This is a genomic window from Streptomyces sp. NPDC053750, assembly GCF_044544295.1.
Classification (GTDB): domain Bacteria; phylum Actinomycetota; class Actinomycetes; order Streptomycetales; family Streptomycetaceae; genus Streptomyces.
In genome coordinates, this window is sequence record NZ_JBITXB010000013.1 from 57672 (window position 1) to 115342 (window position 57671).

General features: G+C 71.6%; 44 protein-coding genes (2 of these 44 cut by a window edge). 13 read left to right on the forward strand and 31 right to left on the reverse strand.

The window, feature by feature from the left end; genetic code table 11:
- From ACIGO6_RS30490 to ACIGO6_RS30520, 7 genes are all read right to left on the reverse strand, one after another.
- Window positions 1-177, reverse strand: the start of a protein-coding gene (locus ACIGO6_RS30490) for a proline--tRNA ligase (protein WP_399881984.1). Its footprint begins 1527 nt before the window's first position; 177 of the gene's 1704 nt are visible here — the first part of the coding sequence; it begins with the start codon at window positions 175-177; its stop codon lies off the left edge, out of view.
- Window positions 178-260: 83 nt separating this feature from the next.
- A complete protein-coding gene (locus ACIGO6_RS30495) occupies window positions 261-791 on the reverse strand; it encodes a GNAT family N-acetyltransferase (protein ID WP_399881986.1) in 531 nt (176 codons plus the stop codon).
- A 48-nt stretch (window positions 792-839) separates the two neighbouring features.
- A complete protein-coding gene (locus tag ACIGO6_RS30500; protein ID WP_399881988.1) occupies window positions 840-1688 on the reverse strand; it encodes a GNAT family N-acetyltransferase in 849 nt (282 codons plus the stop codon).
- Window positions 1689-1834: 146 nt separating this feature from the next.
- Complete coding sequence (gene ispG, locus ACIGO6_RS30505; RefSeq protein ID WP_399881990.1) at window positions 1835-2992, reverse strand: flavodoxin-dependent (E)-4-hydroxy-3-methylbut-2-enyl-diphosphate synthase; 1158 nt, start codon at window positions 2990-2992, stop codon at window positions 1835-1837.
- 218 nt (window positions 2993-3210) lie between these two features.
- Window positions 3211-4503 (reverse strand): M50 family metallopeptidase, encoded by a 1293-nt coding sequence (locus ACIGO6_RS30510; protein WP_399882203.1) that lies wholly within the window; start codon window positions 4501-4503, stop codon window positions 3211-3213.
- Between the two features lie 8 nt (window positions 4504-4511).
- On the reverse strand, window positions 4512-5768 hold the full coding sequence (dxr, locus tag ACIGO6_RS30515) for a 1-deoxy-D-xylulose-5-phosphate reductoisomerase (RefSeq protein ID WP_399881992.1): 1257 nt from the start codon (window positions 5766-5768) through the stop codon (window positions 4512-4514).
- A 241-nt stretch (window positions 5769-6009) separates the two neighbouring features.
- Window positions 6010-7956: an acyl-CoA dehydrogenase family protein gene (locus tag ACIGO6_RS30520; RefSeq protein ID WP_399881994.1), complete on the reverse strand. Its 1947-nt coding sequence runs from the start codon at window positions 7954-7956 to the stop codon at window positions 6010-6012.
- Window positions 7957-8276: 320 nt separating this feature from the next.
- On the opposite strand from ACIGO6_RS30520, the gene ACIGO6_RS30525 reads away from it, so the two are divergent.
- Window positions 8277-9326, forward strand: a complete 1050-nt coding sequence (locus tag ACIGO6_RS30525) for a LacI family DNA-binding transcriptional regulator (RefSeq protein ID WP_399881996.1) — start codon at window positions 8277-8279, stop codon at window positions 9324-9326.
- Between the two features lie 206 nt (window positions 9327-9532).
- A complete protein-coding gene (locus ACIGO6_RS30530; protein ID WP_399881998.1) occupies window positions 9533-11584 on the forward strand; it encodes a TIM-barrel domain-containing protein in 2052 nt (683 codons plus the stop codon).
- Between the two features lie 56 nt (window positions 11585-11640).
- Here ACIGO6_RS30530 and ACIGO6_RS30535 read toward each other — a convergent pair whose 3' ends face one another.
- From ACIGO6_RS30535 to ACIGO6_RS30565, 7 genes are read right to left on the reverse strand one after another with little or no spacing between them, the layout of a single operon-like run.
- Entirely contained in the window at window positions 11641-12369 is a 729-nt protein-coding gene (locus tag ACIGO6_RS30535) for a hypothetical protein (RefSeq protein WP_399882000.1), read from the reverse strand.
- A 38-nt stretch (window positions 12370-12407) separates the two neighbouring features.
- Complete coding sequence (locus tag ACIGO6_RS30540) at window positions 12408-14609, reverse strand: glycosyl hydrolase family 95 catalytic domain-containing protein (protein ID WP_399882002.1); 2202 nt, start codon at window positions 14607-14609, stop codon at window positions 12408-12410.
- Window positions 14606-16582: a beta-galactosidase gene (locus ACIGO6_RS30545; RefSeq protein WP_399882004.1), complete on the reverse strand. Its 1977-nt coding sequence runs from the start codon at window positions 16580-16582 to the stop codon at window positions 14606-14608. Before ACIGO6_RS30545 ends, ACIGO6_RS30540 begins: the two co-directional genes overlap by 4 nt.
- Window positions 16582-18798 carry a WD40/YVTN/BNR-like repeat-containing protein gene (locus ACIGO6_RS30550; RefSeq protein ID WP_399882006.1) on the reverse strand — a complete coding sequence of 739 codons (2217 nt, stop codon included), beginning with the start codon at window positions 18796-18798 and terminating at the stop codon, window positions 16582-16584. The genes ACIGO6_RS30545 and ACIGO6_RS30550 overlap by 1 nt, the downstream gene beginning before the upstream one ends.
- Before the next feature lie 58 nt (window positions 18799-18856).
- Window positions 18857-19816: a carbohydrate ABC transporter permease gene (locus ACIGO6_RS30555; RefSeq protein ID WP_399882008.1), complete on the reverse strand. Its 960-nt coding sequence runs from the start codon at window positions 19814-19816 to the stop codon at window positions 18857-18859.
- On the reverse strand, window positions 19813-20850 hold the full coding sequence (locus tag ACIGO6_RS30560; protein WP_399882010.1) for an ABC transporter permease: 1038 nt from the start codon (window positions 20848-20850) through the stop codon (window positions 19813-19815). Before ACIGO6_RS30560 ends, ACIGO6_RS30555 begins: the two co-directional genes overlap by 4 nt.
- 26 nt (window positions 20851-20876) lie before the next feature.
- Window positions 20877-22565: an extracellular solute-binding protein gene (locus ACIGO6_RS30565; RefSeq protein ID WP_399882012.1), complete on the reverse strand. Its 1689-nt coding sequence runs from the start codon at window positions 22563-22565 to the stop codon at window positions 20877-20879.
- Window positions 22566-22955: 390 nt separating this feature from the next.
- Between ACIGO6_RS30565 and ACIGO6_RS30570 the strand changes: the two genes are divergently transcribed.
- Window positions 22956-25823 (forward strand): glycoside hydrolase family 3 C-terminal domain-containing protein, encoded by a 2868-nt coding sequence (locus ACIGO6_RS30570; RefSeq protein ID WP_399882014.1) that lies wholly within the window; start codon window positions 22956-22958, stop codon window positions 25821-25823.
- Between the two features lie 234 nt (window positions 25824-26057).
- On the opposite strand, the gene ACIGO6_RS30575 is transcribed toward ACIGO6_RS30570, so the two are convergent.
- The 3 genes from ACIGO6_RS30575 to ACIGO6_RS30585 all read right to left on the reverse strand — a co-directional run bounded on the left by ACIGO6_RS30575 (window position 26058) and on the right by ACIGO6_RS30585 (window position 32037).
- On the reverse strand, window positions 26058-27503 hold the full coding sequence (locus tag ACIGO6_RS30575) for an aldehyde dehydrogenase family protein (protein WP_399882016.1): 1446 nt from the start codon (window positions 27501-27503) through the stop codon (window positions 26058-26060).
- A 296-nt stretch (window positions 27504-27799) separates the two neighbouring features.
- Window positions 27800-29485, reverse strand: a complete 1686-nt coding sequence (locus tag ACIGO6_RS30580) for a PucR family transcriptional regulator (RefSeq protein ID WP_399882018.1) — start codon at window positions 29483-29485, stop codon at window positions 27800-27802.
- Between the two features lie 140 nt (window positions 29486-29625).
- Window positions 29626-32037 (reverse strand): ATP/GTP-binding protein, encoded by a 2412-nt coding sequence (locus ACIGO6_RS30585; protein ID WP_399882020.1) that lies wholly within the window; start codon window positions 32035-32037, stop codon window positions 29626-29628.
- A gap of 358 nt (window positions 32038-32395) precedes the next feature.
- Here ACIGO6_RS30585 and gabT point away from each other — a divergent pair, with 358 nt between their 5' ends.
- On the forward strand, window positions 32396-33730 hold the full coding sequence (gabT, locus tag ACIGO6_RS30590) for a 4-aminobutyrate--2-oxoglutarate transaminase (protein WP_399882022.1): 1335 nt from the start codon (window positions 32396-32398) through the stop codon (window positions 33728-33730).
- A 475-nt stretch (window positions 33731-34205) separates the two neighbouring features.
- Here gabT and ACIGO6_RS30595 read toward each other — a convergent pair whose 3' ends face one another.
- Window positions 34206-35003 (reverse strand): tetratricopeptide repeat protein, encoded by a 798-nt coding sequence (locus ACIGO6_RS30595; RefSeq protein ID WP_399882024.1) that lies wholly within the window; start codon window positions 35001-35003, stop codon window positions 34206-34208.
- 44 nt (window positions 35004-35047) lie between these two features.
- Between ACIGO6_RS30595 and ACIGO6_RS30600 the strand changes: the two genes are divergently transcribed.
- Window positions 35048-35737: a phosphatase PAP2 family protein gene (locus tag ACIGO6_RS30600; RefSeq protein WP_399882026.1), complete on the forward strand. Its 690-nt coding sequence runs from the start codon at window positions 35048-35050 to the stop codon at window positions 35735-35737.
- Here ACIGO6_RS30600 and ACIGO6_RS30605 read toward each other — a convergent pair.
- The 8 genes from ACIGO6_RS30605 to ACIGO6_RS30640 all read right to left on the reverse strand — a co-directional run bounded on the left by ACIGO6_RS30605 (window position 35676) and on the right by ACIGO6_RS30640 (window position 45365).
- Complete coding sequence (locus ACIGO6_RS30605; RefSeq protein WP_399882028.1) at window positions 35676-37487, reverse strand: chitinase; 1812 nt, start codon at window positions 37485-37487, stop codon at window positions 35676-35678. The genes ACIGO6_RS30600 and ACIGO6_RS30605 overlap by 62 nt on opposite strands.
- Before the next feature lie 87 nt (window positions 37488-37574).
- Window positions 37575-38033 (reverse strand): hypothetical protein, encoded by a 459-nt coding sequence (locus ACIGO6_RS30610; protein ID WP_399882030.1) that lies wholly within the window; start codon window positions 38031-38033, stop codon window positions 37575-37577.
- Window positions 38034-38153: 120 nt separating this feature from the next.
- Window positions 38154-39581 carry an NAD(P)/FAD-dependent oxidoreductase gene (locus ACIGO6_RS30615; RefSeq protein ID WP_399882032.1) on the reverse strand — a complete coding sequence of 476 codons (1428 nt, stop codon included), beginning with the start codon at window positions 39579-39581 and terminating at the stop codon, window positions 38154-38156.
- A gap of 48 nt (window positions 39582-39629) precedes the next feature.
- Window positions 39630-40430, reverse strand: a complete 801-nt coding sequence (locus ACIGO6_RS30620; RefSeq protein WP_399882034.1) for an ABC transporter permease — start codon at window positions 40428-40430, stop codon at window positions 39630-39632.
- On the reverse strand, window positions 40431-41360 hold the full coding sequence (locus tag ACIGO6_RS30625; protein ID WP_399882036.1) for an ABC transporter permease: 930 nt from the start codon (window positions 41358-41360) through the stop codon (window positions 40431-40433).
- Entirely contained in the window at window positions 41360-42520 is a 1161-nt protein-coding gene (locus ACIGO6_RS30630; RefSeq protein ID WP_399882038.1) for an ABC transporter ATP-binding protein, read from the reverse strand. The genes ACIGO6_RS30625 and ACIGO6_RS30630 overlap by 1 nt, the downstream gene beginning before the upstream one ends.
- Before the next feature lie 5 nt (window positions 42521-42525).
- Complete coding sequence (locus ACIGO6_RS30635) at window positions 42526-43773, reverse strand: spermidine/putrescine ABC transporter substrate-binding protein (protein WP_399882040.1); 1248 nt, start codon at window positions 43771-43773, stop codon at window positions 42526-42528.
- A 56-nt stretch (window positions 43774-43829) separates the two neighbouring features.
- Complete coding sequence (locus ACIGO6_RS30640) at window positions 43830-45365, reverse strand: gamma-aminobutyraldehyde dehydrogenase (protein WP_399882042.1); 1536 nt, start codon at window positions 45363-45365, stop codon at window positions 43830-43832.
- A 202-nt stretch (window positions 45366-45567) separates the two neighbouring features.
- Between ACIGO6_RS30640 and ACIGO6_RS30645 the strand changes: the two genes are divergently transcribed.
- Window positions 45568-46164, forward strand: a complete 597-nt coding sequence (locus ACIGO6_RS30645; RefSeq protein ID WP_399882044.1) for an NADAR family protein — start codon at window positions 45568-45570, stop codon at window positions 46162-46164.
- Window positions 46165-46239: 75 nt separating this feature from the next.
- Here the strand turns inward: ACIGO6_RS30645 and ACIGO6_RS30650 are convergent, their stop codons facing one another.
- Together ACIGO6_RS30650 and ACIGO6_RS30655 are read right to left on the reverse strand one after the other, a co-directional pair.
- Window positions 46240-46701 (reverse strand): DUF4190 domain-containing protein, encoded by a 462-nt coding sequence (locus ACIGO6_RS30650; RefSeq protein ID WP_399882046.1) that lies wholly within the window; start codon window positions 46699-46701, stop codon window positions 46240-46242.
- Between the two features lie 66 nt (window positions 46702-46767).
- Window positions 46768-47436: a DUF4190 domain-containing protein gene (locus ACIGO6_RS30655; protein WP_399882048.1), complete on the reverse strand. Its 669-nt coding sequence runs from the start codon at window positions 47434-47436 to the stop codon at window positions 46768-46770.
- A 152-nt stretch (window positions 47437-47588) separates the two neighbouring features.
- On the opposite strand from ACIGO6_RS30655, the gene ACIGO6_RS30660 reads away from it, so the two are divergent.
- From ACIGO6_RS30660 to ACIGO6_RS30670, 3 genes are all read left to right on the forward strand, one after another.
- Window positions 47589-48650 (forward strand): adenosine deaminase, encoded by a 1062-nt coding sequence (locus ACIGO6_RS30660; protein WP_399882050.1) that lies wholly within the window; start codon window positions 47589-47591, stop codon window positions 48648-48650.
- A gap of 13 nt (window positions 48651-48663) precedes the next feature.
- Window positions 48664-49377: a glycerophosphodiester phosphodiesterase gene (locus tag ACIGO6_RS30665; protein WP_399882052.1), complete on the forward strand. Its 714-nt coding sequence runs from the start codon at window positions 48664-48666 to the stop codon at window positions 49375-49377.
- A 153-nt stretch (window positions 49378-49530) separates the two neighbouring features.
- Window positions 49531-50691 carry a serine hydrolase domain-containing protein gene (locus tag ACIGO6_RS30670; protein WP_399882054.1) on the forward strand — a complete coding sequence of 387 codons (1161 nt, stop codon included), beginning with the start codon at window positions 49531-49533 and terminating at the stop codon, window positions 50689-50691.
- Here the strand turns inward: ACIGO6_RS30670 and ACIGO6_RS30675 are convergent.
- The 3 genes from ACIGO6_RS30675 to ACIGO6_RS30685 all read right to left on the reverse strand — a co-directional run bounded on the left by ACIGO6_RS30675 (window position 50669) and on the right by ACIGO6_RS30685 (window position 54074).
- Window positions 50669-51199: an HXXEE domain-containing protein gene (locus ACIGO6_RS30675; RefSeq protein ID WP_399882056.1), complete on the reverse strand. Its 531-nt coding sequence runs from the start codon at window positions 51197-51199 to the stop codon at window positions 50669-50671. The genes ACIGO6_RS30670 and ACIGO6_RS30675 overlap by 23 nt on opposite strands.
- Before the next feature lie 41 nt (window positions 51200-51240).
- Entirely contained in the window at window positions 51241-52431 is a 1191-nt protein-coding gene (locus ACIGO6_RS30680; protein ID WP_399882058.1) for a spermidine/putrescine ABC transporter substrate-binding protein, read from the reverse strand.
- A 203-nt stretch (window positions 52432-52634) separates the two neighbouring features.
- The gene (locus ACIGO6_RS30685) at window positions 52635-54074 is read right to left on the reverse strand and encodes a gamma-aminobutyraldehyde dehydrogenase (protein ID WP_399882060.1); all 1440 of its coding nucleotides are present in this window, start codon (window positions 54072-54074) and stop codon (window positions 52635-52637) included.
- A gap of 165 nt (window positions 54075-54239) precedes the next feature.
- On the opposite strand from ACIGO6_RS30685, the gene ACIGO6_RS30690 reads away from it, so the two are divergent.
- The 4 genes from ACIGO6_RS30690 to ACIGO6_RS30705 all read left to right on the forward strand — a co-directional run.
- On the forward strand, window positions 54240-54755 hold the full coding sequence (locus ACIGO6_RS30690; RefSeq protein WP_399882062.1) for an Lrp/AsnC family transcriptional regulator: 516 nt from the start codon (window positions 54240-54242) through the stop codon (window positions 54753-54755).
- Window positions 54756-54757: 2 nt separating this feature from the next.
- Window positions 54758-56125, forward strand: coding sequence for an aspartate aminotransferase family protein (locus ACIGO6_RS30695; RefSeq protein ID WP_399882064.1), 1368 nt, complete (start codon window positions 54758-54760; stop codon window positions 56123-56125).
- Between the two features lie 225 nt (window positions 56126-56350).
- On the forward strand, window positions 56351-57127 hold the full coding sequence (locus tag ACIGO6_RS30700; protein ID WP_399882066.1) for an ABC transporter ATP-binding protein: 777 nt from the start codon (window positions 56351-56353) through the stop codon (window positions 57125-57127).
- A protein-coding gene (locus ACIGO6_RS30705; RefSeq protein WP_399882068.1) for a hypothetical protein crosses the window boundary here: on the forward strand, window positions 57109-57671 show its beginning. It continues 805 nt past the right edge of the window; 563 of the gene's 1368 nt are visible here — the first part of the coding sequence; it begins with the start codon at window positions 57109-57111; its stop codon lies off the right edge, out of view. The genes ACIGO6_RS30700 and ACIGO6_RS30705 overlap by 19 nt, the downstream gene beginning before the upstream one ends.

Here is a 57671-nt window from a genome sequence, read left to right on the forward strand (position 1 = left end):
GATGTTGCCGAGGACCTTCTTGCCGAGCGGCAGCCAGCTCCACAGGCCGGCGGCGGTGCGGCGCACGTAGCCGGCGCGGACCAGCAGCTTGTGGCTGAGGACCTCGGCGTCCGCCGGGTCGTCGCGCAGCGTCTTCGCCATCAACTTCGACATGCGCTGGACCGGTGCGTTGGCCATGGTTCTCGTGTCTCCTGCTGCGTAAGGGTGGTGCTAGGAGGTTAGCCGGGTGGTCCGGTGCGGTGGAAATCGGTTGTGCCCGGCTAGTGCCTGCGCAGGGGCAGCGGGGCGCCCATCACCGCGTACGGCTTGGGGGCGCTGGGGAAGAGGACCCGGCGGGCGAGGTCCCGGTAGCCGAGGGAGCGGTAGAGGCCGCGGGCGGGGCTCTCGGTGTCGATCGCGGAGAGGATCGAGCGGGGTTCCGTGGCGCTGTCGGTGATCGTGGTGATCAGGGCGCGGCCCGCTCCCCGGTTCTGGTGGGCCGGGTGGACGTGGAGCTCGGTGATGACGAAGGAGTCGTCGAGCCAGGCGGCGTTGCCCTGGGCGCGGAGGTAGGGCTCCACGACGGTGGACCACCAGTGGGTGCGGTCGTTGGGCATGCCGTAGACGAAGCCGACGAGTTCGCCGCCGACGGTGGCGCCGAGGGCCCGGGCGCCCGGGTGGGTCATGTGGCGCAGGACGATCTGGCGGCGGACGGCCACCTCGTCGGGGCCGAGTCCGAACGCGGCGGCTTGGACGGCCAGGGCCTCGTCCACATGGGCGGGGAGGTCCAGTGGGCCGATCACGAGGTCCATGTGGGGGAGCCTACAGGGGGGTTCCCGTGGTGTGCCGGGCCGGACGTTTCAGAACAGCACGCTCATGAAGGCGCCGACCTCCTGGAAGCCCACCCTCAGGTACGTCCGTCGGGCCGCCGTGTTGAAGTCGTTCACATAGAGGCTCGTCACGGGGGCGATGTCGGCCAGGGCGTAGCGCAGGACGGCCGCCATTCCGGGTGCCGCGAGGCCCCTGCCCCGGTACTCGGGGGCCACCCAGACGCCCTGGATCTGGCAGGCGCGGTCGGTGGCGGCGCCGATCTCGGCCTTGAAGACGACCTTGCCGTCGGCGTCGAAGCGGGCGAAGGAGCGGCCGGAACCGACGAGTTCGGCGACCCGGGCCTGGTAGAGCAGGCCGCCGTCACCGGCCAGCGGGGAGATGCCGACCTCCTCGGTGAACATCGCCACGCAGGCCGGCATGATCTGCTCCATCTCGTCCTTGCGGACGCGACGGACGTAGGGGTCCGGGGCCATGCCGGTGGGCATGCGGTCGGTGACCATGAGGGGCTGCCTGGTGCGGACCTCGCGGGCCGGGCCCCAGCCCGGTTCGAGGAGCCGCCAGAGCTGGGCGGTGGATTCCGCGGGCCCGACTATCGAGGAGCAGCGGCGGCCGGCCCGGCGGGCGCGGTCGGCGAAGGCGCGGACGGCGCGCGGGGTGGCGCAGATGGGGACGAGATTGGCCCCCGCGTAGCACAGGGACGTCAGCATGCCGTGCTCGTACCAGCCCCACATCTCGCCGCCGAGCCGCCACGGGTCGAGGCCGGCGATCTGCACCCTGGCCGTGACGAAGGCATTGGCGACCGGCTCGCGGTCGAGGACGGCGAGCGCGGCGTCCAGGTCGCTCGGTTCGAGCACGCGGGAGGTGGTCTGCGTCAACACGTGCGGGGGCCTCACCCTGAGTTCTGCTGATCTCCGCACTGTACCTGCGGAAGCTGAGCGGCGTCGCCCCGCGTTGTGGTCTCGAACGCCGGACGGGCTGGGTCCGGGCCCGCGTCAGGGAGCGCCCGGACCCACCCCCCGGGTTCTCAGCCCGCCACCGCCACTGACGGCTCGCCGGAGGCCACGCCGTCCTTCTCCATCTGCTCGGCGATCTTCATGGCCTCCTCGATGAGGGTCTCCACGATCTTGGACTCCGGGACGGTCTTGATGACCTCGCCCTTGACGAAGATCTGGCCCTTGCCGTTGCCGGAGGCGACGCCGAGGTCGGCCTCGCGGGCCTCACCGGGGCCGTTGACGACGCAGCCCATGACGGCCACGCGGAGGGGAACCTCCATGCCCTCCAGGCCGGCGGTGACCTCCTCCGCCAGCTTGTACACGTCGACCTGGGCCCGGCCGCAGGACGGGCAGGAGACGATCTCCAGGCCGCGCTGGCGCAGGTTCAGCGACTCCAGGATCTGGATGCCGACCTTGATCTCCTCGACCGGCGGGGCCGACAGGGAGACGCGGATGGTGTCGCCGATGCCCTGGGAGAGCAGGGCGCCGAAGGCGACGGCCGACTTGATGGTGCCCTGGAAGGCGGGGCCGGCCTCGGTGACGCCGAGGTGGAGGGGGTAGTCGCACTGGGCGGCGAGCTGGCGGTAGGCCTCGACCATGACGACCGGGTCGTTGTGCTTGACCGAGATCTTGATGTCCCGGAAGTCGTGCTCCTCGAAGAGGGACGCCTCCCACAGGGCGGACTCGGCGAGGGCCTCGGGAGTCGCCTTGCCGTACTTCTGGAGCAGGCGCCGGTCCAGCGAGCCGGCGTTCACGCCGATGCGGATCGGGGTGCCGTGGTCCTTCGCCGCCTTGGCGATCTCCTTGACCTTGTCGTCGAACTGCTTGATGTTGCCGGGGTTGACGCGGACCGCGGCACAACCCGCCTCGATCGCGGCGAAGACGTACTTGGGCTGGAAGTGGATGTCGGCGATCACCGGGATCTGCGACTTCTTCGCGATCACCGGGAGGGCGTCGGCGTCGTCCTGGGTGGGGCAGGCCACGCGGACGATCTGGCAGCCGGACGCCGTCAGCTCGGCGATCTGCTGGAGCGTGGCGCCGATGTCGGACGTACGGGTCGTGGTCATGGACTGCACCGACACGGGCGCGTCACCACCGACCGCGACCGACCCGACCTGGATCTGCCGGCTCTTCCGGCGTACGGCGAGCGTGGTCGGAACGGACGGCATGCCGAGAGAAATCGCAGTCATCTGCTGTGCAACCCCAAGTCGTGGATCAAGGTCCGGCCCCGTTCAGCGGCGGGCTCCGGCCTTCGAGATTACGGCACGGACATGAACGCCCGGCACACCGCATACGGGAGATGCACGCTTTGGCGTCCATCTGCCGGGCGAGACGCGTGAAGCCCGGCCCGGGGGGACATGATCCCCGGATCGGGCTTCACGCCGGACGGCCTCGGACGCCGGTGCCGTCAGCTGATCCGGACCGGATTGACGACGTCCGCCACCAGCACGAGCAGCGTGAAGCAGACGAAGATGCCCGCCACCACGTAGGCCACCGGCATCAGCTTCGCCACGTCGAACGGGCCCGGGTCCGGGCGGCGCAGCACCTTGGCCGCGTTGCGGCGCAGCGACTCCCACAGCGCGCCCGCGATGTGGCCGCCGTCGAGCGGCAGCAGCGGGAGCATGTTGAAGAGGAACAGGGAGAGGTTGAAGCCGGCGACCAGCATGATGAACATGGCCAGCTGCTGGGTGGGCGGTATGTCCAGTGTGGCGATCTCGCCGCCGACCCGGGCGGCGCCGACGACGCCCATCGGGGAGTCTGCCTCGCGCGGTCCGTCGCCGAAGGCCGCGTCCCACAGGGCGGGGATCTTGCCGGGCAGGGCGGCGAGGGAGTCGACGGCGTCGCCGATCCGGTCGCCCATCCAGGTCACGGACTGGCCGAAGTCCTGCTTCACCACGCCGGTGGCGGCGCTGAAGCCGAGGAAGCCGGCCGTGACGTACTCGCCCTCGACGATCTGTCCGTGGGAGTCCTTCTTCGCGACCTTGTTGGTGGCGATGGTCGCCTGGAGGGTCACCTCCTGGCCGTCGCGCTCGACGACGACCGGCACCTGCTCGCCGGGGTTGGCGCGGATCATGTTGGACAGCTTGTCCCAGTCGTCGGTCCGCACGCCGTCGAAGGAGACGATCTTGTCGCCCGCCTTGAGGCCGGCCGCCGCGGCCGGGGAGGCCGGGTCGGACTTGGTGCACTCGTCGCGGTTCTCGCTCTGCGAGATGACGCACTGGGAGACCGAGCTGACGGTGGTGGTCTGCTGCGAGATGCCGAAGCCCATCAGGACGGTGAGGAACAGGACCACCGCGAGGATGAGGTTCATGAACGGGCCCGCGAACATCACGATGACCCGTTTCCACGGCTTGCGCGTGTAGAACAGGCGCTTCTCGTCACCCGGCTGCAGTTCCTCGAAGGCCGCCGAGCGGGCGTCCTCGATCATGCCGCGCCAGGGCGAGGTGGAGCGGGCCTCCAGCCGGCCGTCGGCGCCGGGCGGGAACATGCCGATCATGCGGATGTAGCCGCCGAACGGGATGGCCTTGACCCCGTACTCGGTCTCGCCCCTCTTCCGCGAGAAGATCGTCGGCCCGAAACCGACCATGTACTGCGGCACGCGGATGCCGAAGAGCTTGGCCGTGGAGAGGTGGCCCAGCTCGTGCCAGGCGATGGAGAACAGCAGGCCGACCGCGAAGAGGACTATGCCGAGGATGAACATCAGGGTCGTCATGCACGGGCCTCCGCCGTCTGTGCCGCCAGTTCCCGGGCCCGGGTGCGCGCCCAGGCCTCCGCTTCGAGGACGTCCGCGACGGTGAGCGAGGTTCCCGTACGGGGGGTGCCGTGTTCCTCGACCACCCGCGTGACGGTCTCCATGATCCCGAGATACGGCAGCGCGCCTGAGCGGAACGCCTCGACGCACTCCTCGTTGGCGGCATTGAACACCGCCGGGGCCGTGCCCGCGAGTTCCCCGACGTGCCGGGCCAGGTTGACCGAGGGGAAGGCCTCGTTGTCGAGCGGGAAGAACTCCCAGGTCGAGGCCTTGCTCCAGTCGAAGGCGGGTGCGGCGTCGGGGACGCGCTCGGGCCAGCCGAGGCCCACGGCGATGGGCCCGCCCATGTCGGGGGGCGTGGCGTGGGCGAGCGTCGATCCGTCCGTGTACTCAACCATCGAGTGGACATACGACTGCGGGTGCACGACCACCTCAATGCGGTCGAAGGGAATGTCGTAGAGCAGGTGGGCCTCGATCACCTCCAGGCCCTTGTTGACGAGGGTCGCGGAATTGATCGTGATCACCGGGCCCATGGCCCACGTGGGGTGGGCCAGGGCGTCCTCGACGGTGACGTCGGCCAGCTGCTCCTTGGTCCGGCCGCGGAACGGGCCGCCCGAGGCGGTGACGACCAGCTTGCGCACGTCGGCGCGGGTGCCGGCGGCGAGCGCCTGGAAGAGGGCGGCGTGCTCGGAGTCGACCGGGATGATCTGTCCGGGCTTGGCGAGGGCCTTCACCAGCGGACCGCCGACGATGAGCGACTCCTTGTTGGCGAGCGCGAGGGTGCGGCCCGCCTCCAGGGCGGCCAGGGTCGGGGCGAGGCCGATGGAGCCGGTGATGCCGTTGAGGACCGTGTGGCAGTCGGAGGCGGCGACCTGGGTGGCCGCGTCCGGTCCGGCGAGGATCTCGGGGAGCGGCTCGCCCGCGCCGTACTGTGCGGCGAGCGCCTCCCGCAGCGCCGGTACGACGTCCTCACGGGCGACGGCGACAGTCCGCGCCCTCAGCCGGTACGCCTGCTCGGCGAGGAGGGCGACCCGGCCGCCGTTGGCGGACAGGGCGGTGACCCGGAAGCGGTCCGGGTTGCGCAGCACGAGGTCGATGGCCTGGGTCCCGATCGACCCGGTGGACCCGAGGATCACCACGTCCTTGGGGCCGTCGCCCGCCACGGGGTCGTAGACGAGGTGCGGGTCGGCGAGGGGGGCTGGACTGTCGCTCATCCCCCCATTGTGGCCGCAAGCGCCCTGCGGGAGGACAGCGCGTCCCTCGCACGGGTGTCAGGGGGCCCGGAGCCGGGGGCGGACGGGGCCGCGGGTGGGCGGAGCCTTGGGGTGGGCAGAGCCGGGGGGCGGGCGGAGCCGGGGTGGGTGGGGGCGGGGTGTGGGTTGCCGGGAGCGGCTGCCGGGGGCCGTCCGGCGCCGGCGCGCGGGCCGAGGGGCGGGCGCGCCGGGGTCGGTGGGGTCACCTGATGGGGCGGTGGACGTTCTGCCGCTGGGAGGGGCCCGGGGTCGCGTCCGCGATCCAGGGGCCGTCGCCGGACGGGTCGACGACACCCTGTTCCAGCCACTCGTACGCGCCGCCCAGCACACCCTTGACGACCTTGCGGTCGACGTCGTCGGTGTTGCTCCACAGGCGGCCGAAGAGTTCCTCGACGCGGAGGCGGGCCTGGCGGCAGAAGGCGTCGGCGAGCTGGTAGGCCTCGCGGCCGTGGTCGCCCTCGGCGCGCAGGTGCTCGGCGCGGACGCAGGCGGCGCTCATCGCGAACAGCTCCGCGCCGATGTCCACGACCCGGCCGAGGAAGCCCTGCTTGGTCTCCATGCGGCCCTGCCAGCGGGACATGGCGTAGAAGGTGGAGCGGGCGAGCTTGCGGGCACTGCGCTCGACGTAACGCAGGTGGCCGGACAGGTCGGGGTGGCCGGACGGGTGGAAGTCCCCGTACGAACGCGGGAGTTGGCCCGAGCCTGCAACGAGTTTCGGCAGCCACTTGGCGTAGAAGACGCCCGCCTGGGCGCCCGCCTTCGCCTTGTCGGACAGGCTCTTGTCGGGGTCGATCAGGTCACCCGCGACCGAGAGGTGGGCGTCGACGGCCTCGCGCGCGATCAGCAGGTGCATGATCTCGGTGGAGCCCTCGAAGATCCGGTTGATGCGCAGGTCGCGCAGGATCTGCTCGGCCGGCACCGCGCGCTCGCCGCGGGCCGCGAGGGAGGCGGCGGTCTCGAAGCCCCGGCCGCCGCGGATCTGGACCAGCTCGTCGGCCATCAGGCAGGCCATCTCGGAGCCGTAGAGCTTGGCGAGGGCGGCCTCGATGCGGATGTCGTTGCGGTCCTCGTCGGCCATCTGGGAGGAGAGGTCGAGGACGGCCTCCAGCGCGAAGGTGGTCGCCGCGATGAAGGAGATCTTGGAGCCGACGGCCTCGTGCAGCGCGACCGGCTTGCCCCACTGCTCGCGCGCCGCCGACCACTCGCGGGCGATCTTCAGGCACCACTTGCCGGCGCCGACGCACATGGCGGGGAGGGAGAGGCGGCCCGTGTTGAGGGTGGTGAGGGCGATCTTGAGGCCGGCACCCTCGGGGCCGATGCGGTGGGCGGCCGGGACGCGCACCCGGTGGAAACGGGTGACGCCGTTCTCCAGGCCGCGCAGGCCCATGAAGGCGTTGCGGTTCTCGACCGTGATGCCCTCGGAGGCGGCCTCCACGACGAAGGCGGTGATGCCGCCCTTGTGGCCCTCCGACTTCGGCACCCGGGCCATGACGACGAGCAGGTCGGCGACGACTCCGTTGGTCGTCCACAGCTTCACGCCGTCGAGGACGTAGTCGTCCCCGTCGGGGACGGCGGCGGTCGCCAGGCGGGCCGGATCCGAGCCGACGTCCGGCTCGGTCAGCAGGAACGCCGAGATGTCGGTGCGGGCGCAGCGCGGCAGGAAGGTGTCCTTCTGCTCCTGGGTGCCGAACATCTTCAGCGGCTGCGGCACACCGATCGACTGGTGCGCGGAGAGCAGCGCGCCGATCGAGGGATTCGCGGATCCGACCAGGGCGAGGGCCTTGTTGTAGTAGACCTGGGTGAGACCGAGGCCGCCGTACTTGGTGTCGATCTTCATGCCGAAGGCGCCCAGCTCCTTCAGCCCGGTGATCACCTCGTCGGGGATCCGTGCGTCGCGCTCGATCACGGACCCGTCGATCTTCGTCTCGCAGAAGTCGCGCAGCTTGGCGAGGAACTCCTCGCCGCGCTGGACGTCCTCGTCGGCGGGGAGCGGGTGGGGGTGGATGAGGTCGAGGCGGAGGCGGCCGAGGAACAGCTCCTTGGCGAAGCTGGGCTTGCGCCAGTCCTGTTCGCGGGCCGCCTCCGCGACCTGGCGGGCCTCACGTTCGGTGACGGTGGGTCGGGAGGGTGGGGTGGTTGGTGCGGACATGAGGCTCACCTCGCCGCGAATAGGGGTTCGGGGACTCCCGGAAAGATCGACATGTGCGAACTTGCGGGCGTACGTTACCTGTCGGTGCTACCCGATCGTATTTACCCGATTCGTCGCGACCCCACCACCCTTCGTGCGGCCGTTCGGCGGAGCGGGACGGTGGCGGGAGACCTCAAGACTCGTCGACGACTCAAAAGCTGTCGAAGCGCTTCGACAGCCTATGGACACCCACCCCCGCTGGGGCTACTGTCGAACCACCCTCACCCGCCCTTGCCCACCCCGCGCGCTGTCGAAGCGCTTCAAAGAGCTTGGAGAGCTGGATGGTCACCCTCGCCGAGGTCGCCCAGCACGCCGGAGTCTCGGCGAGCACGGTGAGCTATGTCCTCAGCGGCAAGCGGTCCATCTCCACCACCACCCGCCAGCGGGTCGAGGAGAGCATCCGAACGCTCGGATACCACCCGAACGCGGGTGCCCGGGCCCTGGCCAGCAGCAGGTCGAACATCATCGCGCTGATGATCCCGCTGCGCACGGACATGTACGTGCCGGTGATGATGGAGATCGCCATCGCGGTAGCCACCAGCGCCCGCACCCACGGGTACGACGTCCTGCTGCTGACCGGTGAGGAGGGCCCCGACGCGGTGCGCCGCGTCACCGGCAGCGGGCTCGCCGACGCGATGATCCTGATGGACGTCGAGCTCGACGACGAGCGCCTGCCCCTGCTGCGCGATGGGGGTCCCCCCGCTCGAGCGAAGTCGAGAGTGGGGGCCGACCAGCCGTCCGTGCTGATCGGCCTGCCCGCCGACACCGCCGGACTGACCTGCGTCGACCTCGACTTCAGGGCGACCGGCGCGCTGTGCGTGGAGCACCTGGCGGGGCTGGGACACCGGGACATCGCCGTCATCGGCGAGGCCCCGGCGGTCTACGAACGGCACACCGGCTTCGCCGAGCGCACCCTCGACGGGCTGCGCACCCGCGCGCGGGAACTGGGACTGCGGCTGCTGCACCGCCCCTGCGAGGGCGGGTACGACGCGATGGCCGCCACCCTCGCCCGCGTCTTCGACGAACGTCCGGACACCACGGGGTTCGTCGTCCAGAACGAGTCGGCGGTCGAGCCGCTGCTCGCCCTGCTGCGCCAGCAGGGCCGCGCCGTGCCCGAGGACGTGTCGGTGGTCGCGGTCTGCCCCGAGCAGGTCGCCACCCAGGCCTCGGTGCGGCTCACGTCGGTCGCCGTGCCCGCGCAGGAGATGGGCCGGCATGCCGTGGAGCAGTTGGTCGCCAAGCTCGACGGCCGGGGCAGCGACGAGGTCGTGCTGCTCGCGCCGGAGCTGACCGTGCGGGCCAGCTCGGGCCCGGCGCCCGTGCGGCCGTAGCCGGCCCGGGGCCGGCACCGGTCCGGCTCGCACCAGTCCCGCCGTGAGCAGCCGGCTCGGTCACGGGCCCGGCTCGGGAGCGGCGCCCGGCCGGACGTGAACCGCTCCCTCACTCGTCACCGCTCGGCCCGTGCCAGGGCACCGTCATGTCCGCACTGTCCTCCGCACTCCCCGCACTCCTCCGCACTCCTCCAGGAGCCTGCCCCGTGAATCTGCCTGCCGAGACACAGCCCAAGGTCAGCCTCGCCCAGTCCTCCCCCACCGTCGGCACGTTCCGCGAACGGGACGGTGCGCTGGAGTGGAGCGGCCGTCAGGAGACCCTCCGGATCGAGGCGTGGGGGCCGGACGCGGTCCGGGTCCGGGCCCGGCTCGGCGGCCCGGTGCTGGAAGGGCTGCCCGGCGCCCTGCTGCCCGAGGCGCCCGCGACCGAGAGCACCGTCAAGATCGAGGACGGGCAGGGCTCGCTGACCGTCGGCGCGCTGACCGTCGAGGTCGGCCCGGAGGGGCAGGTGCGCTTCGTGCGGACCGCCGACGGCGGTGAACTGCTCGCCGAGGAGCGCGCCCACTTCTGGTGGCCCGGCCCGCGCCTCTACACGGCGGTCGGCAACGGGTACCACCGGCTGGAGCAGCGGTTCGCCGCCTACGACGACGAGAAGCTGTACGGCCTAGGCCAGCACCAGCACGGCCGGCTCGACCAGAAGGGCCTGGTCGTGGACCTGGTCCAGCGCAACGCCGAGGTCGGCATCCCGGTCCTCACCTCCAGCCGCGGGTACACACTGCTGTGGAACAACCCGGCGATCGGCCGCGTGGAGCTGGCGTACAACGGCACCCGCTGGGTCGCCGACTCGGCCCGCCAGATCGACTACTGGATCACGGCCGGCGCCCCGGCCGACACGCAGCGCCGCTACAGCGCGGTGACCGGCCGCACCCCGATGCTGCCGGCCTGGGCGGCGGGCTTCTGGCAGTGCAAGCTGCGCTACCGCACACAGGACGAACTCCTCGCCGTGGCCCGGGAGTACAAGCGGCGCGGGCTGCCGATCGACGCGATCGTCTGCGACTTCTTCCACTGGACGCACCTGGGCGAGTGGAAGTTCGACCCCACCGAGTGGCCGGACCCGGCGGCGATGGTCCGTGAGCTGGACGAGCTGGGCATCAAGCTGGTCGTCAGCGTCTGGCCGTCGGTGTCGCCGCTCTCCGAGAACCACCCGGTCATGGAGCAGCGCGGCTACTTCATCGGCACGCAGTACGGCCCGATGGCGCACGCGGACTGGCCGGACAAGGAGGTGGCCTCGACGGTCCAGGTGGCCTTCTACGACGCCACCAACCCCGAGGCCCGGGAGTTCGTGTGGTCCAGGGTCAAGGAGAACTACCTCGACCCGTACGGCATCACGGCCTTCTGGCTGGACGCCTGCGAGCCAGAGCTGAAGCCCGGCTTCGCGGAGAACCTGCGCTACTGGGCGGGCCCGGGCCTGGAGGTCGGCAACCTCTACCCGGCCGAGAACTCGCGCGCCTTCGACGAGGGCCTGCGCGCCTCCGGCGTCGACGAGGTGATCACCCTCAACCGCTCGGCATGGGCGGGCAGTCAGCGCCACGGGGCCGCCCTGTGGTCCGGCGACATCGGCACCGACTTCGCCACCCTGCGCCGGCAGATCGCGGCCGGACTCAACACCGCCCTGTCCGGCATCCCCTGGTGGAACACGGACATCGGCGGCTTCCACGGCGGTGACCCGGACGACCCGGCGTACCGCGAGGTGATGATCCGCTGGTTCCAGTTCGGCGCGCTGTCCCCGCTGATGCGCCTGCACGGCTTCCGCGACCCGGGCATGCCGCTGGGCCCGGACATGACCGGCGGCCCGAACGAGGTGTGGTCGTACGGCGAGGAGGCGTACCCGGTCCTGGAGCGGTACCTGCGGCTGCGCGAGCGCCTGAAGCCGTACGTCCTGGACGTCATGCGCCAGGCGCACGAGGAGGGGCTGCCGGTGATGCGGCCGCTGTTCCTGGAGTTCCCCGACGACCAGGCGGCCTGGGCGGTGGACGACGCGTACCTCTTCGGCCGGGATCTGCTGGTCGCACCGGTGCTGACGGCGGGCGCCACGGTCCGGACGACGTACCTTCCGGCGGGTGCGCGCTGGACGGACGCGTGGACGGGTGAGACGTACGAGGGGGGCGCGGCCGTGACGGTGGACGCGCCGCTGGACCGCATCCCGCTGTTCCTCAGGGACGGCGCGCGGCTGCCAGTCGTTGCGGACGCCGAGTGAGCGAAGGGGCCGGTCCCGGGACCGGCCCCTCCGTCGTGGTGCGCGGGTGCCAACGGTCAGCCGCCGCTGACCGTCAGGTTGTTGGTGCGGAAGTCCAGGCCGCCGGCGGACGAGGTGATCTCGTAGCCGAACTGCACGTCACCGATGGTTTCGTTGCCCATCCAGCCCTTGGTGTCCTTGATCCACTTCAGGATCGGGAGGATGTTCACCGTGCCTGAGTTCGAGTCCGAGGTGCGCAGGAACGAGAAGACCTCGTTGGCGCCGTTGTTCCCCTTGTAGACGTTCCAGGTGTGGCCGCCGAGGCTGACGGTTCCCTGCGAGGTGCCGAGGGGGCCTACGGCACCGTTGTAGTTGACCCAGAGCATGATCTCGTAGTCGTAGTCCGTGTCCCAGATGTCGTACGACGTGTTGTACGCGCCGGACGACGGGACCGTGACGTTGTAGCTGCTGCTGAGCGAGGAGAGGGAGGTGATCGGCTTGTTGATCACCTTCTTGGAGTTCGGGTAGGATTTGATGCCGCCCGTGTTGGGGTGGTCGGCCCAGACGCCCCAGTTGGTGCCCGAGTTGGCCCAGACGCACTGGCTGCCCGAGCCGGAGCCCCAGATGTTGTTGTACAGCGTGTAGCCGTCCAGGGTGGTGTTGCCCCACTGGTCGCAGGAGTTCCAGACGGCGGCCTGGGCGGGGGCGGCGGCGAGGCCGACGGTGGCGCCGAGCGCGAGGGCAGGGGCGAGGAGGGCGGTCAGGGCTCGCGTGCGAGTGCGGGTGGTGCGCGTGCGTGGTGCCATGGCGTTTCCTTCCATGGGTGGGGGGACGTGCGTTGCTGCTACCGCGCCTTGACGCTGATGACGCGCTCTTCTCCGGCGACGAGGTCGAGAGGTTCGGCGCCGGAGGGAGTTCTGAGTTCGATGCGGCGGGTGCGGTCCGGGCGCACGACGGCCGTCGCGCTGCCGTCGGGCGTCCAGGTGAGGTCCACCGCGGCGCCGAACCGAGTGCGCACGCCCCGGAGTTCGCCCTGGGGGCAGGACGCCGGACGGGCGGGCAGCAGGACCAGCCGGTCGGGGGTGGACTGCACCAGCATCTCGATGAGGACCGCCGGGAGGGCGTGGGCGGCGTCGGCGTTGTAGACGTCGCGGTGGGGGTAGTGCGCGCTCATCAGGGAGGCGTGGAAGTAGTCGCCGTCGAGCACCTGGCCGAGGGCGTGGGCGACCCGTTCGGCGTCCCGGAGGCGGGCGGCGATCAGGGCGTGGTGGAGGTGGCCGTGGGCCGAGTCGTTCTCGGCGCCGCGCAGTGCGAGGGCGCGGTGGGCGGCCTCGGCGAGCTCGGGGGTGTCGTACGGGTTGATCTCGTCGAGCGGCCAGACGCCGTAGAGGTGGCTGAGGTGGCGGTGGTCGTAGGTGTCCTGGAGGCCGGGCCGGGCCCATTCCGCGAGGGCGCCGTCGGCGTTGATGCGGTGCGGTGGAAGGCGGTCGGCGAGGGCGCGCAGGCGGTCGGCGTCCTCGGGGTGGCGGTCGGCGGCGGTCAGCAGGGCGTGCCGGGCGGCGGAGAGGTCCATGGCCGCGTTGATCGTGCCCCAGCTCGCGTTCGCCGGCCGGTTCTCGGGCGAGTAGGAGGGGACGACGACCAGGTGGCCGTCGTCGTCCGTGCGCTTGAGGAAGTCCTCGTAGAAGCGGGCGACTTCGGCGAGGGCGGCGGTGGTCCGGGGGTCGCGGGCGCCGTGGGTCTCGTCGTGGTCGACGAGGGGCTTGAGCAGCCAGTCGGCGCCGGCCGTCCACAGGTGCAGGGGGTACTCGCGGCTGAAGTGGTAGGTGTGCCCGCTCTCGCCGTCGGTGTGCGAGGGCGCGACGACGCCCCGGGTGCCGAAGATCGCGCGGGCGTTGTCCCGCCAGTCGGGCAGTTGCCGGTGGACCAGGGCGGCGTGGGCCTCGGTGACCTCGGGGAGGTCGGCCGCGGCGGCCGAGGCGGTCTGGAGGTTGAGGTTGGCGTTGGTGGTGAAAGCCCCGGACCAGGCGGTGTTCCAGTCGCCGGTCCACAGGCCGGTCAGGCGGGGCGGGAGCAGGCCGCTCGCCGACAGGAGGTGGTAGCGGCCGGCGGCGAAGAGCCGCTCCAGCAGGGCCGCGCTGCGGGGGCGGGCCAGCAGGGCCGAGCCCGGCAGGGCGCGTTCGGCGGGGTCGGCGGCGAGGTCGAGGGTGACGCGGTCGTAGGCGGTGCGGTGGAGGGCGAGGTGGCGGTCGAGGAGGCCGTCGTACGACGTCCCGTCCGGCAGGTCGCGCAGGGCGCGGCCCTCGGTGGTCACGTCCAGCTCGCCGGTGTGCCGGCGCACCCGGGTGAGGAGCAGTACCTCCGTGGCGCCCGCGACCAGCACGCCGGGCGGGACCAGTTTCGTGGTGCCGCCGGTGACGGAGACCAGGGTGACTCCGGTGTACGCCAGGTCGCTGCCGGGGTAGCGGGCGCGCAGGCTGAGCAGGGCGCCCTCGGGGGTGAGGACGGCGCCGTGGCCGACGCCCAGCCCGGCGGGGGCGCCGGGGAGGCGGGGGTCGAGGGACAGGTCGAGGGTGAGGTCCGGGGCGGTGATGTGCTGGACGATCACGTCGTCGGCGCGGGAGGCGAGGACGCGGCTGGTCCAGGCGCCGCAGGTGGCGGTCGTCTCGCCGGTGGCGAAGTCGACGGAGCGGCGGTAGGGGGCGTGGGCGTCGCCGGGCGGTCTGTTCAGGCGCAGCTGGAAGGCCGGGTGGAACGGCTGCACCCATTGCAGCGGGCGGCCGTCGGTGAAGGACTCGGCGGCGGCGGTTGCGCCGGCCAGCAGGCGGTCCTGGAGGGCGGGGAGCCCGGCGGCGAGCCGGGGTGGGCGACGGTGCTCGGGGTCGCCGCCCGGGCGTACGAGGGTGTGGTGGGTGACGACGACGCGGTCGGCGTTCGGATCGCCGAAGACGAGGGCGCCGTGGTGGCCGTTGCCGGTCAGGAAGGCGTCCTCCCAGCGGGCGGCGGGCTCGGGCTCCCAGGTGCCGTGTACCGGCGTACTGGTCATGAGGCCGACTCCGTGAGGACCGCCACGCCGTAGCGGCCGAGGGTGACGCGGTCGGTGACGGTCGCGTCGGTCAGCAGGTCGCGGTGGGTGCCGGGGACGTCGACGGTGACCGGATCGCGGCCGTGGTGGAGGAGGAAGAGCAGGTCGCCGCGGCGTACGGCCTCGACGTCGGCCGGGAGCGCGTCGAGCACCGGGCGGGCGCCGGCGTCGGCGGCGACGCGGGCGAGCAGGTCGCGCAGCGCGTCCGGCTCCGGGAGGGTCGAGAGGTACCAGGCGCGGCCCTTGCGCAGGACGGCCGGGAGTCCGTCGAGCTCGCCGCCCTTGTACGGGACGGTCTCGGTGGCGGTGCCGTCGGGTTCGATCTCCTCCGACCAGAGGGTGCCGCGGAAGCCGTCGCAGGCGGCCGTCTCGTCCGTCTCCAGCGGCCACCACTCGTGCAGGACGCGGATGCCGAACAGCTCGCGCAGCCGGGCGTCCATGCCGCCGGCCCTGACCCGGTCGTCCTCGTCGGCGACGCCGGTGAGGAAGCCGCAGACGAGGGTGCCGCCGCCACGGACGTAGGCGAGGAGGTTGTCGATCGCCGCGTCCGTGAGGGCGTAGAGCTGGGGCACGACGACCGCCCTGTACCCGGTCAGGTCGTGTTCCGGGTGGGCGAAGTCGGTGGTGAGGTGGGCCCTCCACAGGGCGCGGTGCCAGGCGCGCAGGACGTCGGTGTGGTCGAAGCGGGTGGAGAGGCGGCCGTCGTGGGCGCCGGCCCACCAGGAGTGCCAGTCGTGCAGGACAGCGATGTCGGCGGTGACGTGGCTCTCCGCCACGTGCGGGCCGAGCTTCGCGAGGTCGGCGCCGAGCTGCTTGACCTCCTGGAACGTACGGCCCTGCTCCCCCGCGTGGCCGACCATCCCGGAGTGGAACTTCTCCGCGCCCTGCCTCGACTGGCGCCACTGGAAGTAGCAGACGGCGTCGGCGCCGCGCGCCACGGCCTGCAGGGACCACAGACGGTTGAGTCCACGCGGCTTCGGCTGGTTCACCCCGCGCCAGTTGACGGCTCCCGCCGCCTGTTCCATGAGCATCCACGGGCCGCGTGCCTGGGAGCGGGTCATGTCCTGGACCAGGGCGCCCTCCTGGGCGCCGGAGGGGTCGCGCGGGTCGGGGTAGAGGTCGACGGAGACGACGTCCTCCTCCTCGGCCCAGCGCCAGGCGTCCTGGCCGGACCAGAGCGGCATGAAGTTGGTGGTGACCGGGAGGTGCGGGGTGTGGCGGCGGACGATGTCGCGCTCGGCGACGTAGCACTCCAGGAGCATGTCGGAGGTGAAGCGCCGGAAGTCCAGCACCTGGGTGGGGTTCTTCAGGTAGTGGGTGCGGCGGGCCGGCAGGATCTCTGCCCAGTCGCCGTAGCCCTGGCTCCAGAAGGCGGTGCCCCAGGCGGTGTTGAGGGCGTCGAGGGTGGCGTACTTCTCCTGGAGCCAGCGGCGGAAGCGGGTGGCGGCCTCGTCGCCGTGGTCGTACGTGCAGTACTCGTTGTTGATGTGCCACATCGTGAGGGCGGGGTGGCCGGCGTAGCGTGCGGCCAGGGCCTCGGTGATGGTGGCGGCGTGGTGGCGGTAGGTGGTGCTGGAGTGCGAGAAGTGCTGTCGGCCGCCCCACCACTCGGTGTGGCCGTCCTCGTCGCGCGGCAGGGTGTCCGGGTGGAGGTGGCCCAGCCAGGGCGGGGGCGAGGCGGTGGGGGTGGCGAGGACGACGCCGATGCCGTTCGTGTGCATCAGGTCCATCAGACGGTCCAGCCAGCCGAAGTCGTGCACGCCGGGGCGTGGTTCGAGCTTCGCCCAGGAGAAGACGCCGAGGGTGACGGAGTTGACGCCGGCGTCCCGCATCAGGCGGACGTCCTCGTGCCAGGTCTCCTCGGGCCACTGCTCGGGGTTGTAGTCGCCGCCGTAGAGGATGCGGTGGCGGGTCACGTCCGACAGGTTGGCCATCAGCTGGGCTCTCCGTACTGGATGCCGCGTCCGTTGGTGGCGAGGTAGACGCGGCCGTGGACGCGGGGGTCGCCGGTGATCGTCTCGCCGGTCCATCCCCACTGGTGCCGGTCGTCGTTGATCCGCGTCCAGCTCTTCGCCTCGTCGTCGGAGCGGTAGACGGCGGTGATGGTCCCGGTGGAGCCGACCTGGTAGATCGCCGGGTAGTCGGCGCCGTCGGCGGCCCTGCCGAAACCGAGGGTGTGGGAGGCCGAGCAGCTGTCGACCCTGGTGAAGGTGGAGCCGCCGTCGGTGGAGCGGTGGAGGCCGTTCCCCTTGGTGCTCAGCCACAGGTCGCCGGACCGGCCGGGCGCCGCCACCAGCTTGAACTGGCTGTCGCCCAAGGGCAGTCCGGTGGCCCGGGCGGTGAAGGTGCGGCCGCCGTCGGTACTGGCGAGCAGCGTTCCCGTGTCGGTGTCGTACGCGTAGAGGAGCGCCGGGTCCACCGGGTCGGCGACCGGCGTGGCGCCCTTCGGGAAGGAGGGGACCTCGGTCCAGGTCGTGCCGTTGTCCGCCGAGCGGTGGGCCGGGTGCTTGGTGCCGTCCCAGTGCACGAAGGACCACAGCAGGACGCTGCCGTCGGCGTTGGTGGCGATCGGTCCCGGTGCGCTCTTGGCGATCTCGGGCTGGGCCACGAAGGGCGCCCAGGTCCGCCCGCCGTCGTGGGAGTACGCGCCGTTGCCGTGATCGCCCCAGCCCGCCCGGACGACGTACGCCGGTCTGCGCGCGGCCTGCGCGAGTCCCGTCGCCGACCCGGACACGGGGTTCGTCGCCATGCCGTGCGCCGGGGACGAGGTGAGCCGCTCGTGGTACATCACGCCGATGTCCCGAGACCCGCTGAGCAGGTGCGCTTCCCCGGCCGGGGGCGAGATCAGCTGGGTCACGGACGCCTCCTCCAGGCCGCGGATCTGCGGGGCCCAGTGACGGAGGTCGCGGGTGCCGTAGAGGGTGGCGCCGGTGCCGTGGACGAGGTGCTTCGAGTCGAAGGGGTCGAGGGCGACGGCCTGGATCCACCAGCCGAACTTGGGCTGTTCCTCGCCCCACTTCAGGTACGGGGTCTCGGACACGTCGAGGACGGCCGAGTCCTTCAGGGACGTCCAGGAGCGCCCGCCGTCGGTGCTCCGGAAGAGGGTGTCGACCGCCGCCCAGCGGTTGTTGGTGGAGACGACGACGGTGCCCGGGTGGCGGGCGTCGACGGCGACGCCGCCGTAGCCGAAGCTGTCGGTGGAGCCGTCCTCCGCGGTGCCGCCCGGCCGGACCGGCGTGACCTCGGCCCAACGGCCGTTCGCCGTGCGCAGCTTGTGCACGCTGCCGGTGGACTGGCCGTTCGGGCCCGGCGCGTCCGCGTACGTCACGTACAGCTCGCGGGCGTGCCGGTCGTACGCGGCGCGGATCGGGATCCTGGCCGCGGTGCCGGAGGGCCGGCCGGGGACGGGCGCCCAGGTGGTGCCGTCCGCCGTGCGGAACAGGTTCGGGGCGCTGCCGTCGGCGTCGCCCCAGCCGGCGTACACGGTGCGGCCGGCCGCGACGAGGAGGGTGACGCCCTGGCCGGTGGCGTTCGGGGCGGCCGGGAAGCCGGTGACGGGGCTCCAGGTGGTGCCCCGGTCCGTCGACTTCCAGAGGCCGTCGTGCCGGGTGCCCAGCCACAGGGTGTCGCTGTCGCGCGGGTCGACCAGGAGCCGCTCGCCGGTGCCCCGGCCGTCCTCGTTGGCACCGAGCTTCACGGTGAGGTCGGTGCGCCGCCAGGTCCTGCCCCGGTCCTCGGAGCGCAGGATCGCGCCGTTGGTCGACCACGCCTGGGAGTAGGTGCCGCAGGCCAGGTAGAGCCGGTTCGGATGGGTGGGGTCGACGGCCATCGCCTCGACGCCGAGGAGGTTCCAGTCGTCCCAGCCGAGGTGGTCCACGAGCGGGATCCAGCGGGCGGCCCGGTCGTCCCAGCGGTAGGCGCCGCCGATGTCGGTACGGGCGTAGGCGAGCCCGCGGACGCGGGGGTGGAACAGAACGCCGGTGATGAACCCGGTGCCGCCGATGACGACGTTGCGCCAGCGGTAGGCGGGGGCGTCCGCCGGAGCCTCGGCGGCCCGGGCTCGTGCGGGGGCGGCAGGCACGGCGGCCAGGACAGCACCGGCCGCCGCTCCGGCGAGCACGGCGCGTCTGTTGGGGCGCAGCGTGGACATGAGGTACCTCGCTCTGTGAGGGCGGGACATGAGGGACTCCAGGGGCGCCGCGAGGGCGTCAGCCCTTCACCGCCCCGGTGAGCATCCCCTTCTTGAAGTGGCGCTGGACGAACGGCGACAGCACGGCCACCGGCAGCAGGGCCATGACCATGACGGCCATCTGCACGGCCAGGCCGGACAGTTCACCGGTCTTGATCGCCTGGCCGAGACCGACCGGCGCCTCCTGCTTCTGCACGAGCTGGATCATGACGTTCTGCAGGGGCAGCATGTCCTGGTCGTTCAGGTACAGGGAGGCGTTGAACCAGGCGCTCCAGTAGCCGACGGCGTAGAACAGCGTGATCACCGCGACGACCGCGCGGGACAGCGGCAGGACGATCTGCCACAGGATGCGCAGGTCCCCGGCGCCGTCGATGCGGGCGCTGTCGATCAGCTCCTGCGAGATGCCCATGAAGAAGCCGCGCAGGACCAGGATGTTGAAGACACTGATCGCGCTCGGGAGGATGAGCGCGAGGTAGGTGTCCGTCAGGCCCATCGACTGCACCAGCAGGTAGGTCGGGATGAGACCGGCGCTGAAGAACATGGTGGCGAGCAGGGTCATCAGGATCCAGCGGTGGCCCAGTGAGCCGGTGCGGGACAGCCCGTAGGCGCACAGCACCGACACCGCCATCGAGAAGAGGGTGCCGACGAGGGTGATGCCGACGCTGACGAGCGCGGCGCGGGTGACCTGGCCGCCGCTGAGCAGTTCCTGGTAGGCGACGAAGGTGATGTCCGTCGGGATCATCACCAGCCCGCCGGCCTCGTCGATGGCCTTGCGCGAGGAGAGGCTGGTGACGACGACGATCCACAGCGGGAACAGGATGCCCAGGCAGGCCAGGAGCAGGACCAGCCCCTTGCCGGCGAGTCCGGCCCGGCTGGGCTTCTCCTCCCACACCGGGCGGGGCGGGGCCGCCCACCGGCCGGGCCCCCGCGCCGGTGTGCGCTCGGGTGTGCGCGCGGCTTTGTCGATCACGGCGGTCACTTCTTGTACACCCCCTGCTCGCCCATGAGGTGGGCCACCTTGTTCGCTATCAGGACCAGGCCGAGACTGATGACGCCCTTGACGAGTCCCGCGGCGGCCGCGTAGCCGAAGTCCTGGTTGCGTACGCCGTTCCACCACACGAAGGTGTCGAGGACCTCCGCGGCCCCTGGTCCGACGGCGTCGCGTTGCAACAGGATCTGTTCGAAGCCGACCGTCAGGGCGTCGCCGACGCGCAGCACCAGCAACAGGGCGATCACCGGACGCAGCGCGGGCAGCGTGACGTGCCACATGCGCCGCCAGCGGTTCGCGCCGTCCATCGCGGCGGCCTCGTACAGGTCGGGGCTGACCGAGGCGAGCGCGGCGAGGAAGACGATGATCCCCCAGCCGGCGTCCTTCCACACGCTCTGCGCGGTGACCAGGAACTTGAAGGTCTCCGGGTCGGTCATGAGGCTGAGGCCGTCGTACCCGTGGTCGCGCAGCAGCTGGGACAGCAGCCCGGCACCGCCGAACAGCTGCTGGAAGACGGCGATGACCAGCACCCAGGAGAAGAAGTGCGGCAGGTAGAGGATGGCCTGCGAGATCGCCCGCACCCGCGGCCGGACCACGCTGTTGATGAGCAGCGCGAGCAGGATCGGGATCGGGAAGTACAGCACCAGCTGGAGGACGAACAGCACCAGGGTGTTCTGTACGGAGTTCCAGAAGGCCGAGTCCTCGAAGATGCGCTGGAAGTTCTCCAGGCCCACCCACGGGCTGTGCAGGATGGAGACGATCCCGTTGTCGCTGATGTAGGGGTCGTACTCCTGGAAGGCGACGACGTTGCCGAGGATCGGTACGTAGTTGAAGAGCAGCACCAGCAGGACGGCCGGCAGCGTCATCAGTATCAGGACGCGGTCGCGTCGGAACCTCAGCCCGAGGCTCAGCTTCCCTGAGTGCGGCTTTCCCTTGCGGGGTCCGGCGGCGTCGTCGGACGCCGCCGGGGTCTTCTTCGTCGCGTCGGCCTCGGCCCTGGTCCGGGGCACCGTGCTGTGGGACACGGCCGTTCTCCTTGCCTCGGTACCGGTCAGTTCGCCGCCGTGCCGTTCTCGTCGAGCAGCTTCTTGTACCAGTCGCGCAGTTCGTCGCCGCCCTTGCTCTTCCAGTCGGAGACGGCCTGCTGCATGTCGCTGATCTTCTTGCGGCCGCGGACGATGTCGTCCTCCAGCTGCTCGAAGTCGTTGGAGAGGTTGGTGTAGCGGGCGGGCTCGACGATCTGCATGCCGTAGAACGTGGGCTTCTTGGTGAAGGCGCCCATCCGCTGCTGCCACTCGACCTGCCCCTTGGCGACCTCGGGGAAGTCGGGGTGGGCGATGGTCGCCGCGGGGCTCGCCACCATGACGAAGGCGTTCATCACGTCGATGTTGCCCTGGTCGGTCTTGGTGGGCACGCCGTCCTTGACGGTGTAGTGGGTGCCCTCGACGCCGTAGTTGGTGGCCATGTACTCCTTGGTGCCGTACGGCGCGGCGGTGACGTTGGCGACGGCCAGCACGTCGCGGATCACGGACTCGGACGCCTTCTTGTTGACGAAGGCGAAGATGCTGGCCGGGTTCTGCGCCCACAGCGTGGGGTCGCCGCCGTCGTGCCCGAAGAAGTCCATGCCCCAGATCTTGAACTCGGGATTCTGGGTGGCCTGTTCCGCGGTGCGGCTCCACCACTGGGAGATGTCCTGGTTGTAGACGAGGAACTCGCCGGCGGCGAACTTGGGCCCGGGGTCGGTGGCGTTGCTCTTGCCGAGCTTGGCGTCGGGGTGCACGACCCCGGCGGCGAACAGCTTGCGCGTCCACTCCAGCGCCTCGAGGTACTCGTCGGTCTCGGCGCGGTAGATCAGCTTGCCGTCGACCTGGTTCCAGCCGAGCGACTTCTCGTTGCCGGAAAGCACACCGAAGGCGTTGAAGGCGGTCCACTTCATGTCCAGGCAGGCCCAGCGCTTGGCCTTCGCGTTGGTGGCGTCCTTGGCCAGCGCCATGAACTCGTCGCAGGACCGGGGGACTTCGTAGCCCTCCTTCTCGAAGACGTCCTGCCGGTACAGCGGCACGATGCCGGACACGTACGAGGACGGCATCGGGAGGCCGAGCAGCTTGCCGCCGAAGATGGACCGCTGCCAGGCGTCGGTGGGGATCGCGGCGAGGTTCGGGTACTCCTTGACCGCGTCGCCGGAGAGGTACGGGCCGAGGTCGGCGAACTTGCCGATGATGGCGCTGGGTATCTTGCCGGTCATGTTCCAGCCGGGCACGACCACCACGTCGGGCACCTCGCTGGAGGCGAGGACCGCGCCGAGCTTCTGGTCGTAGGTGTTGCCGTCCTGGTTCTGCCAGACCACGTCGACGCCGATGAGGTCGTTCATCGCCTTGTAGTAGGCGTTGTCCGCCTTGGGCGGGGACCCCCAGAACGGCGACATGACGGTGACCCGGCCGCCCTTGCCGAGCTTCTTCGGCACCGAGGTCTTCAGGTCCGCGAGGTCGAGCTTGCTGGTGAAACCGACCGCGGAGCCGTTCTTGCTCGGAATGTCGGGGGTGACCACGTTGCTGGCCACGTACGCCGGCAGCAGCTTCTTGGCGTCCTTGCCGGACGTGGTGCCGTCGCGCGAGCCGCCGTCGGACCCCCCGCCGCAGGCGGAGAGCAGCGGCATCCCTCCGGCCACCGCTGCGGTGGCGACCGCCGTGGAGGCGAGGAACTTTCTCCGGCTCGGGGCGGAGGCGGCGTTCGGCGTCATTGCGTCAACCCTTCGTGGCGCACCAGGACACCCGGCGGTGGCCGTCGGCTGCGGTGTCTCGAGTGGAACTGGCTGAGCTGAAGCGGTCCTCGGAGGAATGCCCGGCTTCCGTCGCACCTGGAGGTGCACTTCCGGGTGGGAGCCTCGTAGTCGAAGCGCTTCGATGTTGCTGCGAGGTTAAGTGAACGCCTGGGGGTGCACAAGAGTCGATTCCAGAATTCCTCCGAGGTATCCCGGGAGAAGCTCGCCCGAACCCGCTCATGTGACGCCTGGGTTGGGATGAGAAGTCGGAGGTGATGCGCCCAAGTGCCTTGACACCCACCCCTGTATGGAATGAGCATCGAAGCGCTTCGAAAGCGCCTCGCCGCTCCATCGCAAGGGGAACTCCACGTGACCGCACCCACGCCGCCCACGCCGCCTTTCCGCGATCCGCACCTGCCGTTCGCGAAGCGCGTCGACGACCTGATGTCGCGGCTCACGCTCGACGAGAAGACGGCGTTCCTGCACCAGTTCGCCCCGGCCGTCGAGCGGCTCGGCATCGCCGCCTTCCGCACCGGCCAGGAGGCCCTGCACGGCGTGGCCTGGATGGGCCCGGCGACCGTGTTCCCGCAGGCCGTGGGGATCGGCGCCACCTGGAACGAGGACCTCGTACGCCGGATCGGCGAGGCCGTGTCCAAGGAGGCCCGGGCGATGCGCGCCCGCGACGAGCGCGTCGGCCTCAACGTCTGGTCCCCGACCGTGAACCTGCTGCGCCACCCCCTGTGGGGCCGGGGCGAGGAGGGCTACTCCGAGGACCCGAAGCTCACCTCGGCCATCGCCACCGCCTACACCCGCGGCCTGCGCGGCGAGCATCCGACGTACTGGCGCACCGCGCCCGTCCTCAAGCACTGGCTGGCGCACAACAACGAGACCGACCGGGACACGGCCTCGTCGTCCGTCCGCCCGCGGGTCCTGCACGAGTACGACCTGCGCGCCTTCCGCGAGACGGTCGAGGCGGGTGCGGTGGCCGGGGTGATGCCGGCGTACAACCTGGTCAACGGCCGTCCGAACCACGTCTCCCCGTATCTGCGGGAGCAGCTGCGCACCTGGACCGAGGACGACCTCCTGGTCTGCTCGGACGCGGGCGCACCCTCCAACCTGGTCGACTCCGAGCACTACTTCGACACCCACGAGGAGGCGACGGCCGCCGCGCTGCGGGCCGGGGTGGACAGCTTCACCGACCACGGCACGGACTCCTCGAAGATCGTCGCGCGGGTGCGGGGCGCGCTGGAGCAGGGCCTGCTGACCGAGGCCGACATCGACGAGGCCGTGCGCCGGCAGCTGTCGGTCCGCTTCCGGCTCGGCGAGTTCGACCCGGAGCACGACCCGTACGCGGACACGACGGACTTCGACACCCCGGCCCACCGCGAGCTCGCGCGGGAGGCGGCCGAGCAGGCGGTCGTCCTGCTCAAGAACGACGGCGTGCTGCCGCTGGCCCCCGACACCCGCGTCGCGGTCGTCGGCCTGCTCGCCGACGAGTGCAAGCTCGACTGGTACAGCGGCACGCTGATCCACCGCTCCACTCCGCTGGAGGGCCTGTACGAGCGGTTCGGCGCCGAGCGGGTGAGCTTCGCGGAGGGCGTGGACCGCATCCGGCTGCGGACCGCGGCCGGTACGTTCCTGCACGTGCCCCCGTCGGACGACTCCCCCTCCGCCGACGAGGCGCGCGGCGCCGAGGGCGCCCTCGACCCGGCCCTGCTCGCCGGCCGCACCGACCTGCCGCCGCTGACCACCGACGCCACCGGCACCGAACTCGCCCTCGTCGACTGGGGCGAGGGCGTCCTCACGCTGCGCGCGCCCGACGGGCGGTATCTGTCGGTCGCCGAGGACGGCTTCGTCCGGGCCTCCGCCGACCAGCCCGGCGGCTGGGTGGTGCAGGAGACGTTCCGTCTGGAACCGCACGGCAGCGGGCACCTCCTCCGGCACACGGGGACGGGTCGTCCTGTCTGTGTCGCCGCCGACGGCGTGAAGGTTGCCGCCCCGGGCCCCTCGTCCGGCGACGAGACGCCCGAGGTCTTCGAGCTGGTCGTCGCCGAGCGCGGCGAGGACGCGGTGACGCGGGTCGCGGCGGAGGCGGACGTGGTCGTGGTGGTGGCGGGCAACGACCCGCACATCAACGGCCGGGAGACCGAGGACCGTACGACGCTGCGGCTCCCCGCCCACCAGGGACGGCTGCTGCGCGCGGCCCGCGCCGCCAACCCGAACACGGTGCTGACGCTGGTCTCCGCGTATCCGTACGCGGTGGACGCCCGGCCGCTCCCGGCGGTGCTGTGGACCGCGCACGGCGGCCAGGCGGCCGGCACCGCGCTGGCCCGGGTCCTCGCCGGCGACGTCTCCCCCGCCGGGCGGCTCCCGCAGACCTGGTACGCCGACGACGCCGACCTGCCCGATCTGCTCGACTACGACGTGATCGGCGGTCGCCAGACCTACCTGTACTTCGAGGGGACGCCGCTGTTCCCGTTCGGCCACGGCCTGTCGTACGCGTCGTTCCGGTACGCGGACCTGGCCGTGCGGGAGGGGGACGGGAAGGTCGCCGTGTCCTTCACCGTCACCAACACGGGGGACGTCGCCGCGGACGAGGTCGCCCAGCTGTACGTCCGTGCCGAGGACCCGTCGGTCCCCCGCCCGCGCCGCGAGCTGATGGCCCACCGCCGGCTCACCCTCGCCCCGGACGCCACGGCGGAGGTGGACTTCGAAGTCCCGCTGTCCGCGCTGGCGTTCTGGGACGTGGCACACGACCGCCTGCGGCTGGAGCCGGGCGCGTACGCCCTGCTGGTGGGGGCCTCCAGCGAGGACGTACGCCTGTCGACGACCGTGCTCCTCGACGGCGAGCCCGCCGCGCCGCGCACGGTCCTCGAACGCGGCCTGGAGGCGGTCGACTTCGACGAGCAGAGCGGCACGGAGATCGTCGACCGGACGAAGGTCGCGGGCGACGCGGTGACGCCGGCGGAGGGCAGGACGGGCGAACTGCTCTACCGCGCCTGCGACTTCGGATCCGGAGCCAGGGGGGTCACGGTGGCGGTGGCAGGCGGCGAGGGCACCGTGGAGATCGCCCTCGACGGCGGTCCGTCGGTGGCGGTGCTGTCACTCGAGACGGCCACGCCGGGACCGTACGACTACGTGGAACTCGGCGCCGCCCTGGCCGCCGAGGGCCTCCACGATCTCCGCATCAGGCTGCGCGGCTCTCTGCGGCTCGCGCACGTCGGCTTCTCCGGTTGAGGGTCCGGAGAACGCCGGCATGAGGAGGGGACCCGGCACCGGTACCTACGGGTGCCGGGCCCCCGACTTCCGAACCGTCGTCGTCATCGGCACGGATCGCGTGGGGCCTGTCCCACGCGGAGACAGCGGGCCGTCCCACCATCACCGATCACACGGTGAAGACCAACCCCGGTACATGCCGACGGCCCGAGCCCCCGCACAGTGGGCTCGGGCCGTCGGCCTTCTCGGGGTGGGTCAGAGGGCGAGGCCCGTCAGGACCAGCACCCGCTCGTAGGTGTAGTCGTCCATCGCGAACCTCACGCCCTCGCGGCCCACGCCGGACTGCTTGGCGCCGCCGTACGGCATCTGGTCGGCGCGGTAGGAGGGGACGTCGCCGATGACGACGCCGCCCACCTCGAGGGCGCGGTGGGCGCGGAAGGCGACCTGGAGGTCGTGGGTGAACACGCCCGCCTGGAGGCCGTACTTGGAGTCGTTGACGGCCGCGAACGCCTCGGCCTCGCCGTTCACCTTCTGCACGCTCAGGACGGGGCCGAAGACCTCCTCGCAGGCGAGGGTGGTGTCGGCCGGGAGGTCGGTGAGCACGGTCGGCGCGTACGTGGCGCCGTCGCGCTGACCGCCGGTCTGCAGGGTGGCGCCGGCGTCGACGGCCTCGCGTACCCACGCCTCGACGCGCTTGGCGGCGTCCTCGCTGACCAGCGGGCCGACGTCGGTCTTGTCGTCGTTCGGGTCGCCGGTGACCTGGGCCTCGACGGCGGCGACGACGCGGGGCAGGAGACGGTCGTACACCGCGGCGTCGGCGATCACGCGCTGCACGGAGATGCAGGACTGGCCGCCCTGGTAGTTGGAGAAGGTCGCGATGCGGGTCGCGGCCCAGTCCAGGTCCTCGTCGCTCGCCCAGTCGCCGAGGACGACGGCCGCGCCGTTGCCGCCCAGCTCCAGGGTGCAGTGCTTGCGCGGCACCGAGTCCATGATCGCGTAGCCGACCGTCTCGGAACCGGTGAAGGAGATGACCGGCAGCCGCTCGTCCTGGACGAGGGCGGGCATCTTGTCGTTGGGCACCGGGAGGATGCTCCAGGAGCCGGCGGGCAGCTCGGTCTCGGCGAGCAGTTCGCCGAGGATCAGGCCGGAGAGGGGGGTGGCGGGCGCCGGCTTCAGGATGATCGGGGCACCGGCGGCGATCGCGGGGGCGATCTTGTGGGCGCACAGGTTCAGCGGGAAGTTGAACGGCGCGATGCCGAGGACGACACCCTTGGGGAAGCGGCGGGTGAGGGCGAGCCGGCCCTGGCCGCCGGCGTCGGTGTCCAGGCGCTGGGCCTCGCCGCCGTTGAAGCGGCGGGCCTCCTCGGCCGCGAAGCGGAAGACGGACACCGCGCGGCCGACCTCGCCGCGGGCCCACTTGATCGGCTTGCCGTTCTCCGCGGAGATCAGGCGGGCGATCTCCTCGGTCCGCTCGGCCAGCCGGCGGCTGACGTGGTCCAGAGCGGCGGCGCGGGTGTGGGCGGGGGTGGCGGCGAACTCGTCCCGTACGGCGTACGCGGCGGCCACGGCCTCCTCGACCTGGGCGTCGGTCGGCACGCTCACCGTGCCGACCTTGCTGCCGTCCCAGGGGGACGTGACGTCGAAGCCGGCCTCGCCGGTGGCCTGGCGGCCGGCGAGCCAGAAGGCGTGGGTGGAAGTCATTGTGGAGTCCCGGCCCTTCCGCGTTGGGGGGTGTGTGCGTGTGCGGGGTTGCGGGTCCACGGTAGGGCGGGGCGGGGCGGGTGACGTTTGTCCGAGTCGTAGTGGTGAGGGTGAGGGATTCGACGCGGTGGCCATGTACGGGTGCGCCGGCGGCGAGCCGGTGGGTTTTCGCCCCCGCCGCCCCTTCCCGTCCCGTCCCTGGGGGCTGCGCCCCCAGACCCCCCTTCGGCCTTCGGCCTTGTCCTCGAACGCCGGACGGGCTGGATTGCCGGACCGGCGTCGGAAAGCGGAGCCGGCTATTCGGCCGACGTCGCCTTCAACGCCAGCCACAGCTCCATCCGTACGTCCGGGTCGTCCAGGGAGCGGCCGAGGATCTCCTCGACCCGGCGCATGCGGTAGCGCAGGGTGTGGCGGTGGACGCCGAGGTCGGCCGCTGCCGCGTCCCACTGGCCGTGGCGGGAGAGCCAGGCGCGCAGGGAGGCCACCAGGTCGCCCCGGCCGGTGGCGTCGTGGTCGCGCAGCGCCCGCAGCAGGCCGTCGGCGAAGGCGCGTACCGCGTCGTCGGCGAGGAGGGGGAGGACCGACCCGGCCGCCAGCTGTTCGTGCTCCACGCAGACGCGTCCGCGGCGGCGCGCCACCGAAAGGGCCTGTTCGGCCTGTTTGTAGGCGGCGGACGCGGCGATGGGTCCGGACGGGGCGGACAGGCCGACGACCAGTCCCTCCTCTTCGCCGCCCGCTATCGGCTCCGGTGCCGGGCGGCCGGCCTCCAGCGCGGCCGCGTACTCGACGCAGGCGGCCACGGCCGCGCCCTGGTCGGTGGCCAGCACCACCAGCCGCTCACCCTCGGGGACGACGAGCACCGCCTCGCCGGAGCGAGCCGCGGCCGACTCCACGACCTCGGCGAGCGCGCCGAGCGGGTCGCCGCCGGCGTCGGCGGCGGCCAGGGCGGCGGCGGACGGCTTGGTCGTGGCGGCGGGTACGCGCGCGTGGGCGCCGGCGTGCGCCCGCGCGGCGGACGCCGACGCGGACTCGGCGACGATCATCCGGAAGGGCGCGTCCAGCAGGCCCCCGTACAGGTCCCCGGCGACCGCGCGCGCGTGGTCCGGCTCGCCGGCCAGCAGCATGCGCAGCACGGCCGCGTCGATGCGCTGGCCCGCCGCGTGCAGGGAGCGCGAGCGTTCCGTGGTGAGGGTCAGGAGGGCGATGGCGGAGTGGACGGCGTAGCGCTCGGCGGTGCCGAGGGCCGCGGCCGTGCCGACGGCGAGGGCGGAGCGGGGCCGGCGGGAGGTGCCGAGGGAGTGGAGCTCGACGCGGTCGGCGTTCTCTGGGTGGTCCGGGCTCTCGGCGCCGCCGACGACGGAGGAGGCCGGGGCGGGGCGCTCGCGCAGGCGCTGCACGTCGGCCGTGAGGCGCGCGGCCCTGCGGCCGGCCCACTCGGGTGCCGCGGCGACGACGGCGCCCGAGGCGTCGTACAGCGCCGCCCAGCCGTCGACCTGCGTGGCGAGTGCGGCCAGCAGCCCTTCGGGGCCGTCGGTGAGCGCCTTCCTGGTCAGCTCGCGCTGGGCCGCGAACCCGGCCGTGACCGCCCGGTACTGGTCGGCGGCGATCGCGGCGGAGACGGCCTTGCTGATGGCGAGGAACGGGGTGCGGCGCGGCACCTCCAGCAGCGGCAGGTCCTGCTGCCGGGCCGCCTCGACCAGCGCCTCGGGGATGGCGTCGTAGTTGACCCCCACGGCGAATCCCAGCCCGACCACCCCGGCGCCCGCCAGCCGCTTCACGTACCGGTGCATCGCCTCGGGGTCCTCGGCGTCCAGCTTGAGCGCGGTGATCAGGAGCAGTTCCCCGCCCTCCATGTAGGGCACGGGGTCGGCGAGCTCGCTGACGTGTGCCCAGCGCACCGGCACGTCGAGGCGGTCCTCGCCCGCGCGCACGGTCAGCTTCAGCGCGGAGTGGTGGACGAGCGAGGCGAGCGTGGGGGGCATGGGGGCCTGGGCCTTCGGGTCTGCGTCGGGGGCGGAAACGGGCGTACGGTGAGACGTCTGTGATCTTTTGGCCGCCACGTATGAACGACCTGTGTCGATTCTGCCTCACCGTACGGTCCCGGGCTGCCTCGACCGGCATCTCACCCCCGCAGGTCCACCAGCAGCGGCGGCGCGTGCTCGCCCTCGACGGTCGTCAGCGACAGCACCGCGTGCCCCGGTGGCACCGCGTGCGCCAGTTCTGACGCCGACCACCGCTCCCGCTCGACCTGCCGCACGGTGACCGCGTCCGTGGTCACCGCCTTGCCCGTCAGCCGCTTGCGCAGCGCGTGGAGGAACCGCGTCATCGGCTGGTCGGCGAAGACCGTGTGCTTGGCGACCTCCGTCGTCTCCACCCACTCGGTGCCCCAGGTCTGCGCGAACCGGTTGCCGTCCCAGGTGGTGACACCGGAGAACGCCATACGGCAGCCCACAGCGCCGTAGAGCGGACCGTGCAGCGCCTCGGGGACGTCACCGATGGTGCGCAGGGCGAGCAGCACGCCCGCGTTCTGGGACCGCAGCCGCTGGATGCGGCGCACCGACTCCGCAGTGACCGTGCCCGTGGCGTCGTCCAGAACCAGACAAGCGAAGTGGGCACGCTGGGTCTCCCGTACGACGGCGTGGAACTGTGCGAGGACCAGCCGGGCGATCAGCCGGCCGGCCTCCTCGTGCCCGCGCTCGGGCAGGTCGATCCGCACCCGCAGGGGGTGGTGGGCGACCGCACGCAGGGAAAACGGCCGGCCGGGACCACCCCCGCCGAAGAAGTCCGCGAACACCGGCCGGTTCAACAGCGCCAACCGGTCGGCCAGAGCCCGGCCCGCGTCGCCCGGCGTACCGGCCTGCCGGACCCGTGCGTCGAGTTCGCGGCGCATGACGTCGTTCCCGCTCGCGACGAGCGCCTCCCGCAGCGGGGTCAGCGTTCCCTCTTCGCCCTCCAGCAGCTCGCGCAGCTCCGGCAGGGTGGGGAAGCGCCCGCGCACCGCCCGGAAGGGACCGAGCAGCTGTGCCAGCGCGGTGGCGGCGCCCTGTGAACTGACCGTGTCGAGGTCGCCCATCAGCGCTTCGGCGAGGATCGCGGCCGCCTCGTCCGGATCGTCGGACTCGGCGTACGGGTCGAGGTCGTGCACCGAGGAGGGGTCACCGATCCGCACGATCACGTCGAAGGCATCGTCTGCGCCGAGCGGGCTCCCGGCGGCGGACACGGCGACGACGGCACAGCGTCCGGTGAGCGCCTGCAGCGCGAGAGTCTCGGTCACCGGCTCGACGAGGGAGCGGGTCTTGCCGGACCCGGAGGGGCCGACGGCAAGCAGCGAGGTGCCGAGCACGTCCGGGCCGAGGGCCGCCCCCGCGTCGTGGTACGGCTGGGGAGCACGCTCGGCCGCCACCCAGCGGCCGATGCGCACCTGACCGGCGAGCAGGTCGTGACGGGCGGTCCGGCGCGTCAGGTCCCGGGCGCCGGAGGGGTGCGTCCAGGCAGCGCCTCCCTGGCGCAGGACGGTGTCGCGGAAGGTGTTCAGCGTGGCGCTGCGCCGGGCGACAGTGAAGGCGTGCTCGACGCGGGTGCAGTCGACGTCGTTCACACGCCCCCCGGTGACCTCGGCGGTGAGCAGGTCCGCGGCCTCGCCCTGGCCGGCATCGCGGAGTACGGGCCACTGGGAGCGGGGGCGGACGGGCACGGTCCCACTGGCGGGGGTGCCCGCCGGGCGGGGGGCGAGCAGCTCCTTCGCGTACGGCAGCCAGGCACCAAGGCGGGCGAACGGCCACACCACGAGCAGCGTGACGACCGTGTACAGCATGTTCGTGAACAAGGGGGAGGCCATCAGCTCATAGCTGTCCGTGATCAGCACGGTCAGAGAGAGCAGCGGATCGACGACCGGTACCGGGGACCATCCGGCGCCCGGGAAGGCGTCGGGGAAGACGAAAGCGAGAGCGACGAGAGTGAGGCCGGCGGAGACCAGGACCTGAGCCGGCCGGGACATGCTGTTCATGTAGTGGCGGACGATGGCCCGCCAGCTGCCGAGCACGCCGACCGCGAGGACGAGCGCGGCGAAGAAGACGCCGTCGGCGAGCATCAACGCGTGCTCCGCGGGTCGCCCCACGGTCCAGCCCTCGACGGGCTTGGGTGCCAGCGAGAGCTGATACCACCAGTCGTCCGGGGTGAACATCCGCAGGATGGTGCTCTTGTACGGGAAGTAGCCGCTGCTCCAGAGAGACCACACCCCGAGCGCCAGGGCGAGTGGGATCAGCATGCCGGCGACGGTCACCGGAGCAAGGCGTTCCGGGATCTCCTTCGGACGGTGGCCGTACCGCCAGATCCCGGGCCGGGCGGCCGGCCTCGCCTCATCGAGCCAGGCGGCGACGGTGGACGGGGACCGGGGAGCCTGCTCGGGTGCGGGTGGTGTCCCCGGCGCCCGGCTCGGTCGTGGGGGCGCCGTCGGTACGTCCGGTGGGCCCGCCGGGCGTGGTACGGGATTCGCATGCGTGCCCCGCGCGTCCTGGGTACCGTCGCTGTTCATCGCCCTTGCCCCCTGAGCTGCCGCTCCATCCGCCATCAGCGAATCAATCTAACGCCCTGACAGAAGGAGTCCACCGCTTACATGGCCGAGGCCAGCCGAGGTGGGCTTCACCCAGCCACGCTTGCGGGGCGCCGCTGCGCCCACCCTCCCAACACTCTCGGCTTCACACTCTCGGCTTCGCTCGAGCAGGGGGACCCCCATCGCCCCAGCGGCCGGTCTACCCGCAACTGGGTTATGTCCACCACGGACAAGCCGGGCGTTCGGACAACGCCCACATGGAGCATGCCCACCCCCCGCTCTCCGCCCTAGCCTGCGAGAAAAGAAACGCACGTGTCCGAAACACCCCCAGGAGCCCCCCATGACCGCACTTGAGCAGGAGCGCCGCGTCGTCACCGCCATCCCCGGCCCGAAGTCGCTGGAGCTGCAGGCCCGCCGCGCCGCCGTGGTCGCGCAGGGTGTGGGGTCCGTGCTGCCGGTCTTCACCGCGCGCGCGGGCGGCGGCATCATCGAGGACGTCGACGGCAACCGGCTGATCGACTTCGGCTCCGGCATCGCCGTGACCTCCGTCGGCGCCTCCGCCGAGGCCGTCGTACGCAAGGCCTCCGCGCAGCTCGCCGACTTCACCCACACCTGCTTCATGGTGACGCCGTACGAGGGCTACGTGGCCGTCGCCGAGGCACTGGCCGAGCTGACGCCGGGCGACCACGCCAAGAAGTCGGCCCTGTTCAACAGCGGTGCCGAGGCCGTCGAGAACGCCGTCAAGATCGCGCGTGCGTACACCAAGCGGCAGGCCGTGGTCGTGTTCGACCACGGCTACCACGGCCGCACCAACCTCACCATGGCGCTGACCGCGAAGAACATGCCGTACAAGCACGGCTTCGGTCCGTTCGCGCCCGAGGTGTACCGCGTGCCGGTCGCCTACGGCTACCGCTGGCCGACCGGTGCCGAGAACGCCGGCCCGGAGGCCGCCGCCCAGGCGATCGACCAGATCACCAAGCAGGTCGGCGCCGACAACGTGGCCGCGATCATCATCGAGCCGGTGCTCGGCGAGGGCGGCTTCATCGAGCCGGCCAAGGGCTTCCTGCCGGCGATCGTGAAGTTCGCCAACGACAACGGCATCGTCTTCGTCGCCGACGAGATCCAGTCCGGCTTCTGCCGCACCGGTCAGTGGTTCGCCTGCGAGGACGAGGGCATCGTCCCGGACCTGATCACGACGGCCAAGGGCATCGCGGGCGGTCTGCCGCTCGCCGCCGTCACCGGCCGCGCCGAGATCATGGACGCCGCGCACTCCGGCGGCCTCGGCGGCACCTACGGCGGCAACCCGGTGGCCTGCGCGGGCGCGCTCGGTGCCATCGAGACGATGAAGGAGCTCGACCTCAACGCCAAGGCGAAGAACATCGAGGCGATCATGAAGTCGCGCCTCACCGCCATGGCCGAGAAGTTCGACGTCATCGGCGACGTCCGGGGCCGCGGCGCGATGATCGCCATCGAGCTGGTCAAGGACCGCGCCACCAAGGAGCCGAACCCGGAGGCGACCGCCGCGCTGGCCAAGGCCTGCCACCAGGAGGGCCTGCTGGTCCTGACCTGTGGCACCTACGGCAACGTGCTGCGCTTCCTGCCCCCGCTGGTGATCGGCGAGGACCTGCTGAACGAGGGCCTCGACATCATCGAGCAGGCGTTCGCCCGCATCTGAGCGAGCCCTCTTGGGCCGGTGCCGGGCGGGCGCCAGGCGGGCGCCGCGCGAGCACGTGCGCGAGCACCCGAACGCGCATCTGAGCTGCGGTTCGCACGCCTGGCGCAGCGAACCGCAGAGCGTGTGAAGAACGTGTGCGGGGTGGATGGCAGGACGCCGATGTGCCTGTCCTCGGCCCACCCCCTGCCGTAGGTTCTACGCAGATGAGAGATACACCCGCTCACAGGGGACTGTGGGCGGATCTCAGGCCGAGGCCTCCCCAGCTTCGACCTGGTCGTGCCTCGCGCACACAGCCGGAACCCCTGGGTCCCGGAATCTCCTCACCGATCGGACGGTCGCCCGCCCCAAACCCCCCGGGGCGCGCGGCGTTCCGGTCAGGACGCCGCCTCGGCACCCGGGACGGCGCTTCACCGAAGGGCCGGCACACTCCCCCCCCTTGTGCCGGCCCTTCGGTGCGTTCGCGACAAGTGCTCCCTCAGGCCTCGCCCGTGACGCGGGCCAGCAGGGCACGGGCCTCACGGAAGCGCGGATGGTCCGGGTGCAGGCGCCGCTCGTAGTCGCCCAGCGCACGCCGCACGGTCGTCTCCGCCTCGGCCCGGCGTCCCAGACCGTACAGGGCCTCGGCGGTGACCAGGTCCAGGTGCCCGGCCGCGTGGGGCTGCGGCGGCGCACTCCGGCGGGCCTCGGCCAGCGCCTCCTCGTGGCGGCCCTGCCCGTTCAGGCTGCGCACCAGCGTGGCGTGCAGTACGGCGGCGGTGGGCTGCTCCGCCCGGGGCAGGTTGCCGCGGGCGATGGCCTCCGCCTCCTCGTGGCGTCCCTGCCCGCACAGCACGGCGGCCAGGTGCGTCAGGATGGTCACCTCCAGCCGCCACACCGGGGTGCGGTGGGCGATCCGGGTCAGCTCGCTCAGGATGGCGAGCGCCTCGGTCTCCGCCTCCGCGTACCGTCGCAGGCCGGACAGGGCGGCCACGCGGTTGCCGCGGGCGATCAGCCGCAGGAACCGCGCGTTGAGGTCGACCGGCTCCAGTTCCGCGATCAGCGTTTCCAGTTCGTCCAGCACCTCGGCCCCGCGACCGTGCATCACGGCCGTTCCCGTCGCCAGTACCCTCGCCTCCCAGTGCGGCGGACGCCTGCGCCAGGGCCGCCGCGGGAGCGCCGCCAGGGCGCGTGCCTCGGCCTCGACCTCCTCGTACCGGCCCTCGGCGGACATGGCCCGCAGCCGTGCGAAGGTCTCTCCCCAGTCGCTGTCCCGCGCCGTTCGTATGGTCGCCACGGGCGGAGAGACTACGGGACGGCGGGCCTGCGAAGCTGGGCGTCATGCCGGTCACCGCCCCTCTTCGCGCACTGTCCGCCCTCGTCGGGCTTCCCCTGCTCCTCTTCGCGCTGATCACCTGGCAGGTCGTCTCCGACGGCCCGCTGATCGGGGTGGACGAGCGGCTGAGCGGCGCCCTCGTCCACCCCGACCGGCTCTCCGAGTTGCTGGCCGACCTCGGCAACGTGCAGGTGGCCGTGCCCGTCCTCGCGCTCGCCCTGGTGTTCACCGCGTGGCACGGGCGCAGCGACGGTGTGGACCGCTGGTGGTTGCCGCCGCTCTCCGGGGCGCTGGCGATGGCCCTGGTGCCGGCGCTGGTCGTCCCGTTGAAGGAGTGGACCGACCGTCCCGGCACCCCGGCCGTACCTCCGGCCGTCGGCTACTACCCCTCCGGCCACACCGCGACCGCGGTGGTCGCGTACGGCGCGGCGGCGCTGCTGCTCCTCGGGGCGCTGCGCTCGCCGGCCGTGCGCCGTGTGCTCGTCGCGGGGTGCGTGGTGCTCGTCCTCGGCGCCTCGTACGGGCTGGTGCGCCGGGGCTACCACTGGCCGTTGGACGTGGTGGCCAGTTGGTGTCTGGGCGCGGTGCTGCTGGCCGGGGTCGCGCTGGTGGCCGGCCGCACCGCGCCGCCGGTCACCCGAAATACGCGTCGAAGTTCTTCTGGAACTCCCAGTTCGCGTAGCGGTCCCAGTTGATCGACCAGGTCATCAGGCCGCGCAGGGCGGGCCAGGTGCCGTGGGTCGTGTACGAGCCGCAGTCGGTCTTCTTGGTCAGGCAGTTCAGGGCCTTGTTCACCTCGGCCGGGGGGACGTGGCCGTTGCCCGCGTTGGTGGAGGCCGGCATGCCGATGGCGACCTGGTCCGGGCGCAGGGGCGGGAAGACGTTGGCCGCGTCGCCCGCGACCGGGAAGCCGGTGAGGAGCATGTCGGTCATGGCGATGTGGAAGTCGGCGCCGCCCATGGAGTGGTACTGGTTGTCGAGGCCCATGATCGGGCCGGAGTTGTAGTCCTGGACGTGCAGCAGGGTCAGGTCGTCGCGCAGGGCGTGGATCACCGGCAGGTACGCCCCCGCCCTCGGGTCCTGGCCGCCCCACCTGCCGGTGCCGTAGTACTGGTAACCGAGCTGGACGAAGAAGGTCTCCGGGGCCATCGTCAGCACGAAGTCGTCGCCGTACCGGGCCTTGAGGGTCTTCAGGGCCGAGATGAGGTTGACGATGACGGGGGTCTTCGGGTTCTTGAAGTCGGTGTCGTCGGCGTTCAGCGAGAGGGAGTGGCCCTCGAAGTCGATGTCGAGGCCGTCGAGGCCGTACTCGTCGATGATCTTCGAGACGGAGGAGACGAACGTGTCGCGGGCGGCGGTCGTGGTGAGCTGCACCTGGCCGTTCTGGCCGCCGATGGAGATCAGCACCTTCTTGCCGGCCGCCTGCTTGGCCTTGATCGCCGCCTTGAACTCGGCGTCGGACTCCACGTTCGGGCACTCCGTGACCGGGCAGCGCTCGAAGCGGATGTCGCCGGAGGTGACCGAGGTGGGCTCGCCGAAGGCCAGGTCGATGACGTCCCAGCTGTCGGGGACGTCGGCCAGGCGCGTGTAGCCGGAGCCGTTGGCGAAACTGGCGTGGAGGTAGCCGACCAGGGCGTGGGCCGGGAGGTCGGAGCCGCCGCCGTCCGAGCCCTCGGCGGTGGTCGCCGTGACCGTGGCCGACCGCGCGGACTCCCCCGCGTCGTTGACGGCCGCGACCTGAAAGGCGTACGCCGTCGAGGGGGCCAGGCCGGTGACGGTGGTGGACGTGCCGGTGACCGTGCGGACCTTGATGCCGTCGCGGTAGACGGCGTAGCCCGTCGCGCCCGGGACCGGCGACCAGGACAGGGCGACGCCGGAGGCGGTGACGGAGCCCGCCGTCAGACCGGTGGGCGGTGCCGGGGGTTGGCCCGTCTCGCCGCCGGGGCCGGTCAGCGAGATGTCGTCGGCGTGGTAGGCGCCGGTGCCGTACCAGCCGTGGGTGTAGAGGGTGACCCGGGTGGTGGAGGGGCCGGTGCGGAAGGTGGTCGTGAGCTGCTGCCAGTCGGGGGCGGACTGGGCCCAGGTGGAGACGTCGGTGGTGCCGGTGCCGCTCGCGCCGAGGTACACGTAGGCGCCGCGGACGTGCCCGGTCAGCGTGTACTGGGAGTCCGGTTTCACGGTCACCGTCTGCGCGCAGCGGGCGTTGTCGGCGCCCGCCGGGGTGGCCTTGAGGGCGGCCGTGCCGCTGTGGACGGGCGAGGTCACGGTCGTGCCCGCCGTACAGGTCCAGCCGTCGAGGCCGGACTCGAAGCCGCCGTTCCTCGCGAGGTCCGCGTCGGCCGCACGGGCGGCCGACGAGAGCGCGGTCGTGCCGGACGCGGCGAGTGCCGCGGCGGTGAGCAGCGTGACGAGGGGGCGACGCGCGAGCGGTCTGGAGCGTTCCACAAGTACCTCCGGACAGGGGGGAGATGAGGAGGGTGGAGCGCGCCCAACTTGGTCCAGACCAATTCTGTTGTCAACCCCTTGCGCACCTCACCCCCCGCCGTCCTCCACCGCGAGACCGGCCGCCGCCTCGTGCATCGCCAGTTCGAGGAGGGACGGATCGGTGAGGGTGCCGGTCCCGTCCGGCGGGATCAGCCAGCGGATGCCACCGGACGACGGGCCTGCGGGGTGCGGCACCACGATCCAGGTCCCGAGTCCGGCCGTCCGGACACCGGTGCCCAGCCAGCGGGCCGCGGTGCCGGGCGGCACGAAGAAGCCGGTGCGCGCGTCGCCGAAGTCGGCGAGCACCGGGCCGGGTTGGTCGAGGACGCGGGACAGTACGTCGAGGGTCGGACTGCCGAGCCGGCTCGGCAGGATGAGCACGTCCCAGGCCTTGCCCGCGGGCAGCAGGGCGACCTCCAGGGGGTTGCGCTCCCACTCCCGCCGGCAGGACTCGGGATCGGGTGCGACGGATGCCAGCCACGCGACCGCCGTCTTCGCACCAAGCATGAAGACCTCCCTTTCACTCGTGGACGCGGGGTGCGTCACGAGGGAGAGGGAGGTCTCCCGCCGGGCATTACGCGGTTTGCGGTGCCCCGTTCGGGTGAAGCAGGTCACACATGGCGGGGGCTAGCTGTCGAAGCCCAGCCCCAGCTTGTCCATCGTCCTCAGCCACAGGTTGCGCCGGCCGCCGTGCGCGTCCGCGCGGGCCAGCGACCACTTGGTGAGCGCGATGCCGGTCCAGGCGAAGGGCTCGGGCGGGAACGGCAGCGGCTTCCGACGGACCATCTCCAGTGCGGTGCGCTCGGTGCGCTCCCCCGACAGCAGGTCCAGCATCACCTCGGCACCGAACCGGGTGGCGCCCACCCCGAGGCCGGTGTACCCGGCCGCGTACGCCACCTTGCCCTGGTGGGCGGTGCCGAAGAACGCGGAGAAGCGGGAGCAGGTGTCGATCGCGCCGCCCCAGGCGTGCGTGAAGCGGACGCCCTCCAGCTGCGGGAAGCAGCCGAAGAAGTGCCCGGCGAGCTTGGCGTAGGTCTCCGGGCGGTCGTCGTACTCGGCGCGCACCCGGCCGCCGTAGGGGTAGACCGCGTCGTAGCCGCCCCACAGGATCCGGTTGTCGGCGGAGAGGCGGAAGTAGTGGAACTGGTTGGCGCTGTCGCCGAGGCCCTGACGGTTCTTCCAGCCGACCGAGGCGAGCTGCTCGGTGGTGAGCGGCTCGGTCATCAGGGCGTAGTCGTAGACCGGGACGGTGTACGAGCGCACGCGCTTGACCAGGTTCGGGAAGATGTTGGTGCCGAGCGCCACGGTGCGGGCGCGGACGCCGCCGTACGGGGTGCGTACGGCCATGCCGGCGCCGTACGGGCGCAGGGTGAGCGCCGGGGTGTGCTCGTAGACGCGGACGCCGAGGTCGAGGCAGGCGCGCTTGAGGCCCCAGGCGAGCTTGGCGGGGTGCACCATGGCCACGCCCCGGCGGTCGTACAGGCCGGCGCGGAAGGTCGGGGAGTCGACCTGTTCGCGTACCGCCTCGGCGTCCAGGTACTCGACGCCCTCCGCCAGGCCCTTGGCGCGGATCTCCTCGTACCAGTCCTTCAGCTCCCGGGCCTGGTACTCCTCCGTCGCGACGTCGATCTCGCCGGAGCGTTCGAACTCGCAGTCGAGGTCGTGGCGGGCGACCGCCTCCTCGATGGCGTCTAGGTTGCGGGTGCCCAGCTCCTCCAGCTTGTGGATCTCGTCGGGCCAGCGGGTGAGGCCGTTGGAGAGGCCGTGGGTGAGGGAGGCGGCGCAGAAGCCGCCGTTGCGGCCGGAGGCGGCCCAGCCCACCTCGCGGCCCTCCAGCAGCACCACGTCCCGCCCCGGGTCGCGCTCCTTGGCGATCAGCGCGGTCCACAGTCCGCTGTAGCCGCCGCCGACGACCAGCAGGTCGCAGGTCTCGGGGCCGGTGAGGGCGGGCTGCGGACGGGGACGGCCGGGGTCGTCCAGCCAGTACGGGACCGGCTGGGCGTCGGAAAGGGATTTCGTCCAGTCGTTGCTGCGGCTCATGGCGCTAGGGGCCATGATTTCAACTCCCTACGGATAACACTGGTGCGCTTGCACTGATGTGCTTTATGCCTTGCGGCGATTTCGGCGGTTGCCGATGACCATGGAGGCCAGGACGAACAGTACGGCGATGACGAACATGGCCGTACCGACGACGTTGATCTGAACGGGCGTCCCGCGCTGCGCCGATCCCCAGACGAACATGGGGAACGTGACGGTGGAGCCCGCGTTGAAGTTCGTGATGATGAAATCGTCGAAGGACAGCGCGAAGGCGAGCAGCGCGCCGGCCGCGATTCCGGGGGCGGCGATGGGCAGCGTGACCCGGACGAAGGTCTGGAAGGGACCGGCGTACAGGTCCTGCGCCGCCTGCTCCAGTCGCGGGTCCATCGACATCACGCGCGCCTTGACGGCCGTCACCACGAAGCTGAGGCAGAACATGATGTGGGCGATCAGGACCGTCCAGAAGCCCAGCTGAGCGCCCATGTTGAGGAACAGGGTGAGCAGCGAGGCGGCCATCACGACCTCGGGCATCGCCATCGGCAGGAAGATCAGCGAGTTGATGGCGCCGCGCGCGCGGAAGCGGTAGCGGACCAGCGCGAAGGCGATCGCCGTGCCCAGCGCGGTGGCGCCGAGCGTCGCCCAGAAGGCGATCTGGAGGCTGAGCGACAGGGAGCCGCACAGCCCGGCGACACCGCACGGGTCCTTCCAGGCGTCCGTGGAGAACTGCTGCCATTCGTAGTTGAAGCGCCCGTTCGGTTTGTTGAACGAGAACACCGTGACAATGATGTTGGGCAGCAGGAGATAGGCGAGCGTGAGCAGTCCGGCGATGACGACCAGATTGCGCTTGAGCCAGTTGACGAAGGTCATTTAAACCAGATCCTCCGTGCCGGACTTGCGGATGTAGAGGGTGACCATGGCGAGAATCGCGGCCATCAGAATGAAGGAGAGCGCCGCCGCCGTCGGATAGTCCAGCACCCGCAGGAACTGGGACTGGATGACATTGCCGATCATTCCGGTGTCCGCCGAGCCCAGCAGGGACGCGTTGACGTAGTCGCCGGTCGCCGGGATGAAGGTCAGCAGCGTGCCGGAGACCACGCCCGGCATCGACAGCGGGAAGGTGACCTTGCGGAAGACGGTGGAGGGCTTGGCGTACAGGTCGCGCGCCGCCTCGTGCAGCCGTCCGTCGATGCGCTCCAGGGACGTGTACAGCGGCAGGATCATGAAGGGGAGGAAGTTGTACGTCAGGCCGCAGACCACCGCGAGCGGCGTGGCCAGCACGCGGTCGCCGGCCGTCCAGCCGAGCCAGCTGGTGACGTCCAGGACGTGCAGCGTGTTCAGGGCGCCGACGACCGGGCCGCCGTCCGCGAGGATCGTCTTCCAGGCCAGGGTGCGGATCAGGAAGCTGGTGAAGAACGGCGCGATCACCAGAATCATGATCAGGTTCCGCCAGCGCCCCGCGCGGAAGGCGATCAGGTACGCGAGCGGGTAGCCGAGCAGCAGGCACAGCACGGTCGCGGAGGCCGCGTAGGCGACGGAGCGCAGGAACTGCGGCCAGTACTCGGACACCGCGTCCCAGTAGGTGACGAAGTGCCAGGTGACCTTGTAGCCCTCCTCCAGCGAGCCCGTCTGCACGGACGTGGAGGCCTGGTAGACCATCGGCGCCGCGAAGAAGACGACCAGCCACAGGATGCCGGGCAGCAGCAGCCAGTACGGCGTCCAGCGGCCCCTCTTGCGCGGGGGCTTCTTGTCGGGCGCGGCCGGGGACAGGGGCGGTGGCGCCTCGGTGAGGGTGGACATCAGGCGGCCTCGCCCTCGGCGACGCCGGCGTCAATGTCCTGGGCCGCGTCGAGGCCGAAGGTGTGCGCCGGGTTCCAGTGCAGGACGACGTCGGCGCCGGGCGCGAGGCGGCCGTCCCGGTCGATGTTCTGGACGTACACCTCGAACTCGGGGCAGGCCGCGCAGTCCACGACGTACTGGGTGGAGACGCCGATGAAACTGGTGTTGCTGATCTTGCCGGTGATGCGGTTGCGGCCCTCGGGGATGGAGCCGGCCTCGTCGGCGTGGGTGAGGCTGATCTTCTCCGGGCGTACGCCGACCAGGAGCTTTCCGCCGGCCTGGGCCGGCGCGGAACAGCGGGCGCCGGGCAGGACGAGCTTGTCGCCGGCCGCCTTGACCACGATGTCGTCGCCGCTGCGGGTGTCGACCTCGGCCTCGATGAGGTTGGAGGTGCCCAGGAAGTTGGCGACGAACGTGGTCTGCGGGTTCTCGTACAGGTCGGCGGGGGCGCCCAGCTGCTCGACGCGGCCCCCGTTCATCACGGCGACCTGGTCGGCCATGGTCATGGCCTCCTCCTGGTCGTGGGTGACGTGCACGAAGGTGATGCCGACCTCGGTCTGGATGCGCTTGAGCTCCAGCTGCATCTGGCGGCGCAGCTTGAGGTCGAGGGCGCCGAGGGGTTCGTCCAGGAGCAGCACCTTGGGGTGGTTGATCAGGGCGCGGGCGACCGCGACGCGCTGCTGCTGGCCGCCGGAGAGCTGGTGCGGCTTCTTGCGCGCCTGCTCGCCGAGCTGGACGAGGTCGAGCATCTCCTCGACCTGCTTCTTCACGCTCTTGATGCCGCGCCGGCGCAGACCGAAGGCGACGTTCTCGAAGATGTCGAGGTGCGGGAAGAGGGCGTAGGACTGGAAGACCGTGTTGACCGGCCGCTTGTACGGCGGGAGGGCGGTCACGTCCTGGTCGCCGAGGTGGACGGTGCCGCTGCTCGGTTCCTCCAGGCCGGCGATCATGCGCAGGGTGGTGGTCTTGCCGCAGCCGGAGGCGCCGAGCAGGGCGAAGAAGGAGCCCTGGGGCACGGTCAGGTCGAGCGGGTGCACGGCGGTGAAGGAGCCGTAGGTCTTGCTGATGCCGGAGAGGCGGACGTCGCCGCTGTGCTCCGTCGAGTCTGTGGTGGTCTTCATCGTCGTCACGCCCCAGTGAGCTTCGCGAACTTCTCTTCGTAGGCCGTCTCTTCCTTCGCGCTCAGCGAGCGGAAGGCACGGGAGAGGGCCTGCATGGCCTTGTCGGGAATGATCAGCGGGTTGTTCGCCGCGTCCTCGTCGATCTTCGCAAGCTCGCCCTTCACCCCGTCGACGGGACAGACGAAGTTGATGTAGGCGGCGAGCTCCGCGGCCGGAGCCGGCTCGTAGTAGTAGTCGATGAGCCGCTCGGCGTTCGCCTTGTGCCGGGCCTTGTTGGGGACCAGCATGTTGTCGCTCGACGTGATGTATCCGCTGTCCGGGATGACGAAGTCGACGTCCGGGTTGTCCGCCTTGAGCTGGACGACGTCCCCGGCCCAGGCCAGACAGGCCGCGAAGTCGCCCTTGGTGATGTCGGCGGTGTAGTCGTTGCCGGTGAAGCGGCGTATCTGGCCGCTGTCGACGCCCTTCTGGAGCCGGGCGATCGCCGCGTCGTAGTCGTCGTCGGAGAAGCGCGCCGGGTCCTTGTCCATGTCGAGCAGCATCATGCCGATGGTGTCGCGCATCTCGGTGAGGAAGCCGACGCGCCCCTTGAGCTTCGGGTTGTCGAGCAGGTCGGAGACCGTCTTCACCTCGACGCCGTCCAGCGCCTTCTTGTTGTAGGCGATGACGGTGGAGATGCCCTGCCAGGGGTAGGAGTAGGCGCGGCCCGGGTCCCAGTCGGGGGTGCGGAACTGGGGCGACAGGTGGGCGAAGGCGTGCGGCAGGTTGGCCGGGTCCAGTTTCTGGACCCAGCCGAGGCGGATCAGCCGGGCGGCCAGCCAGTCGGTGAGCACGATGATGTCGCGCCCGGTCTCCTGGCCGGCGGCGAGCTGCGGCTGGATCTTGCCGAAGAACTCACTGTTGTCGTTGATGTCCTCCGTGTACGTGACCTTGATGCCGGTGCGTTTCGTGAACGCCTCCAGCGTGGGGTGCCGCCGGCCGCTCTCGTCGACGTCCATGTACTCGGTCCAGTTGGAGAAGGCGATCTTCTTCTCCTCCTTGGACCGGTCCTCGGAGGACACCCCGCCCTCGGTCTTGCCGGCCGCCGGGATGCCGCAGGCGCTCAGCGTCCCGAGTCCGCCGACCGCGAGCGCGCCGCCCGCGGAGGCGCGCAGCAGTGAGCGGCGGGTGAGGGCGGCCCTGCCGTTGGTGTAACTGCGCCGCATGGCGGCCACTTGGGCCGGGGACAGGCGGTCGGGCTCGTACTGCTCCATGCGCGTGGTTGCCCTTTCGGGTGCGGTCGGCCGTGGTCGGCGGCCTCAGACGATGACTATCGGTCCCCGAAGACGGTGCGGTGCCAGTCCTTGGCCGCCACCGCGGTGTTGTCGAACATGACGTGCTTGACCTGTGTGTACTCCTCGAAGGAGTAGGCGGACATGTCCTTGCCGAAGCCGGACGCCTTGTATCCGCCGTGCGGCATCTCGCTGATGATCGGGATGTGGTCGTTGATCCACACGCAGCCCGCCTTGATCTCGCGGGTGGCGCGGTTCGCCCGGTACACGTCCCGGCTCCAGGCGGAGGCGGCGAGCCCGTACGGCGTGTCGTTGGCCAGCCGGATGCCCTCGTCGTCGCTGTCGAAGGGCAGCACGACCAGGACCGGCCCGAAGATCTCGGACTGGACGACCTCGCTGTCCTGCGTCGCGTCGGCGATGAGGGTGGGCCGGTAGTAGGCGCCGTCCTCGAGGTCGCCCTGCGGCGCCTCGCCGCCGGTCACCACGCGCGCGTAGGAGCGGGCCCGGTCGACGAAGCCGGCGACGCGGTCCCGCTGGACGTGGCTGACCAGCGGGCCGAGGTCGGTGCCGGGGGCGAACGGGTCGCCGACCCGGACGGTGTCCATGAGGGCGGCGGTCTTCTCGACGAAGGCCTCGTAGAGGGGCCGCTGCACGTACGCGCGCGTGGCGGCCGTGCAGTCCTGGCCGGTGTTGATGAGCGCGCCCGCGACCGCGCCGTGGACGGCGGCGTCGAGGTCGGCGTCGTCGAAGACCAGGAAGGGCGCCTTGCCGCCCAGCTCCAGGTGCAGGCGCTTGACGGTGGCCGTGGCGACCTCGGCGACGCGCTTGCCGACGGCGGTGGAGCCGGTGAAGGACGTCATGGCGACGTCCGGGTGGCCGACCAGGTGCTCGCCCGCCTCCCTCCCCGTGCCGGTGACGATGTTGATCACGCCGTCCGGGATGCCGGCCTCGGTCGCCGCCTGGGCGAACATCAGGGAGGTCAGCGGGGTGATCTCGGCGGGCTTGAGCACGATGGTGTTGCCGGCCGCGATCGCCGGGAGGATCTTCCAGGCGGCCATCTGGAGGGGGTAGTTCCAGGGCGCGATGGACCCGACGACGCCGATCGGCTCGCGGCGCACGTAAGAGGTGTGGTCGCCGGAGTACTCCCCCGCCGACTGCCCCTGGAGGTGCCGGGCGGCACCGGCGAAGAAGGCCGCGTTGTCGACCGTGCCCGGCACGTCGAACTCACGGGTCAGCTTCAGCGGCTTCCCGCACTGCAGGGACTCGGCGCGGGCGAAGTCCTCGGCCCGGTCGGCGAGCACGGCGGCGAAGCGGTGCAGGGCGTCGGAACGCTCGCCGGGGGTGGCGCCGGCCCACCCGGGGAACGCCTCCCGGGCGGCGGCGACGGCCGCGTCGACGTCGTCCGGCCCGGCGAGCTCGTAGGTCAGGACGTCCTCGCCGGTCGCCGGGTCGACGACCGTGTGCGTCCGTCCGGAGGTGCCCTTCGTCAGACGGCCCGCGATGTACTGGGCCCCGTCCGCGAAGCGGTCCTGGGCCGGAAATCGGTCCGGGGTGGCGTTGCCCGGGTTGTGCATGTCGGCTCTCCTCGGTCTCCCCGTGGCGGGGGCCGGCGTGGCTCAGGCTCGATGTGAGTGCCGATCCTGACAGAGCACTAGGCCACCAACAAGTGATTCCGTTGTTGCCATTTGGTTACGCGACGGAATCTGTCGACCAGGTGTCGAGTCGCCACGGAAAAGGGCGGACGGAGTGTCCGTGGCGCGTGCCAGACTCGCGTGCATGGAGAGGATCACGGGGGCGGCAGTGGGCACCATCGACAGCAGGGAAGTACTGCTCACGCAGGTCCGGTCGGGTGCGCGGATCAAGTACCTGCTGTTCTGGGGACACCGGCCGAGGCCCGACGGCCGGATCGGACCGAGTTGTCTCAGCCAGTGGTGGCCGTCCCCGTTCACCGTGGCCGGGGTGGAGTACGCGACGGCGGAGCACTGGATGATGGCGGGCAAGGCGCGGCTCTTCCGGGACGCGGAGGCCGAACGGCGGGTGCTGGCCGCGGGGCACCCGGCCGAGGCCAAGAAGGCGGGGCGGCTGGTGCGCGGCTTCGACGAAGCGGTGTGGGAGCGGGAGCGGTTCCGGATCGTCGTCGAGGGCAGCGTCCACAAGTTCGCCTCGGACCCGGACCTGCGCGCGTTCCTGCTGGGCACCGGCGAGAGGGTGCTGGTGGAGGCGAGCCCGGTGGACCGGGTGTGGGGCATCGGTCTGGCCGCGGACGACGAGGCGGCGACGGACCCGGAGCGGTGGCGGGGGCCGAATCTGCTGGGGTTCGCGCTGATGGCGGCGCGGAAACGCTTGCGGGAGCGGTTGCGGGAGAACGACTGAGGGGCGGCCCGGAAGGCCGCCCCCCTGTGTCACGGAGCCACTGACCGTCATGTCGGTCCGGCCCGCGAACCACGCTCAGACGGAGCTCATGAGGCTCGCGAAGACGAGGAACCCGAGCAGCGGCAGGATCACGGTGGCCACGATGCCGCAGACCAGACCGGCGGTCGCCGCACCCTTGTTGGTGGCCTCGCCCCGGTTGGCCTTGCTCCGGCCGATCGCGCCGAAGATGATGCCGAGAATGCCCAGGATGACGCCGAAGAACCACAGGAAGAAGGTCAGGCTGCACACCACGCCGATGATGCCCAGCACCAGCCCCGTGGTCCCCATGCCGTTGCTCGGCTGCACCGGCATGGCGTACCCGGGCGCCTGGGGGTAGCCCACCGGCGGAGCCGCGGGGTACGCCTGGCCCGCGCTCGGGTAGCCGTACCCGGGCGCGGACTGCGGGGGCACGGACGGCGGGTACGCGTACCCTCCGGCGGGCGGCTGGCCCGGCTGCGGTGGCCCGAACCCGCCGGGACCGGGATTGGTGTGCGACATGAACTGCTCTCCCCTCGTTGAAGTTCGACATCGTAATGGCCCTGATCCCTCAGGGCGGAGGGAAGTTCAGTTCTGCACCGCCACGGAGACCGGCGCCGGGCGCGGGGCTCCGTAGTAGGGGTCGTCGTACTCCGACTCCTCGTTGATCGCGGCGACGATCCCGACGGCGAGCAGGACGATCACGGCGATACCGAGGACGATGCCGATGATGCCCATGACGAAGCCGGCCTGCGCCTGGCCGTGGTTGTTGGCCTCGCCCTGCTCGGCCTTGCGCCGGCCCTTGACGCCGAAGACCACGGCGAGGATGCCGAGCACCACGGAGACCACGCCGTACATGCAGAACAGGCAGCAGGCGAGGATGCCCAGCACCATCGCCGCGGTGCCCATGCCGTTCTGCGGAGGCATGCCCGCCCCGGGCCAGCCGTAGCCCTGCGGGTAACCGGGGTAGCCGTACCCGCCCGGCACACCCGGGCCACCGGGCGCGATCGGCGGGGGCGGCACCGCACCCTCGGGAGGGGAGAACCCGGCGGCGGGCATCGACGTGACCGTCGCCTGGTCGTGCACGGACGGCGGCTGCTGCCCGCGCGGTGCGTCGTCGACGGGCGGCGTGCCCGGCTCCTGCGGCTGCCCCGCCCCGGCCTCGCGGCCCTTCTCCAGGGACGGCCCGCTCTCGGGGGGCGCCCAAGGGTCGTAGCCGCCGGCGGAGTCCCCGCCGGGCCGTGGTGCGTCCGTCATCGTGTCCCCCTGGGTCGATCGTGCCCGTCATGCTACGGGCCCGGCCCGGGCGGCGTGAGACCGGCCTACGATGATCCCGAGCACCGATCAGCCGATCACCCGCGTCCCTCCGCCGCACCGCCGGCCCGGGACGCCGCTTTGGGGAGGAACCCTTGACCGAGCACCTCGTCGACCCCGCCGTCCCGCGCGACCTGCACGCCTTCATCGCCGGACTGCCCAAGGCCGAACTGCACGTCCACCACGTCGGCTCCGCCTCCCCGCGCATCGTCTCGGAACTGGCCGCGCGCCACCCCGACTCCAAGGTCCCCACCGACCCCGAGGCCCTGGTCGACTACTTCACGTTCACGGACTTCGCGCACTTCATCGAGGTGTACCTGTCCGTCGTCAACCTGATCCGCACCCCGGAGGACGTGCGGCTGCTGACGTACGAGGTGGCCCGGGACATGGCCCGGCAGCAGGTGCGGTACGCCGAGCTGACCATCACCCCGTTCTCCTCGACCCGGCGCGGCATCGACGAGGGCGCCTTCATGGACGCGATCGAGGATGCCCGCAAGGCGGCCGAGGCCGAGTTCGGGACCGTACTGCGCTGGTGCTTCGACATTCCGGGCGAGGCCGGTCTGGAGTCCGCCGAGGAGACGACGCGGCTCGCCACCGACGACCGGCTGCGCCCCGAGGGCCTGGTCTCCTTCGGCCTCGGCGGGCCCGAGATCGGGGTGGCCCGGCCACAGTTCAAGCCGTACTTCGACCAGGCGATCGCCGCGGGCCTGCACTCGGTGCCGCATGCCGGCGAGACCACCGGTCCGGGGACGGTGTGGGACGCGCTCACCCACCTGCGCGCCGAACGCATCGGGCACGGCACCAGCTCCGCGCAGGACCCGAAGCTGCTGGAACACCTCGCGGAGCGGCGCATCCCGCTGGAGGTGTGCCCCACCTCGAACATCGCCACCCGCGCGGTGGCCACCCTGGACGAGCACCCGATCAAGGAGTTCACGCGCGCCGGCGTCCTGGTGACCATCAACTCCGACGACCCGCCGATGTTCGGCACCGACCTCAACAACGAGTACGCCGTCGCCGCCCGGCTCCTCGGCCTCGACGAGCGCGGGCTCGCCGACCTGGCGAAGAACGCGGTCGAGGCGTCGTTCCTCGACGCGCCGGGCAAGGCGAGGATCAGGGACGAGATCGACACGTACACCGCCACCTGGCTCGCCTCCTGAGACGGCCCGCGCCATGACCTCCCTGCGCGACGTGACCGCCGTGGCCCACCGCGGCGACCCGTACCGGTTCCGTGAGAACACGATCGCCTCGCTGCGCTCCGCGCTGCGGTGCGGCGCGGACGCGGTCGAGACCGACGTACGCCTCACCCGGGACGGCGTGCCGGTGCTGCTGCACGACGAGACGCTGAAGCGGCTGTGGCAGCAGGACCGGCCGCTGCGCGCCCTGTCGGCGGAGGAGGTGCGCGAGCTGACGGCGGGCCGGGTGCCGACGCTCGCGGAGGCGCTGGCGGCGACCGACGGCAGCCGGCTGATGCTCGACCTGCCGGGCATGCCGGGCGAGCGCGCGGCCCGGCGCATCGTGGACGTGGTCCGCGCGTGCGGGGCGGCGGACCGCGTCTACTACTGCGCGGGCCCCGTCTCGATGCTCGCCGTGCGCGCCGCCGACCCGGCCGCCGAGATCGCCCTGACCTGGACGACGGCGGCACCGCCCCGGCCCGCACTGCTGGCGGCGGTGCGGCCGCGGTGGCTCAACTACCGGTTCGGGCTGGTGGACCGCGCGCTGGCCGAGCGCGTCCACCGCGACGGGCACCTGCTGTCCGTGTGGACGCCGGACACCCGCCGCACCATGCGCCGCCTGCGTGCCCTGGGCGTCGACTCGATCACCACCAACCGCATCGACGTGCTGTGCGCGCTGCGCGACAGCGACGGAACCGCTCCGGTCCCGTAAGGGACGACCCTCACAACTCCCGGTCTTCGTGGGGGCGTTCCCCGAGTCCGGCTAGGGGGCGGGCACCCTGCTCACCGACGATCCGCCACGGGGCGCGGCGCACAAGGATGATCACGATCCTTCCGCCGCAACCGCCTTCACCTGGAGCAGTCGATGCGTGCCCGTACCCATGCAGTCCTCGCCACCTCGGTCGTCCTCGCCCTGGCCGCGGGCCCGCTGGCGGCCCCGGCCTTCGCCGCGCCGCCCGCCCCGGCTTCCCGCTCCGCCGACCAGCGGGGACCGGCCGAGGAAGCGCTGCGCGCCGCCATCGCGGGACTGCCGGACCAGTACGCCACCGCCGCACTCGTGCGGGTCGGCACCCGCGACGGCGACTGGCACGGCAGCGCGGGGGTGCGCGACCTGACCAGTGGCCGGCCGGCACACCCCAACGCCCGCTTCCGAGCCGGTTCGATCACGAAGGTCGTCACCGCGGCCACCGTCCTGCGCCTCGCCGCGCAGCACGAGATCGGCCTGGACGCGCCCGTCCAGAGCTACCTCCCCGACCTGTTCACGCCGGACTTCGAGCAGCCGATCAGCGTCCGCCACCTGCTGAACCACACCAGCGGCATCAAGCCGGGCGACGGGCTCGGCGACGACTTCGCGGAGCTGTACTCACGCCGTTACGAGACCCTGACCCCGCAGCAGGTCGCGGCGTCGGCGATCGCCAAGGGACCGGAGGACTTCGTCCCGGGGACGCGACAGCAGTACCTGAACATCAACTACACGATCCTCGGCCTGCTGGTCGAAAAGGTCACGGGACGCTCGTACGCCTCGGAGGCCACGCGTCTCGTCCTGCGCCCGGCCGGCATGCACCACACATACTTTCCGGGCACCGATCCCCGCATCCGGGGCCCGCACAACCGGGGCTACCAGGCGGTGGAGCGGCCGGACGGCACGACGAGGCTGGTCGACGTGACCGAGTGGAACCAGGCGGACCGCTGGGCGGCTGGCGACATGATCTCCACCACCGCCGACCTGGAGAAGCTGCTCACGAAGCTGTTCCGGGGGAAGATCGTGCCGCAGCCCGAGCTGGAGGAGATGTTCACGACACCGGCGGGCGTCCCGGGCGCGACCCTGAGCGCCGGGCTGGAGTACCAGGAGGCCGACGGCCAGGTCTTCTGGGGCAAGTCGGGGGGCCGCTACGGCTACAGCGCGTTCATCGGCGGCACCCGCGACCTGAGCCGCACCCTCGTCTACTCGGTCAACGCCACGGACGCCAAGAGCGCGGCGCCGAACCCGGTCATCGACGGGATCACCGCGGCCGCGCTGAAGTAGCCCCCGTCAGCCGCCGTGCCACCGCGTGCGCCCCGACCGTCGCCACTCCCGCGAAACCGAGCCCCACGGCGAGGTCGCGCGGGCGCGTGGCGCGCAGGACACCGGCACGGCGCAGCCGGTGGCGGGCCCAGAGGGTGAACGGGACGACGACGAGTGGCGCGGTCACGGACCCGGGCGTGTAACCGCGCACCAGCCCCGCCTGGGCGAGGTGGACCAGGCCGTGCAGACCGAAGGCGTCCAGCGCCGTCTGGTACGCGGCCGACCGGCCGCCGGTCAGTCGTCCCGCGGCGGACGCGGCGGCCACGACCACGGCCATCGCCCCGACCGCCACCGCGAACTCCCGCCCTTCGACCGACCCGGCCCGCCGCCACACGGACTCCGGCACGGTGGGGAACCGCTCGCGCAGGGCGGGCAGCTCGCGCCGCCACCAGCCCGGCACGGTCGCCAGTTCCTCGGCGTCGTGCAGCGCCCAGGCGGCCAGCAGACCGAGCGTGACCGCCGCCCCCATCTTTTCATCACTCGGTGAATTCATCACGTCGGGTCAGTCTGCTACACGCCCACGATCGCGTTCCACCGCTTCGCGAACTCCGTCCGCTCCCCCGCCGCGATGTCCCGTGCGATCGCGAGCCGTTGCCGCATCGCCGCGTCCGGGAAGATCAGCGGGTCCTCGGCCAGGGCGGCGGTCTCCGCGTCGTCGGAGGAGGCGAGCACGTCCTGCGCGGCGGGGACCGGGCAGACGTAGTTGACCCAGGCGGCCAGCTCGGCGGCGACCTCGGGCTGGTAGTAGTGGTCGATCAGCCGCTCGGCGTTGGCCTTGTGGCGGGCCAGGTTGGGGATCATCAGGGACTCCGCCCACAGCTCGGCGCCCTCCTCGGGGACGACGAACTCGATGTCCGGGTCGTCCGCCTGGAGCTGGATCACGTCACCGGAGTAGGCCTGGCAGGCGAGAACGTCGCCACTGGAGAGGTCCTTGATGTAGTCGTTGCCGGTGAAGCGACGGATCTGCCCCTTGCCGACCTGCTTCTCCACCTGGTCGCAGATGGTGTGGAAGTCGTCCGCCGTCCAGTCGGTGATGTCCACGCCGTTGCCGAGCATCAGCAGCGCGAACGCCTCGTCGAGCCCGGAGAGCAGGGTCACCCGGCCCTTGAGGTCGTCCGCCCACAGGTCGGACACGTGTCGGATCTCGCGGCCGAGCCTGCGCCGGTTGTAGGCGATGCCGGTGATGCCGGACTGCCAGGGCACGGTGTACTTCCGGCCCGGGTCGAAGGCGGGCGAGCGGAGCAGCGGGTCGAGGTACCGGGTGACGTTCGGCTGGCGGGAGCGGTCCATCTCCTGGACCCAGCCGAGCCGGACGAACCGGCCGCACATCCAGTCGCTGATGACGATCAGATCGCGGTCGGTGGGCTGGTGGTTCATGAGGGACGGGCTGATCTTGCCGAAGAACTCGTCGTTGTCGTTGATCTCCTCGACGTACTCGACGGAGACGCCCGTCCGCTTCTCGAAGGCCTCCAGCGTCGGCCGCCGGCCAGGGTCGTCGTCGTCGGTGTCGATGTAGAGCGGCCAGTTCGCCCAGGTGAGCCGCTTGTCGGTGGCGGACAGATCGGCGGCGGCACGCTCACCGGCGGGCACGTAGGCGGCGGGCACCCCGCAGCCGGCGAGGCCACCGAGCGCCGCGCCGGCGCCGAGGGCGCGCAGCAGGGCCCGACGGGAGAGCGGGGACGTCTTCGGTGTCAGGGGCATTGCCGCAGCATGCCGCCCGCGGACGGCCCCGGACAATTGACGCCGCGTCGAGCGGACCGGCCAGGACCCGACACCTTGTCGATCACGGCCCACCCTCGGGCGGGGGCCGGCGCGGGGCACGCGGCGAACCACGGGGAACAGCGTGCGGCCCCGGACGGGAACTCCCGCCCGGGGCCGCACGATCCGGCCGAACCGCCGGAGGCCTACGCGTCCAGCGACGTCATCACGTGCTTGATCCGCGTGTAGTCGTCGAAGCCGTAGCCCGACAGGTCCTTGCCGTAGCCGGACTTCTTGAAGCCGCCGTGCGGCATCTCGGCGACCAGCGGGATGTGGGTGTTGATCCACACGCAGCCGAAGTCCAGCTTCTTCGACATCCGCATGGCGCGGCCGTGGTCCTTGGTCCACACCGAGGAGGCCAGCGCGTAGTCGACGCCGTTGGCCCACTCGACCGCCTGGTCCTCGTCACGGAAGGACTGGACGGTGATGACGGGTCCGAAGACCTCGTTCTGGATGATCTCGTCGTCCTGCTTGAGGCCCGAGACGACGGTCGCGGCGTAGAAGTAGCCCTTGTCGCCGACCTGGTGGCCGCCCGCCTCGACCTTGGCGTGGGCGGGCAGGCGCTCGATGAACCCGGCGACCTGCTTGAGCTGGTTGGGGTTGTTGAGCGGACCGTACGCGACGTCCTCGTCGTCCGGCTGCCCGGTCCTGGTCTCGGCGGCGGCCTTCGCCAGCGCGGCCACGAACTCGTCGTGGATCGACTCGTGGACGAGCACGCGCGTGGCCGCGGTGCAGTCCTGGCCCGCGTTGAAGTAGCCCGCGCCCGCGATGCCCTCGACGGCCGCGGGGATGTCCGTGTCCTCGAAGACCACGACCGGGGCCTTGCCGCCCAGCTCCAGGTGGACCCGCTTGAGGTCCTTCGACGCCGACTCGGCGACCGACATGCCGGCCCGCACCGAGCCGGTGATCGAGGCCATCGCCGGGGTCTCGTGCTCGACCATCAGGCGGCCGGTGTCGCGGTCGCCGCAGACGACGTTGAAGACGCCCTTGGGCACGATCGAGCCGATGATGTCGGCCATCAGGGCCGTGGACGCCGGGGTGGTGTCGGACGGCTTCAGGACGACCGTGTTGCCCGCGGCGAGCGCCGGGGCGAACTTCCACACGGCCATCATCATCGGGTAGTTCCACGGCGCCACCTGGGCGCAGACGCCGATCGGCTCGCGGCGGATCATGGAGGTCAGGCCCTCCATGTACTCACCGGCGCTGCGGCCCTCCAGCATCCGCGCCGCGCCCGCGAAGAAGCGGATCTGGTCGACCATCGGAGGGATCTCCTCGGCGCGGGTCAGCCCGATCGGCTTGCCCGTGTTCTCCACCTCGGCGGCGATCAGCTCCTCGGCCCGCTCCTCGAACGCGTCCGCGATCTTCAGGAGGGCCTTCTGCCGCTCGGCCGGGGTGGTGTCCCGCCAGCCCGGGAAGGCTGCCGCGGCGGCCGCCATGGCGGCGTCCACGTCCGCCTGCCCGGACAGGGGAGCCGTCGCGTACGCCTCGCCCGTGGCGGGGTTGACCACTTCCGTGGTCCGTCCGTCGGCGGCGTCCCGGAACTCACCGTCGATGTAGTTGCGCAGACGACGCAGCTCGGTGCTCACTGCCGGCCCTCCAAGTTCGGGTGTCCAATCACTGAGACACCCACCCTAGACGGAGTCCCGACGTTTTCAACACCCCCGGTCGCCTCCGGATTGCGAAATCCGCAGGCTCAGGCGACCCAGACAACGAATTTCATCGATCCGGCCTTGCAAAACTATCGATACGTCGTGCACAGTGAAGTCGTGGCCAGTCGAAGCGCAGACCAGAAGGACTCCCGCGAGTCCAGGAACGGTGGTCCCCAGTTGGACGCCGTCTCCCTCGCCATCATCGAACAGCTCCAGGAGGACGGCCGCCGGCCGTACGCCGCCATCGGAAAGGCCGTCGGCCTCTCGGAGGCGGCCGTGCGCCAGCGCGTCCAGAAGCTGCTCGACCAGGGTGTGATGCAGATCGTCGCCGTGACGGACCCGCTCACCGTGGGCTTCCGGCGCCAGGCGATGGTCGGCGTCAATGTCGAGGGCGACGTGGAGTCCGTCGCCGACGCGCTGACGGCCATGTCCGAATGCGAGTACGTGGTGATGACCGCAGGCTCCTTCGACCTGATGGTGGAGGTCGTCTGTGAGGACGACGACCACCTCCTGGAGGTCATCAACCGACGCATCCGGGCCGTCCCCGGAGTGCGCTCCACCGAGAGCTTCGTCTACCTCAAGCTCAAGAAGCAGACCTACATGTGGGGAACCCGATAATCGTGAGCACCGACAAGGACCTCAGCAGGACCGCGTACGACCACCTGTGGATGCACTTCACCCGCATGTCGTCGTACGAGAACGCGCCCGTCCCCACCATCGTCCGGGGTGAGGGCACCCACATCTACGACGACAAGGGCAAGCGCTACCTCGACGGTCTCGCCGGCCTGTTCGTGGTCCAGGCCGGTCACGGCCGCCAGGAGCTGGCGGAGACCGCCTCGAAGCAGGCTCAGGAGCTCGCCTTCTTCCCGGTGTGGTCCTACGCCCACCCGAAGGCCGTCGAGCTGGCCGAGCGCCTGGCGAACGAGGCCCCCGGCGACCTCAACAAGGTCTTCTTCACCACCGGTGGCGGCGAGGCGGTCGAGACCGCCTGGAAGCTCGCCAAGCAGTACTTCAAGCTGACCGGCAAGCCGACCAAGTACAAGGTCATCTCCCGCGCGGTCGCCTACCACGGCACGCCGCAGGGCGCCCTGTCGATCACCGGCCTGCCGGGCCTGAAGGCCCCCTTCGAGCCGCTCGTCCCGGGCGCGCACAAGGTGCCGAACACCAACATCTACCGCGCCCCGCTCTTCGGCGACGACCCGGAGGCCTTCGGCCGCTGGGCCGCCGACCAGATCGAGCAGCAGATCCTCTTCGAGGGCCCGGAGACGGTCGCGGCCGTCTTCCTGGAGCCGGTCCAGAACGCCGGCGGCTGCTTCCCGCCCCCGCCCGGCTACTTCCAGCGGGTGCGCGAGATCTGCGACCAGTACGACGTGCTGCTCGTCTCGGACGAGGTCATCTGCGCCTTCGGCCGCCTGGGCACGACGTTCGCCTGCGACAAGTTCGGCTACGTCCCGGACATGATCACCTGCGCCAAGGGCATGACCTCGGGCTACTCCCCGATCGGCGCCTGCATCATCTCCGACCGCCTGGCCGAGCCGTTCTACAAGGGCGACAACACCTTCCTGCACGGCTACACCTTCGGCGGCCACCCGGTCTCCGCCGCGGTCGGCATCGCCAACCTCGACCTGTTCGAGCGCGAGGGCCTCAACCAGCACGTGCTCGACAACGAGGGCAACTTCCGCGCGACGCTGGAGAAGCTCCTCGACCTGCCGATCGTCGGCGACGTCCGCGGCAACGGCTTCTTCTACGGCATCGAGCTGGTCAAGGACAAGACCACCAAGGAGTCGTTCAACGAGGAGGAGACCGAGCGCATCCTGTACGGCTTCCTGTCGAAGGCGCTCTTCGACAACGGCCTGTACTGCCGTGCCGACGACCGCGGCGACCCGGTCATCCAGCTCGCCCCGCCGCTGATCTCCAACCAGGAGACGTTCGACGAGATCGAGCAGATCCTGCGCGCGACGCTGACGGAGGCGTGGACGAAGCTCTGATCGCGGCGCGACTGATCCCGGCGCGACTGTGATCATCCTTCTGGATGATCATTACCGGCCCCGGTGCCGTCCGTTCGAGTGAGAACGGCGGCCCGGGGCCGCGTGCTGTCCGGCTTCCCCCGCGGCGACTCCTTACCGTGCCCAGTGACCGATCGGCCCCGCCTTCGTTCCCCCGGACGGGGGACAGGACCGGGGAAATACGGATCAGAACCGAGGTGTACGCCCATGGAGGCCCCGCCGGACAACGAGGTGCTCTGGGCCCGCGCCCTGCGCTTCCAGCACCACGACGGCTCCCCCGCGCTGCAAGGCGTGTCGCTCGGCGTCCGCGAGGGCGAGATCCTCGCCGTGAGCGGCCCGCGCGGCAGCGGCAAGACCACGCTGCTGCGGTGTCTGTCCGGGCAGATCCGGCCGCAGGACGGCGAGGTGTGGTTCAACAGCGTGCCGGTGCACACCATGGGCCCCCTCGGCCGCGAACGACTGCGCCGCGACCGGTTCGGCTGGATCGACCCCGCCCCCGTGCTCGTCCCGGAGCTCAACGCCTGGGAGAACGCCGCCCTGCCCCTCATGCTGCGCGGCACCGGCCGGCGCCGGGCCAAGACCGCCGCCCTGGAGTGGCTGGAGCGCCTCGACATCGGCGACAGGGCCCGCCGGCGCCCGCACGAACTCCAGCAGGCCGAGCGGCAGCGCGTCTGCATCGCCCGGGCGCTCGCCGTCACCCCCACGGTCCTCTTCGCCGACGAGCCGACGGCTCCCCTGCACCGCGCCGACCGCGCCCATGTGCTGCGCACGCTCACCACGGCGGCCCGCTCGCACGGCATCACCGTCGTCCTCGCCACGCACGACGCGCAGACCGCCGCCCTCGCGGACCGCACGGTGGCGCTCCTGGACGGGCGGCAGGTGCGGACGGTGCACCTGCCCCCGGTCGCCGAGACCGCGGTGGCCACCGGGGCCACCGGCACCTCCGGAACGGAAGGCCGGGCGGCGTGCTCGCTCTCCGCCTGACCCGCGCCGCCCACCTCGCCGTCCACCTGCGCCGTCTGCTGGTCGCGGTGGCCTCGGCGGGCACGGGCTTCCTGCTGCTGTGCGCCCTCGGCCACGCGCTGACCCACCCGGACACGCCCGGCGCCGCCGCCCTCCGACTGGCCTGGTGCGCGGCGCCCCTCGCCGCCACGGTGCACCTCGCCGTCGCGGTGGCCCGCACCGACCCCGGCACCCGGCCCCGCCCCGGGCTGTCGGCGATCGGCCTGGGCCCCGGCCGGCTGATGGCCGTCTCGGCGACGGCCACGGCGCTGGCCTGCGCGCTCGGCTCGGCACTGGCCCTGCTGCTCTTCCTCCACCTGCGCGGCGACCTGACGGGCAGCCCCTTCGACGGCGCCGTGACCGACGCCCTGGCCGTCGGCGTGCCGCTGCCCCTCCCGGCGACCGTGACCCTGCTGGCCCTGGTCCCGGCGACGGCATCGGCCGCGGTCGCACTCGCCCTGCGCCCCCGCGAGCCCCGCCCCGCCCCACCCACCGGCTCACGCCGCTACGGCCGCTTCGGCGCGTA

What these genes read in the sequence shown, in the direction of transcription:
- ACIGO6_RS30535 (WP_399882000.1), bottom strand. Translation starts at nt 12,369, where the DNA reads ATGGCACCACGCACGCGCACCACCCGCACTCGCACGCGAGCCCTGACC.
- ACIGO6_RS30635 (WP_399882040.1), bottom strand. Translation starts at nt 43,773, where the DNA reads ATGGAGCAGTACGAGCCCGACCGCCTGTCCCCGGCCCAAGTGGCCGCC.
- ACIGO6_RS30525 (WP_399881996.1), top strand. Translation starts at nt 8,277, where the DNA reads ATGGTCACCCTCGCCGAGGTCGCCCAGCACGCCGGAGTCTCGGCGAGC.
- ACIGO6_RS30620 (WP_399882034.1), bottom strand. Translation starts at nt 40,430, where the DNA reads ATGACCTTCGTCAACTGGCTCAAGCGCAATCTGGTCGTCATCGCCGGA.
- ACIGO6_RS30510 (WP_399882203.1), bottom strand. Translation starts at nt 4,503, where the DNA reads ATGTTCATCCTCGGCATAGTCCTCTTCGCGGTCGGCCTGCTGTTCTCC.
- ACIGO6_RS30585 (WP_399882020.1), bottom strand. Translation starts at nt 32,037, where the DNA reads ATGAACAGCGACGGTACCCAGGACGCGCGGGGCACGCATGCGAATCCC.
- ACIGO6_RS30625 (WP_399882036.1), bottom strand. Translation starts at nt 41,360, where the DNA reads ATGTCCACCCTCACCGAGGCGCCACCGCCCCTGTCCCCGGCCGCGCCC.
- ACIGO6_RS30615 (WP_399882032.1), bottom strand. Translation starts at nt 39,581, where the DNA reads ATGGCCCCTAGCGCCATGAGCCGCAGCAACGACTGGACGAAATCCCTT.
- ispG (WP_399881990.1), bottom strand. Translation starts at nt 2,992, where the DNA reads ATGACTGCGATTTCTCTCGGCATGCCGTCCGTTCCGACCACGCTCGCC.
- ACIGO6_RS30650 (WP_399882046.1), bottom strand. Translation starts at nt 46,701, where the DNA reads ATGTCGCACACCAATCCCGGTCCCGGCGGGTTCGGGCCACCGCAGCCG.
- ACIGO6_RS30565 (WP_399882012.1), bottom strand. Translation starts at nt 22,565, where the DNA reads ATGACGCCGAACGCCGCCTCCGCCCCGAGCCGGAGAAAGTTCCTCGCC.
- ACIGO6_RS30645 (WP_399882044.1), top strand. Translation starts at nt 45,568, where the DNA reads ATGGAGAGGATCACGGGGGCGGCAGTGGGCACCATCGACAGCAGGGAA.
- ACIGO6_RS30640 (WP_399882042.1), bottom strand. Translation starts at nt 45,365, where the DNA reads ATGCACAACCCGGGCAACGCCACCCCGGACCGATTTCCGGCCCAGGAC.
- ACIGO6_RS30545 (WP_399882004.1), bottom strand. Translation starts at nt 16,582, where the DNA reads ATGGCCAACCTGTCGGACGTGACCCGCCACCGCATCCTCTACGGCGGC.
- ACIGO6_RS30680 (WP_399882058.1), bottom strand. Translation starts at nt 52,431, where the DNA reads ATGCCCCTGACACCGAAGACGTCCCCGCTCTCCCGTCGGGCCCTGCTG.
- ACIGO6_RS30550 (WP_399882006.1), bottom strand. Translation starts at nt 18,798, where the DNA reads ATGTCCACGCTGCGCCCCAACAGACGCGCCGTGCTCGCCGGAGCGGCG.
- ACIGO6_RS30540 (WP_399882002.1), bottom strand. Translation starts at nt 14,609, where the DNA reads ATGACCAGTACGCCGGTACACGGCACCTGGGAGCCCGAGCCCGCCGCC.
- ACIGO6_RS30495 (WP_399881986.1), bottom strand. Translation starts at nt 791, where the DNA reads ATGGACCTCGTGATCGGCCCACTGGACCTCCCCGCCCATGTGGACGAG.
- ACIGO6_RS30700 (WP_399882066.1), top strand. Translation starts at nt 56,351, where the DNA reads ATGGAGGCCCCGCCGGACAACGAGGTGCTCTGGGCCCGCGCCCTGCGC.
- ACIGO6_RS30665 (WP_399882052.1), top strand. Translation starts at nt 48,664, where the DNA reads ATGACCTCCCTGCGCGACGTGACCGCCGTGGCCCACCGCGGCGACCCG.
- ACIGO6_RS30670 (WP_399882054.1), top strand. Translation starts at nt 49,531, where the DNA reads ATGCGTGCCCGTACCCATGCAGTCCTCGCCACCTCGGTCGTCCTCGCC.
- ACIGO6_RS30600 (WP_399882026.1), top strand. Translation starts at nt 35,048, where the DNA reads ATGCCGGTCACCGCCCCTCTTCGCGCACTGTCCGCCCTCGTCGGGCTT.
- ACIGO6_RS30630 (WP_399882038.1), bottom strand. Translation starts at nt 42,520, where the DNA reads ATGAAGACCACCACAGACTCGACGGAGCACAGCGGCGACGTCCGCCTC.
- gabT (WP_399882022.1), top strand. Translation starts at nt 32,396, where the DNA reads ATGACCGCACTTGAGCAGGAGCGCCGCGTCGTCACCGCCATCCCCGGC.
- ACIGO6_RS30520 (WP_399881994.1), bottom strand. Translation starts at nt 7,956, where the DNA reads ATGTCCGCACCAACCACCCCACCCTCCCGACCCACCGTCACCGAACGT.
- ACIGO6_RS30610 (WP_399882030.1), bottom strand. Translation starts at nt 38,033, where the DNA reads ATGCTTGGTGCGAAGACGGCGGTCGCGTGGCTGGCATCCGTCGCACCC.
- ACIGO6_RS30675 (WP_399882056.1), bottom strand. Translation starts at nt 51,199, where the DNA reads ATGGGGGCGGCGGTCACGCTCGGTCTGCTGGCCGCCTGGGCGCTGCAC.
- dxr (WP_399881992.1), bottom strand. Translation starts at nt 5,768, where the DNA reads ATGAGCGACAGTCCAGCCCCCCTCGCCGACCCGCACCTCGTCTACGAC.
- ACIGO6_RS30575 (WP_399882016.1), bottom strand. Translation starts at nt 27,503, where the DNA reads ATGACTTCCACCCACGCCTTCTGGCTCGCCGGCCGCCAGGCCACCGGC.
- ACIGO6_RS30580 (WP_399882018.1), bottom strand. Translation starts at nt 29,485, where the DNA reads ATGCCCCCCACGCTCGCCTCGCTCGTCCACCACTCCGCGCTGAAGCTG.
- ACIGO6_RS30655 (WP_399882048.1), bottom strand. Translation starts at nt 47,436, where the DNA reads ATGACGGACGCACCACGGCCCGGCGGGGACTCCGCCGGCGGCTACGAC.